The 57,671-nt window shown below is 66.6% G+C and carries 49 protein-coding genes and 2 pseudogenes (1 of these 51 cut by a window edge); 31 read left to right on the top strand and 20 right to left on the bottom strand.

The window, feature by feature from the left end; translation table 11 throughout:
- A protein-coding gene (locus NE236_RS26435) for a S8 family serine peptidase (protein WP_252844842.1) crosses the window boundary here: on the top strand, positions 1–781 show its 3' portion. 206 nt of this gene lie to the left of the window's left edge; the window shows 781 of its 987 coding nt (coding positions 207–987); its start codon lies off the left edge, out of view; it ends in the stop codon at positions 779–781.
- A 1,136-nt stretch (positions 782–1,917) separates the two neighbouring features.
- Here NE236_RS26435 and NE236_RS26440 read toward each other — a convergent pair.
- The gene (locus NE236_RS26440; protein WP_252844843.1) at positions 1,918–3,147 is read right to left on the bottom strand and encodes an acyl-CoA dehydrogenase family protein; all 1,230 of its coding nucleotides are present in this window, start codon (positions 3,145–3,147) and stop codon (positions 1,918–1,920) included.
- A gap of 252 nt (positions 3,148–3,399) precedes the next feature.
- Between NE236_RS26440 and NE236_RS26445 the strand changes: the two genes are divergently transcribed.
- A complete protein-coding gene (locus tag NE236_RS26445; RefSeq protein ID WP_252844844.1) occupies positions 3,400–4,686 on the top strand; it encodes an MCE family protein in 1,287 nt (428 codons plus the stop codon).
- A 127-nt stretch (positions 4,687–4,813) separates the two neighbouring features.
- On the opposite strand, the gene NE236_RS26450 is transcribed toward NE236_RS26445, so the two are convergent.
- Positions 4,814–5,779, bottom strand: coding sequence for a glucosyl-3-phosphoglycerate synthase (locus tag NE236_RS26450; RefSeq protein WP_252844845.1), 966 nt, complete (start codon positions 5,777–5,779; stop codon positions 4,814–4,816).
- Positions 5,780–5,885: 106 nt separating this feature from the next.
- Positions 5,886–7,322 (bottom strand): helix-turn-helix transcriptional regulator, encoded by a 1,437-nt coding sequence (locus NE236_RS26455; RefSeq protein WP_252844846.1) that lies wholly within the window; start codon positions 7,320–7,322, stop codon positions 5,886–5,888.
- A gap of 151 nt (positions 7,323–7,473) precedes the next feature.
- Between NE236_RS26455 and aceA the strand changes: the two genes are divergently transcribed.
- Together aceA and NE236_RS26465 are read left to right on the top strand one after the other, a co-directional pair.
- Positions 7,474–8,769, top strand: coding sequence for an isocitrate lyase (gene aceA / locus NE236_RS26460; RefSeq protein WP_252844847.1), 1,296 nt, complete (start codon positions 7,474–7,476; stop codon positions 8,767–8,769).
- A 156-nt stretch (positions 8,770–8,925) separates the two neighbouring features.
- Positions 8,926–9,135: a hypothetical protein gene (locus NE236_RS26465; RefSeq protein WP_252844848.1), complete on the top strand. Its 210-nt coding sequence runs from the start codon at positions 8,926–8,928 to the stop codon at positions 9,133–9,135.
- Between the two features lie 97 nt (positions 9,136–9,232).
- Here the strand turns inward: NE236_RS26465 and NE236_RS26470 are convergent, their stop codons facing one another.
- The gene (locus NE236_RS26470; protein ID WP_252844849.1) at positions 9,233–9,373 is read right to left on the bottom strand and encodes a hypothetical protein; all 141 of its coding nucleotides are present in this window, start codon (positions 9,371–9,373) and stop codon (positions 9,233–9,235) included.
- Between the two features lie 19 nt (positions 9,374–9,392).
- Between NE236_RS26470 and NE236_RS26475 the strand changes: the two genes are divergently transcribed.
- Positions 9,393–9,968: an MATE family efflux transporter gene (locus NE236_RS26475; RefSeq protein ID WP_252844850.1), complete on the top strand. Its 576-nt coding sequence runs from the start codon at positions 9,393–9,395 to the stop codon at positions 9,966–9,968.
- A gap of 320 nt (positions 9,969–10,288) precedes the next feature.
- Here NE236_RS26475 and NE236_RS26480 read toward each other — a convergent pair.
- The 3 genes and pseudogenes from NE236_RS26480 to NE236_RS26490 form a co-directional block, all read right to left on the bottom strand.
- Positions 10,289–10,414 (bottom strand): annotated as a pseudogene (locus tag NE236_RS26480) (IS701 family transposase); the annotation flags it as partial.
- 76 nt (positions 10,415–10,490) lie between these two features.
- Positions 10,491–12,710, bottom strand: coding sequence for a hypothetical protein (locus tag NE236_RS26485; protein ID WP_252844851.1), 2,220 nt, complete (start codon positions 12,708–12,710; stop codon positions 10,491–10,493).
- Between the two features lie 373 nt (positions 12,711–13,083).
- Positions 13,084–14,670 (bottom strand): hypothetical protein, encoded by a 1,587-nt coding sequence (locus NE236_RS26490; protein WP_252844852.1) that lies wholly within the window; start codon positions 14,668–14,670, stop codon positions 13,084–13,086.
- 104 nt (positions 14,671–14,774) lie between these two features.
- Here NE236_RS26490 and NE236_RS26495 point away from each other — a divergent pair, with 104 nt between their 5' ends.
- A complete protein-coding gene (locus NE236_RS26495) occupies positions 14,775–14,945 on the top strand; it encodes a hypothetical protein (RefSeq protein ID WP_252844853.1) in 171 nt (56 codons plus the stop codon).
- Positions 14,946–15,671: 726 nt separating this feature from the next.
- Here NE236_RS26495 and NE236_RS45235 read toward each other — a convergent pair.
- The gene (locus tag NE236_RS45235) at positions 15,672–16,025 is read right to left on the bottom strand and encodes an IS66 family transposase (protein WP_372494442.1); all 354 of its coding nucleotides are present in this window, start codon (positions 16,023–16,025) and stop codon (positions 15,672–15,674) included.
- Here NE236_RS45235 and NE236_RS26500 point away from each other — a divergent pair.
- The 7 genes and pseudogenes from NE236_RS26500 to NE236_RS26530 all read left to right on the top strand — a co-directional run.
- Positions 15,949–16,305, top strand: a pseudogene (locus tag NE236_RS26500) (isocitrate lyase); the annotation flags it as partial. The gene NE236_RS45235 and the pseudogene NE236_RS26500 sit on opposite strands and share 77 nt — an antisense overlap.
- 180 nt (positions 16,306–16,485) lie before the next feature.
- Positions 16,486–17,931, top strand: a complete 1,446-nt coding sequence (locus tag NE236_RS26505; RefSeq protein ID WP_252844854.1) for a M1 family metallopeptidase — start codon at positions 16,486–16,488, stop codon at positions 17,929–17,931.
- A gap of 253 nt (positions 17,932–18,184) precedes the next feature.
- Positions 18,185–18,613: an alpha/beta hydrolase gene (locus tag NE236_RS26510; protein WP_252844855.1), complete on the top strand. Its 429-nt coding sequence runs from the start codon at positions 18,185–18,187 to the stop codon at positions 18,611–18,613.
- A complete protein-coding gene (locus NE236_RS26515; protein WP_252844900.1) occupies positions 18,591–19,133 on the top strand; it encodes an alpha/beta hydrolase in 543 nt (180 codons plus the stop codon). Before NE236_RS26510 ends, NE236_RS26515 begins: the two co-directional genes overlap by 23 nt.
- 188 nt (positions 19,134–19,321) lie before the next feature.
- Positions 19,322–19,708: a hypothetical protein gene (locus tag NE236_RS26520; RefSeq protein ID WP_252844856.1), complete on the top strand. Its 387-nt coding sequence runs from the start codon at positions 19,322–19,324 to the stop codon at positions 19,706–19,708.
- A gap of 283 nt (positions 19,709–19,991) precedes the next feature.
- Complete coding sequence (locus NE236_RS26525) at positions 19,992–20,876, top strand: hypothetical protein (protein ID WP_252844857.1); 885 nt, start codon at positions 19,992–19,994, stop codon at positions 20,874–20,876.
- A gap of 167 nt (positions 20,877–21,043) precedes the next feature.
- A complete protein-coding gene (locus NE236_RS26530) occupies positions 21,044–22,057 on the top strand; it encodes an NAD-dependent epimerase/dehydratase family protein (protein ID WP_252844858.1) in 1,014 nt (337 codons plus the stop codon).
- A gap of 41 nt (positions 22,058–22,098) precedes the next feature.
- Here NE236_RS26530 and NE236_RS26535 read toward each other — a convergent pair whose 3' ends face one another.
- Together NE236_RS26535 and asnB are read right to left on the bottom strand one after the other, a co-directional pair.
- The gene (locus NE236_RS26535) at positions 22,099–23,322 is read right to left on the bottom strand and encodes a lipopolysaccharide biosynthesis protein (RefSeq protein ID WP_252844859.1); all 1,224 of its coding nucleotides are present in this window, start codon (positions 23,320–23,322) and stop codon (positions 22,099–22,101) included.
- A 109-nt stretch (positions 23,323–23,431) separates the two neighbouring features.
- Positions 23,432–25,339, bottom strand: a complete 1,908-nt coding sequence (asnB, locus tag NE236_RS26540; RefSeq protein ID WP_289850918.1) for an asparagine synthase (glutamine-hydrolyzing) — start codon at positions 25,337–25,339, stop codon at positions 23,432–23,434.
- A gap of 570 nt (positions 25,340–25,909) precedes the next feature.
- Between asnB and NE236_RS26545 the strand changes: the two genes are divergently transcribed.
- From NE236_RS26545 to NE236_RS26575, 7 genes are all read left to right on the top strand, one after another.
- Positions 25,910–26,647 (top strand): sugar transferase, encoded by a 738-nt coding sequence (locus tag NE236_RS26545; RefSeq protein WP_252844860.1) that lies wholly within the window; start codon positions 25,910–25,912, stop codon positions 26,645–26,647.
- Positions 26,628–27,740 (top strand): glycosyltransferase family 4 protein, encoded by a 1,113-nt coding sequence (locus tag NE236_RS26550; RefSeq protein ID WP_252844861.1) that lies wholly within the window; start codon positions 26,628–26,630, stop codon positions 27,738–27,740. The genes NE236_RS26545 and NE236_RS26550 overlap by 20 nt, the downstream gene beginning before the upstream one ends.
- Positions 27,737–28,867: a glycosyltransferase family 4 protein gene (locus NE236_RS26555; RefSeq protein ID WP_252844862.1), complete on the top strand. Its 1,131-nt coding sequence runs from the start codon at positions 27,737–27,739 to the stop codon at positions 28,865–28,867. The genes NE236_RS26550 and NE236_RS26555 overlap by 4 nt, the downstream gene beginning before the upstream one ends.
- Positions 28,868–28,945: 78 nt before the next feature.
- A complete protein-coding gene (locus tag NE236_RS26560; protein WP_252844863.1) occupies positions 28,946–30,391 on the top strand; it encodes a tyrosine-protein kinase domain-containing protein in 1,446 nt (481 codons plus the stop codon).
- Between the two features lie 111 nt (positions 30,392–30,502).
- Positions 30,503–31,906, top strand: coding sequence for an O-antigen polymerase (locus tag NE236_RS26565; RefSeq protein WP_252844864.1), 1,404 nt, complete (start codon positions 30,503–30,505; stop codon positions 31,904–31,906).
- 2 nt (positions 31,907–31,908) lie between these two features.
- Entirely contained in the window at positions 31,909–33,294 is a 1,386-nt protein-coding gene (locus tag NE236_RS26570; protein ID WP_252844865.1) for an MATE family efflux transporter, read from the top strand.
- 13 nt (positions 33,295–33,307) lie between these two features.
- A complete protein-coding gene (locus NE236_RS26575) occupies positions 33,308–34,141 on the top strand; it encodes an FkbM family methyltransferase (RefSeq protein ID WP_252844866.1) in 834 nt (277 codons plus the stop codon).
- A gap of 25 nt (positions 34,142–34,166) precedes the next feature.
- On the opposite strand, the gene NE236_RS26580 is transcribed toward NE236_RS26575, so the two are convergent.
- Positions 34,167–36,455, bottom strand: a complete 2,289-nt coding sequence (locus NE236_RS26580) for a hypothetical protein (RefSeq protein ID WP_252844867.1) — start codon at positions 36,453–36,455, stop codon at positions 34,167–34,169.
- A gap of 286 nt (positions 36,456–36,741) precedes the next feature.
- On the opposite strand from NE236_RS26580, the gene NE236_RS26585 reads away from it, so the two are divergent.
- Positions 36,742–37,638, top strand: a complete 897-nt coding sequence (locus NE236_RS26585; RefSeq protein WP_252844868.1) for a glycosyltransferase family 2 protein — start codon at positions 36,742–36,744, stop codon at positions 37,636–37,638.
- Positions 37,639–37,647: 9 nt separating this feature from the next.
- Here NE236_RS26585 and NE236_RS26590 read toward each other — a convergent pair whose 3' ends face one another.
- From NE236_RS26590 to NE236_RS26605, 4 genes are read right to left on the bottom strand one after another with little or no spacing between them, the layout of a single operon-like run.
- The gene (locus tag NE236_RS26590; RefSeq protein ID WP_252844869.1) at positions 37,648–38,571 is read right to left on the bottom strand and encodes a sulfotransferase; all 924 of its coding nucleotides are present in this window, start codon (positions 38,569–38,571) and stop codon (positions 37,648–37,650) included.
- 38 nt (positions 38,572–38,609) lie between these two features.
- A complete protein-coding gene (gene rfbB / locus NE236_RS26595; protein ID WP_252844870.1) occupies positions 38,610–39,599 on the bottom strand; it encodes a dTDP-glucose 4,6-dehydratase in 990 nt (329 codons plus the stop codon).
- Positions 39,596–40,705 carry a glucose-1-phosphate thymidylyltransferase gene (locus NE236_RS26600; RefSeq protein ID WP_308209159.1) on the bottom strand — a complete coding sequence of 370 codons (1,110 nt, stop codon included), beginning with the start codon at positions 40,703–40,705 and terminating at the stop codon, positions 39,596–39,598. Before NE236_RS26600 ends, rfbB begins: the two co-directional genes overlap by 4 nt.
- Positions 40,706–40,715: 10 nt before the next feature.
- The gene (locus NE236_RS26605) at positions 40,716–41,186 is read right to left on the bottom strand and encodes a GtrA family protein (protein ID WP_252844872.1); all 471 of its coding nucleotides are present in this window, start codon (positions 41,184–41,186) and stop codon (positions 40,716–40,718) included.
- A gap of 198 nt (positions 41,187–41,384) precedes the next feature.
- Here NE236_RS26605 and NE236_RS26610 point away from each other — a divergent pair, with 198 nt between their 5' ends.
- Positions 41,385–42,353 (top strand): glycosyltransferase family 2 protein, encoded by a 969-nt coding sequence (locus tag NE236_RS26610; protein WP_252844873.1) that lies wholly within the window; start codon positions 41,385–41,387, stop codon positions 42,351–42,353.
- Here the strand turns inward: NE236_RS26610 and rffA are convergent.
- Entirely contained in the window at positions 42,347–43,486 is a 1,140-nt protein-coding gene (rffA, locus tag NE236_RS26615) for a dTDP-4-amino-4,6-dideoxygalactose transaminase (protein WP_252844874.1), read from the bottom strand. The genes NE236_RS26610 and rffA overlap by 7 nt on opposite strands.
- 5 nt (positions 43,487–43,491) lie before the next feature.
- A complete protein-coding gene (locus NE236_RS26620; RefSeq protein WP_252844875.1) occupies positions 43,492–44,310 on the bottom strand; it encodes an N-acetyltransferase in 819 nt (272 codons plus the stop codon).
- Positions 44,311–44,577: 267 nt separating this feature from the next.
- On the opposite strand from NE236_RS26620, the gene NE236_RS26625 reads away from it, so the two are divergent.
- Positions 44,578–45,765, top strand: a complete 1,188-nt coding sequence (locus NE236_RS26625) for a glycosyltransferase (protein ID WP_252844876.1) — start codon at positions 44,578–44,580, stop codon at positions 45,763–45,765.
- On the opposite strand, the gene NE236_RS26630 is transcribed toward NE236_RS26625, so the two are convergent.
- Together NE236_RS26630 and NE236_RS26635 are read right to left on the bottom strand one after the other, a co-directional pair.
- The gene (locus tag NE236_RS26630; protein WP_252844877.1) at positions 45,726–46,589 is read right to left on the bottom strand and encodes a class I SAM-dependent methyltransferase; all 864 of its coding nucleotides are present in this window, start codon (positions 46,587–46,589) and stop codon (positions 45,726–45,728) included. The two genes, NE236_RS26625 and NE236_RS26630, sit on opposite strands and share 40 nt — an antisense overlap.
- On the bottom strand, positions 46,582–47,829 hold the full coding sequence (locus NE236_RS26635; RefSeq protein ID WP_252844878.1) for an O-antigen ligase family protein: 1,248 nt from the start codon (positions 47,827–47,829) through the stop codon (positions 46,582–46,584). Before NE236_RS26635 ends, NE236_RS26630 begins: the two co-directional genes overlap by 8 nt.
- A gap of 255 nt (positions 47,830–48,084) precedes the next feature.
- Between NE236_RS26635 and NE236_RS26640 the strand changes: the two genes are divergently transcribed.
- The 5 genes from NE236_RS26640 (at position 48,085) to NE236_RS26660 (ending at position 53,002) form a co-directional block, all read left to right on the top strand.
- Positions 48,085–49,056 (top strand): LCP family protein, encoded by a 972-nt coding sequence (locus tag NE236_RS26640; protein ID WP_252844879.1) that lies wholly within the window; start codon positions 48,085–48,087, stop codon positions 49,054–49,056.
- A gap of 119 nt (positions 49,057–49,175) precedes the next feature.
- Positions 49,176–50,177 (top strand): endonuclease/exonuclease/phosphatase family protein, encoded by a 1,002-nt coding sequence (locus tag NE236_RS26645; RefSeq protein WP_252844880.1) that lies wholly within the window; start codon positions 49,176–49,178, stop codon positions 50,175–50,177.
- Between the two features lie 16 nt (positions 50,178–50,193).
- Positions 50,194–50,778 carry an arsenate reductase/protein-tyrosine-phosphatase family protein gene (locus NE236_RS26650; RefSeq protein WP_252844881.1) on the top strand — a complete coding sequence of 195 codons (585 nt, stop codon included), beginning with the start codon at positions 50,194–50,196 and terminating at the stop codon, positions 50,776–50,778.
- Positions 50,779–50,867: 89 nt separating this feature from the next.
- Complete coding sequence (locus tag NE236_RS26655; protein WP_252844882.1) at positions 50,868–52,049, top strand: glycosyltransferase; 1,182 nt, start codon at positions 50,868–50,870, stop codon at positions 52,047–52,049.
- Positions 52,046–53,002: an NAD-dependent epimerase/dehydratase family protein gene (locus NE236_RS26660; protein ID WP_252844883.1), complete on the top strand. Its 957-nt coding sequence runs from the start codon at positions 52,046–52,048 to the stop codon at positions 53,000–53,002. Before NE236_RS26655 ends, NE236_RS26660 begins: the two co-directional genes overlap by 4 nt.
- A 91-nt stretch (positions 53,003–53,093) precedes the next feature.
- On the opposite strand, the gene NE236_RS26665 is transcribed toward NE236_RS26660, so the two are convergent.
- The gene (locus NE236_RS26665; RefSeq protein ID WP_252844884.1) at positions 53,094–54,062 is read right to left on the bottom strand and encodes a ribonuclease Z; all 969 of its coding nucleotides are present in this window, start codon (positions 54,060–54,062) and stop codon (positions 53,094–53,096) included.
- A 162-nt stretch (positions 54,063–54,224) separates the two neighbouring features.
- Here NE236_RS26665 and NE236_RS26670 point away from each other — a divergent pair, with 162 nt between their 5' ends.
- The 3 genes from NE236_RS26670 (at position 54,225) to NE236_RS26680 (ending at position 57,568) form a co-directional block, all read left to right on the top strand.
- Complete coding sequence (locus NE236_RS26670; protein ID WP_252844885.1) at positions 54,225–55,511, top strand: nucleotide sugar dehydrogenase; 1,287 nt, start codon at positions 54,225–54,227, stop codon at positions 55,509–55,511.
- 554 nt (positions 55,512–56,065) lie between these two features.
- On the top strand, positions 56,066–57,031 hold the full coding sequence (locus NE236_RS26675) for a glycosyltransferase family 2 protein (RefSeq protein WP_252844886.1): 966 nt from the start codon (positions 56,066–56,068) through the stop codon (positions 57,029–57,031).
- Between the two features lie 177 nt (positions 57,032–57,208).
- Complete coding sequence (locus NE236_RS26680; RefSeq protein WP_252844887.1) at positions 57,209–57,568, top strand: DegT/DnrJ/EryC1/StrS family aminotransferase; 360 nt, start codon at positions 57,209–57,211, stop codon at positions 57,566–57,568.
- The last annotated feature ends 103 nt before the right edge of the window (positions 57,569–57,671 follow it).

Consider the following 57,671-nt stretch of genomic DNA (forward strand, 5'->3'; position numbering starts at 1 on the left):
CGACGTGCACACCCGCACCCCCTGGTGGCTACCCCCCGCACTCGCCGACCCCAAGATGGTCGAACACGGCACCTACACCGCCAGCGTGCTGTTCGGCCAGCCCGACAGCCCCCTGCCCGGCCTGGCCCCCCACTGCCGGGGCCTCTTCCTGGCCGCCCCCGGCGACGAGGACACCCCGCCCGACCCGCTGAACGCGGCCCGGGCCATCGACGAACTCCTGGACGCCGGAGCCGACATCATCCAATTCATCCCCGCCTACCACACCGCCTCCCGCGACGCCGACGACCTGTTCAAACGCGCCGTCGCGCGCGCCATTGCAGCGGGTGTGCTCATCACCGCCCCCGCCGGCAACGACTACGGCCGCTGCGGCATCGCCCCCGCCATCCTGCCCGGCGTCCTCGCCGTCGGCGCACGCCGCCTCAACGGCGAGATGTACAAGTTCAGCAACTGGGGAATCCCGTACCACGGACACGGCATCGTCGCCCCCGGCGGAGACGTCCTGGGCGCTCTGCCCGGCGGCGGCGTCAAAGCCCAAAAAGGCACCTGCGTCGCCGTCTCCCTCGTCACCGGCGCCGCCGCCCTCCTCCTCAGCCTGCAACGCCACACCGGACACCCCGCCAATCCCACGGCCGTACGCGATGCACTCCTGCGCACCGCCCGCCCCTGCACCCCCGGCCAATCCCACGGCCAACCCGAACGCTGCCTGAACGGCACCCTCGACCTCCCAGCCGCCACCCACCTCATCCTGTCCACCCGGAAAACCCGCTCTGACCAGGCGTAATCGGCTGGCCGGACGGATCGAAGTACCGGGCGGTCTGGGTGGATGGGTCCGGGTCCGTAAACTCCCAGCCCCACCGACCACTCCGCAGCAAGACCGCGCAGGTCAACACCCCGACCCTATTTTCGTGCGGCACAAGGAACACCCGGGCCCGTGGAACCCCGCCCACGCAGCGCGACAGCTGGGCACCACCCCTGACCACGACCTGAAAACAACAAGCCGACCGGGTCGCTACGCGACCCAACCGGCCTCACGAAAGATCGAGGCTAGAGGCTTTCCAGCCCCCAAAGGTTGGACATCGCCATCAGAAACCAAATCCGCAGACAGCCGCACACTCAGCCAGGCCCGCCTCACATCGACGTTAACCGCCGACGGCGGCACCACGCAGCACACCGCTTAGGCACTTCATAGGCACGCGATCGGCACCCTATGCCGATCGCATTGCCCACGTCCTCTCGCCGCCGAGCCTCGGCGCTCATCTGAGAACTGCCGGCTCCCCCGACCATCGACTAGCCCAGGCATGACCTGACAGTGCTCCCGGAATGCTCCCCATCCGTGCTCCCGTGCTCCCTCCAGGAGCGGGGAGCATCGGGAGCACGCATGGTCGCTGAACTTTCCTGAACCGACGTCAAGGAGTGTCATTGATACCCGCTGACCTGCCGTTTCTCGAAAAGCCGCAGGTCAACTATTGATCGGGACGACATTGACACGGTAGAGGTCACCGACACCGGCGGCCCGCCCGAAAGCCCCCAAACCATGCAGGTCAGCGACCCCTACCCCAGGCGGACAGTCCCCCGGCAGTCATTTCACCGCTCGTGACGCCCCTGCAGCAGCCGACCGCTACCCGTCCGTGAGTTGTGGTCAGCATCCGCGGGTTGTGGTCAGCAAGCGGTTGCCATCCCTTCGCCTGAACCTGGCGCGCACGACCACCCGCTGAAGCCCGGACGGCGAGCCACTCCGGACGTCCTGTGCCCCATCCCGCCACGACATGCCTAGCGGTTAGGGGTCAGCACGAAGTCAGCACCGCGTTGGGAACCGACGGGAAACGATGGGGTCTGACAAGCAATCGCTGATCGACGTGCAGCGTGATCAAACCCAGCACAGACGACCACGCGCAATACATCTGACCTGCGAAGACGCTAGCGGACCGGCAATCCTGTGATCGTGCGGCCGATGACGAGGCGCTGGATCTCCGACGTGCCCTCGAAGATGGTGAAGATCTTGCTGTCGCGGTGCCAGCGTTCGACCGGGTACTCGCGGGTGTAGCCGTTGCCGCCGAGGATCTGGATGGCGTCCTCGGTGACGCGTACGGCGGTCTCGCCGGCGTGCAGCTTGGCCATCGAGCCCTCGGCGCTGGAGAACTCCTTGCCGTTGCGCCCCATCCACGCGGCGCGCCAGACGAGGAGGCGGGAGGCGTCGATCTGGGTCTTCATGTCGGCCAGCTTGAAGGCGATGGCCTGGAAGTCACCGATCTTCTTGCCGAACTGCTCGCGCTCGCGGGCGTAGTCGCGCGCGTACTCGTACGCGGCGCGTGCGATGCCGACCGCCATGGCGCCGACCGTCGGGCGGGACGCCTCGAAGGTGCGCAGGGCGGCCTGGCCGGCGGCGCGCTTGCCCTCGCGGACGCGGGCGAGCCGCTCGTCGAGCTTCTCCTTGCCCCCGACGAGGCAGGAGCCCGGGACGCGGACGTTGTCGAGGATCACCTCGGCGGTGTGGGAGGCCCGGATGCCGTGCTTCTTGAACTTCTGTCCCTGGGACAGGCCGGGCGTGCCGGGCGGCACGATGAAGTTGGCCTGACCGCGGGTGCCGAGTTCGGGGTCGACGGAGGCGACGATGACGTGGACGTTGGCGATGCCGCCGTTGGTGGCCCAGGTCTTGGTGCCGTTGATGACCCACTCGTCCTTGGCCTCGTCGTACGCCGCGCGGGTGCGGATCGAGCCGACGTCGGAGCCGGCGTCGGGCTCGGAGGCGCAGAACGCGCCGAGCTTGATGTCGTCTTCGGTGCCGAACATCTGCGGGATCCACTCGCCGATCTGCTCGGGCAGCCCGGTGGCGGCGACGGACACGGCCGCCAGTCCCGAGCCGACGAGTGACAGGCCGATGCCGCCGTCGCCCCAGAACAGCTCCTCGAACGCGACCGGGATGCCGAGCCCGGACGGCTCCATCCACTGCCCGGCGAAGAAGTCGAGGGAGTACAGCCCGATCTTGGCCGCCTCCTGCAGGATCGGCCAGGGGGTCTCCTCCCGCTCGTCCCATTCCTGGCCGGCGGGCCGGATGACGTCTCTGGCGAACTCGTGCACCCACTCCTGCACCGCCTGAACGTCCTCGTTCAGCCCGAGCGAGAAGGGCGAGGGGCCGTCGTCCGACATGGTTCCTCCGTTCACGGCCGGCCAGGGCGGCGGGCAGCGCTATTGGACCGACTGTCCCGCTCACCCTAGCGGCCGGGGTGCTACCGTCGGTAACAGGGTGGCGAGTGTCACAATAAGGCCTGAAGAGATTTGACTCGGTGCGGCGAGAGTCACGAGGCTGTAACAAGCGGTACCCCCCGCACGAGGTAAGAGATAACTTATTGCCGAATCCGCCCCTCGTGGCCCTGGCCGCCCCGAAGAACGGGAGTCTGAGTGGGTCTGCCCGGTTCCCCCCGCCGTCGGGATTCCCGCCCCACCCGCGTGCTGGTGTTCGGCGCGGCCGTCCTGGCCGTCGTGCTGGTCGCCGCCCTCGCCGCCGTCTTCTGGCCCGACGGCGAGCAGACACGTGTCACCGCCTACTTCGAGCGCGCCACGGGCGTCTACCGCGGCACCGAGGTCCGCGTGCTCGGTGTGAAGGTCGGCAAGGTCACGCGCGTCACTCCCAAGGGCAACATGGTCGAGGTCGCGATGGCGTTCGACGCCAAGCGCAAGATCCCCGCGAACGCCCAGGCGGTGATCATCGTCCCGTCCCTGGTGGCCGACCGCTACATCCAGTTCACGCCGGTGTACCGGGGCGGCGTGGCGCTCCGGAACGGCGCCACCCTGCCGCTGTCCAGCACGGCCGTCCCGGTGGAGCTGGACGACGCCAACGCCTCGGTCAACGAGCTGGCCAAGGCCCTCGGCCCGCAGGGCGCCAACGCCAAGGGCGCGCTGTCGCGGCTGCTGAAGTCCAGCGCGCAGACCCTCGACGGGCAGGGCGAGAACTTCAAGCAGACCCTCCAGGACCTGTCAGAGGTCAGCCGGATTCTCGCCGACAACCGTGGCGACGCCAGCCAGACCGTGCGCAACCTGGCGAAGATCACTCAGGCGATGGCGGCGAGCGACCGGCAGATCCGGACGTTCTCGGAGAACCTCGCCGCCGTCTCCGGCACGCTCAACGCGGAGCGGACCGAGCTGCGGGCGGCACTGAAGAGCCTGACGGTCGCGCTGCAGGAGGTCTCGGCATTCGTCAAGGAGAACAAGACGCAGATCGCCGCGAACGTCCAGGGGCTCGCCCAGGTGACCGGCATCCTCGTCAAGGAGAAGCAGGCGCTGCAGCAGTTCCTGGACAAGGCCCCCGTCGCGGCCACCAACGCCATGCAGGTCTACGACTACCAGGACGGCACGCTGCACTCCCGGCTCAACCTGATGCAGTCGCAGAACATCGCCATGTGGCTGTGCTCGCTGGCGTACTCCCTCGGCGCTCCGCCCAAGCAGTGCGAGACGCTGCTCAAGCCGCTCAACGCCCTGGGCACGCCGCTCAGCAAGATCGGCCTGGACCTGTCGGGACTGACCGCGGCCACGACGCACTACGACGTGCAGCCACCACCGCCGGACGCCTACGGCAGCGGCTCCGCCCCCGCGTCGACGAAGGGCAAGACGACCAAGAAGACGACGCAGCCGGGGGCCAACCCCGACCCGACCTTCGGCGGGATCCTGGCACCTCCGTCGACCGGCTGAGCCCTCCGCGACTCGCGCGACCCTCGCGACCGCGCAACCCTCGCGACCGGCCGAGCCTCTCTCAAGCTCCGGCGACCGGTCGGACGCGCCCCCGCCCGGCGACCCCGAGTGAGCCGTAGGGCGCGGCTCAGGCGGCCGAGTCGCTGTAGGCGTGGACCTCCACCATCGGCGGGCGTTCCCCGACCGAGACGTCGCGGACCCGTGCCTGGTGGCCGTCGCCGTCCCGGCGGAACTGCGTCAGCATGGTCGACGGCGGCTCAAGCGGGACGATCCTGCCCTGCCGGTCGAGCCGGGACCACGCGGTCTGCATGATCTGACCGGCCATGCCGCCGAGGGCCTCGGACGACTGGTGGCTGTGCTCGCGGGTGCCGAGGTCGACCTGGACCATCGCGTCCAGGCCCGCGACCTCGAGCACGTCGATGAGGAGGCCGAGCTCGACGCCGTACCCGGTGACGAACGGGACGCGTTCGAGGAGGGCGCGCCGGCCGGCGTACTCACCGCCCAGCGGCTGGACGAACCCGGCGAGGAGCGGCCAGTGCATGTTGATCAGCGGGCGGGCGACCAGCTCGGTCACCCGGCCGCCGCCGCTCGGGACGGAGACGCCGCCGGTGTTCAGCGGGCGGTCGTAGCAGGCCTTGACGTACTCGACGGACGGGTCGGTGAGCAGCGGGCCGAGCAGCCCGGTGACGAACGACGACGAGAAGTTGCGGAGGTCCGCGTCGACGAACACCACGACGTCGCCGCGGGCGACGTGCAGCGACTTCCACAGCGCCTCGCCCTTGCCGGTCAGCGGCGGCAGGTCGGGCAGCACCGCGTCCTGGGCGACGACGCGCGCGCCGGCGGCGGCGGCGACCTCGGCCGTGTCATCGACGGAACGGGAGTCGATGACGAGGATCTCGTCGACGAGCGGGGCGCGCTCGACGAGGTCTCGCCGTATCGTCGCGACGATCTCACCGACCGTCTCGCGTTCGTTCCGGGCAGGCAGCACGACGCTCACCGTCGTCTCGCCCTTGGCGGCCAAGAGCCGGTCCACCGGCCAGTCCGCCGCGGAGCTCATGCGGTTGCGCAGCCACGCCTGTACCTGGGGCAGCACCTGATCGTCCCCTCTCCTGCGTCAGCACTCCGGCCTATTGACACCCGTCCGGGTTTCACCATCGTTTCGGCGGCATCACAGCCAGGGGAAACATGGTGCCACCGGGTCACGCGTCGGCGTGCTGCTCCAGAAACGCGTACACGTCGGACTCGTCCACTCCGGGGAACGCGCCCGGCGGCAGGACCGCCAGGACGTGCGAGTGGGCGCGCGCCGACGGCCAGGCGTGGCCCTCCCACCGGCGGGCCAGCTCGGCCGGGGGCCGCTGGCAGCAGTCGCCGTCCGGGCACGCCGACCTGACCCGGCGGTTCGTCTCCCGGCCGCGGAACCACCGGGAGTGCTCGAAGGGCACGCCGAGCGTGATGGCGAAGTCCCGGTCGTGGCTGGGGTCGATGTGCGACAGGCACCAGTACGTTCCGGTGGGGGTGTCGGTGTACTGGTAGTAGACCGAGAACCGGTCGGCGGCGGCGAAGACCCGTCGCCCGGCCCACTGGCGGCACATCCGCTGTCCCTCGATCGCGCCGTGCTCGTCGGCGGGGAAGATCAGGCCGTCATTGGCGTACGCCTTGTAGATGGTGCCGCTCTCGTCGTTCTTGGTGAAGTGCACCGGCAGGTCGAGATGGTGGGTCACGAGGTTGGTGAACCGGTGCGCGGCCATCTCGTACGAGACGGAGAACACGTCGCACAGGTCCTCGATGGACAGCTCCCGATCCGCCTTGGCCTCCTGGAGGTACGGCACGACCGTCCGCTCGGGCAGGAGGCTCGCGGCGGCGTAGTAGTTCGCCTCCACCCGCTGCCGGAGGAAGTCGGCGAAGTCCTTGGGCACCGCGTGCTCGAGGGCGATGTGGCCGAGCGTCTGCAGCAGGATCGTACGCGGCGTGTGCATGCCGAGCTGCTCGCGCTCCAGGTAGATCCGGCGGTTGCGCAGGTCGGTGACCGAACGCACCGAGCGCGGCAGGTCCTGGACGTACCGCAGGGTGAAGCCGAAGTGGGTGACGAGCGACAGCAGCATGCCCTGCGACAACGCGCCGCCGCGGTAGCCGGCCGCCTCCAGGGACTTGGCGGCGACCTGCTCGATCTCGCCGAAGTAGTTGCCGCGCTCGTGCATCTGGCGGCGCAGTTCGGCGTTGGCCTTGCGGGCGTCCTCCGGGCTGGCGGTCGGCTTCGTCCGGCCCCGCTTGACCTCTTCGTACATGGCGAGGAGGTGCTCGAGGACGTCATTGGGCACCCGCTTGCCGACCTTGAGGTGGGGCAGGCCGAGCGCACGGTAGACGGGGTCGCGCTGGGCCTCCTCCAGGGCGATCTCCAGCTGGGCGCGCCGATTCGGCGGCTGCTTGCGGAGAAGCTCCTCGACGGGAACCTCGAGCGCCGAGGCGAGCGCCTGGAGCAGGGACAGCTTCGGTTCGCGCCGCCCGTTCTCCAGCAGGGAGAGCTGGGATGGTGCCCGCCCGACGCGTTCTCCCAGCTCAGAGAGGGTGTAGCCACGTGCACGCCGGAGGTGCCGAAGCCGTTGGCCGAACGTCACGAGGTCTAGACCATTCGTCAAGTTCAGCGCTTCTTCTTTTTGAAAGCCCGTCACGGCTTCATAATAGCGAAACTTATGCACTTCTTCTTGTTACTGGCTAGTTCACTTATCGGGTCTACGGCCAGAGAGTAGGACACAAGCACCCAGGGGACGACAGAGGAGGGCAGTATCCATGAGCAACCGTCGCCTCAAGGGAGCAGCCGAAGAGCTGCAACGTCAGTGGAAGACCGACCCTCGGTGGGCCGGCATCGAGCGGACCTACACCGCCGACGAGGTCATCCGCCTGCGCGGCTCGGTTCAGGAGGAGCACACGCTCGCCCGCCTCGGCGCTGAGCGCCTCTGGAAGCTGCTCCACGAAGGGGAGTACATCAACGCGCTCGGCGCGCTGACCGGGAACCAGGCCGTCCAGCAGGTGCGGGCGGGCCTCAAGGCGATCTACCTGTCCGGCTGGCAGGTGGCGGCCGACGCGAACCTCGGCGGGCACACGTACCCCGACCAGAGCCTCTACCCGGCCAACTCGGTCCCCGCCGTCGTGCGCCGCATCAACAACGCGCTGCTGCGCGCCGACCAGATCACCTGGGCGGAGGGTGACGAGTCCGCCCCGCACTGGCTGGCGCCGATCGTCGCCGACGCCGAGGCGGGCTTCGGCGGAGTGCTGAACGCGTACGAGCTGATGAAGGGCATGATCGCCGCCGGTGCGGCGGGTGTGCACTGGGAGGACCAGCTCGCGTCGGAGAAGAAGTGCGGTCACCTCGGCGGGAAGGTTCTCATCCCGACCGGCCAGCACATCAAGACGCTGAACGCCGCCCGCCTGGCCGCCGATGTCGCGGGCGTCCCGTCACTGATCATCGCGCGGACCGACGCCCAGGCCGCGACGCTGCTGACGAGCGACGTCGACGAGCGCGACCGGCGCTTCGTGACCGGCGACCGCACCGCCGAGGGCTTCTACCGTGTGCGCAACGGCCTCGAGGCGTGCATCGCCCGCGGCCTGGCGTACGCGCCGCACTCCGACCTGCTGTGGATGGAGACCGGCACGCCGGACCTGGAGGTGGCACGGCGCTTCGCCGAGGCGATCAAGGCGGAGTACCCGGACCAGATGCTGGCCTACAACTGCTCGCCGTCGTTCAACTGGAAGCAGCACCTGGACGACTCCACGATCGCTAAGTTCCAGCGTGAGCTCGGCCACATGGGCTACACGTTCCAGTTCATCACCCTGGCCGGCTTCCACTCGCTGAACTACTCGATGTTCCACCTCGCCAAGGGCTACGCCCAGGACGGCATGACGTCCTACGTCGAGCTGCAGGAGGCGGAGTTCGCCTCCGAGAGGGACGGCTACACCGCCACCAAGCACCAGCGCGAGGTCGGCACCGGTTACTTCGACCTGGTCAGCACGGCGATCGCGCCCGACTCCTCGACGGTGGCACTGAAGGGCTCCACCGAAGAGGAGCAGTTCGTCCCGGCCGACTGAGAACTACTGACTCCAGGTCGACGCGGCGGCCCCCGGATGATTCCGGGGGCCGCCGCGTGCGTTTATTCCGGCCCAATTCGGCCAATCCCGCAGCAGGCCGCCTCTGGCCGTGACTGGTCAGCTGCTTTAGAACGCTACCGGCGGCTGATCAAACGCATGCCCAAAGGCAAGGCCTTGGTCGCACTCGCCCGCTCCATCCTGACCATCATCTGGCACCTACTGTCCGACCCTGCCGCCCGCTACACCGACCTCGGCACCGATTTCTATGCCAGTCGCGTCGATACCAGCCGCAAGACCCGCAGCCTCATCCATCAACTCGACGCCCTCGGCCACAAGGTCACCCTCACCCCCGCCGAGACCGCCTGACCCAAACCACTCCCTGCCAGATCCCCGCACCGAGCTCACCGGTCGGGGCCCGCTGCCGCGCGCGTAGCCGAGGTCATGGTTATCCGATCAGCCTGAGTCAGCTGGTGATCTCGTAGCCGGCGCAGTCTCCGGCCACGTACCGCAATCGGGCGAGTCGCCGCAGATCCGGAGCGGGCCGGTCCTGGTCGCGGTCGACGAACAGCCAGCGGACGCCGTACGTGACGCGTAGGCGTCGCACCGTTTCGGACGATGGATGGTTGAAGGCCGCCTCGTTGTCGGCAAGTCGCCGTCGATCCCAGAAGGGTACTGAATCGTCGGGTATTCCCCGTTTCGCCGCCTTCGTTGCCGCCGGGCAACCTGGTAAAGCCATTGTGAGCGATGCCGCCTGGGGACTGGGCCAGTGCGTCGCGACGCTCGGCGTGCTGTCGGTCACCGCAAAACTCACTTGGGTGTTTCTGGCCTGGGGCATCGGTGGACTCATCGCCACCGGTATCGCGATCGGCCAGGTCGGCGTACTGCCGCGCATCCTGTCCGCGGCCGACTGGCTTCGGGAGTATGGTGACCTGTCCCGTCCGTACCTGGTCGAGGGCGTGGTGCTCACCGTCTGCGGGTACACAAAGAACGACCTTGCGGAAAGAGTATCCGTCGAGACGATGGCGGTCGGCGAGGCGAACGGATCGGTGACGATGTACCTGGCGAAGGGCATCGGGCACCATTCCACCGACACTGCTCATCGAATACAGCCCGGCCGGGTTGTTGAACTGCAGTTTCTCACCAGACGAGTTTCTCGATCTCATCTTTGGCAACTACCGCCATGTGTTCCTTATCAATAAGCTGACATTCCGTGCCTGCCGAAAGCAAGAGATCCTGCGCCTCGGCATCAGAGAAGGCCTCGGCGCAAACCTTCTGGCGCTCAACAACGACGACCACCTGGCGATCGCCGACGTTGCATCCCACCAGAAGGCACATCGCGCTTAGTACTGCAACGGCACTCAAGTGGGTGGGTATCCGCGTCGTTTGTAGTGGCTGAGGCGGGCCTGGTGCTGGCGTCTGCGGCGCCAGATGGACCAGGACCATACGTGTTCGGCGGTATGGGTGGATCGCAGAGCCAAGTTGATCAACAGGCGGCGGATTTCCGGTAGCGTGAAGTTGATCACGCCTGTCTCAGCGGTGCCAGCGCCCCTTTTGTGGCCAGGGATCGGGCCACCGCCAGCCAGGCGTGGGCGAGCATCGACAAGGTGATGTGGGCCCGCCAGGCCCGCCAAGTACGGACCTGATATGTGGCGGGTGGCCAGTACGTGTGCCGCGTCGTGGGTTTCCAGTTGACCTGGCCGTAGGCCTCGTCGGCGGTGGCGTCAGTTCGGGATCTCATAGACGGCGCAGGCGCCGGCCTCGTGCCGCAACCAGGCGAATCTACCCAGGCCCGGAGCGGGCCGGTCATAGCTCCTGTCGACGAAGAGCCAGCGGACACCGTACGCGTCGCGTAGCCGCCGCACCGTCTCGGACGAGGGACGGTGGAATGCCGCATCGTTGTCCGCCAGCCGCCGTCGATCCCAGAACGGGACCGTCTCGTCGGGAACGTTCCGCTTCATCGCTTCCGCGTGCGTTTTCAGCTCAAATCCCCAATCTTCGACCAGAATACGTCGCTCCGTATACGCCGATACGGCAAAGAAGTTTCGATTGTGGCACTCATTTGTGCAGACCGAGTTGGTGGCTACCAGATCGTCAGGGCGTGAGTGGTCCCGCAGCCACCGCCCTGCCTCGAGGATTCCGGAGCTGATCGTCGTCCTCGGAAGAGGCGGGGAAGCCGGCCCCTGCCACATCTGGCGGACGTGGAACAGACTCGCAGGAAGGGCCATCCCGGTAAAGAAGGCGACAACGAACGCCGGCGACAGCGGCCGCAGGACACGGTGCCGGCGTCCGAGCATGGCCAGGACCACCACGAACACTCCAGTGATCGCCACGAGCGCGACGAACGGACCGAGGATCCGCAGCACCGCCACATCCGCCGTGGGCCTGGTGCTTCCATCCAGCTCGCGGACTGCCAGAAATGTGACGACTCCACCCCCTGCCGCGCTGAGAAGCGCGACTCGAAAACCCGGGGTGATCCGCTCGCGGAATACGGTGGCCAGCCCGCAGGCGGCCGCCAGGGAAATGTACGGAATCACACCGTTGTAGAAGAACAGCTGAGAACTGCCGGGGAAACGCAGAATCATGCCGGCGGCGACTCCGGCCACACTCATCCCGAGGATTAGGAGAATCGGTGGGTCGCAGAAGGTCTTCCGCCGGACGGCAAGACCGAATACGCCGGCCCAGATGCAGACCCTGCCGAAGGCGCTGAGCAACGCCACAAGGGCCTCCAACGCCACGGGGGGATCGGGAGTAGATGCGGTTTCCGCGGCCACCGTCGCGAAGGCCGACCCGGGGTGCACGATCATGCCGTCAGATTGGCCGCCGAACAGCACGAACTGCGCGATCAGCACGGATGGCATCGCGGCCAGAATCGCCACGACGGCAGGCCGGTGAAGCCGCCGCTGCGCCACCATCGTCGCGATCACCACGGCGGAGAGCCCGGCTAGGAGAATGGGAAGAAAGACGGCCTTCCCCCCCATCACCGCCATGAGCAAGGTGACGAACAGCGTCCAGGGGCCGGCACCCGATCTCGGCTGGCGGAGAATGTCCACGAGCAGCAGGACGACAGGGGCGAACAACATCACACCGAACCCGTGCGTGGGGCTGTACCACGCGACTTCGTCGGGCGACAGGAGGTGGGCCCCGAGAGACGGTGCCCACACGTAGGGAGTCGGCGCCCATGCGAGAAAGGCGATCCCGAGGGCCGCCAGTCCCGGCCACCACCGGCCGGTCAACCGCCGCCCGATGGCGAAGAACAGAACAAGCGACGCCGCCAGGATCGGCAGCATGAACAGTCGATACACCAGAGTCTGCGGCTCGATCCCGGTCACCCAGCTGGTGGCCGCCATGTCGGCGTAGGCGAACCAGTGGTAATAGAGCGGCTCGCCGGCAACGGACGGATAGGCTGGGGGCATGTGGTACTTCAGCTCGCCGACGAGGCCGAGGTGGAAAGGCAGGTCGACGTAGGGCCTCGCATATCCCGGCCAGGCCAGCCCGTGATGGCGGAAGAACGCGGATCCACTCGAGAGTACGGTGAACGCGATCAGAACCGCGGTACCCCAGGCGTACGGCGCCGGGACTCGAACGGTGTTCCCCGCTCCTCGCCAGAACCGCCGTAGTGCCGGTACGACCAGGAACGCGGCGACGGTGACGCCCGGCCACACGAGCACCAACAACGGATACCCGGCCCACCGTGCCGGCACGTAGCCGAGCACAATGATCGCGTGACCGAGCACCGTGCCGGCCGCCACCTCCTCGGCGAAAAACCGCGATCCGCCGCGGCAAGCACGCCAGAGCAGCACTCCCGGTACCGTTTTTCCCAGAATCACGGAGGCGCCGAACACCGCCGTATCTCGGAAAGAGACATCGTAATAACGAAGAACCGCAACAGTCACCGCAAGGACAAGCGCCGTAGGGACCCAGCCCGATCGCAGCAGATTCATCGGCCGTCGCCTCGGACGATCCGACCGCGCTGGTACCACTTTTTGACGAACCGCCTGCGCCTCTGTCATTATCGCTCCTTCAACGTTTGCCGCAAAAGAAAAAACACGGCGCACACCAACGCAGCAACAAGCTTTTGAATAGATCTCCAGGTCCGCACGTTTCGGTTCAATCTTTTCGGGCTTCGTGGTCCCTTCGCCAAGGTGAACGGCAAATGGATGACGGTGCTCCGCACGAGTATCGAACCAGCGGAAGGTCAGCGGGTGGAGTGTGCTGACGGACCGATCTGGATCACTGAAGCGACATCGGCGATGCCCCCTGATCGCTAGTGCACTGAGTCGTTAATTCGGCCGCTCTTCTGAGTGAATAAGGGGATCAGTCTTTGCGGATGTATAGGTTGCCCTGGTCGGTTGTGGTGAGCAACCGGAGTCGGTCCGGCCTGAGCTTCAGCGCGGTTGCCTCTGTCACGAGTAGATAGCGTGACCGGACCGTTTGATCGTTCTCTCGCAAGTGCAGCGTCAGGCCGAGGCCGGCGGGTACGTTCACAAGTCCGGGTCCGAAATTGGCGCGGTCGACCAGAATCGTGTTCTCCCATGCCGACGCGCCCGGCTTGTAAGCGAGATAGCGGCTAAGTGCGGTGGTCTTCGTATCCACAGGCACGAAGTGCCGATAGTGGATTTCGGAGAAAATGGGTCCGACCGCGCCGACGACGGCCACGTTGGTGGCCACTGCGCTGATCACGACGGTCCGCTCGGAGCGAGCCAGCGCAACCAGCGCCGAGAGCAGCACATGTGGGGCGAGAACCCGGTAGTCACGCCAGTCGAAGATGTCGTACACCCCCATCAACAGGATCAGCAGCGGCACGAGGTTGAGGAGATGGAACGTGCGGGCGGCCAAGCCTTCGCGGTGATCGGCGTCGCTACCGCGAAGGTGACGGACAACGCCGGTGATGGCCGCCACGACGATCAGCAACAGCGCTGCCCGCAGCCCCAGTTCGAGCCAGTTGCCCTCGGCGAGCTTCTTGGTGCTGCTGCAGAAGTGCCAGAGGAACAGCTTTACCGCGGCCAGTGGAGAGCGGGTGGCCAACTCCGTGAGTTGTGCGACGAAGCCTGGATAGGGCGTTGACACGGCACTCGAGACCCAGAAGGCTGCAACGATGATCGGACTCGCCTTGACGGCCGCCCATCTGAGCCGCCGGCCAGAGAGCTCCGCGCCGCGCAGGAAGAACAGCGGTACGAACAGCAGCGCCCATGTCGGCCGCAGCAGGGAGGCCAACGCGAGCAGGGCGACCGCGGCGGTATAGAACGTGCGGCTCGTGTCCGGGCCGCGGCGCAACAGCAGGAAGAACAGCCCGGCCAGAGCGGCGGCGAACGCCTGGTGAAAGGTCTCCTGCATGGTGGTCGTCAGATACAGCATCAGCGGCCAGAACGTGAGCACAAGCACTCCGGTCAGCACGGCTCTCATCCTGCCTGCCCTGGTCAGCGCGAGGTAGCTGAAGATCGCCACCGCTATGACGGCCATATTGATCACCGGGCCCGAGAACGGGCGCCATCCGGCGATCGATCCGATGCCCGCCAGAAGCATCGGGTATGCAGGCCCATGTGAGCCGAAGTGGAGAAAGGGAAATTCAGCATGCGTCTCGTCGACACCGTAAACGCCACCTGCGAAGCCGACCGTCCGGAATGTCGCAGCCTGATGCCAGTAGTCGATCTCGTCCGACATTACGGGGGTAAAATCGAGCAGGCTCGCGTTGAAGTAGTGTCGCACGAGAAATGTTACGACGAGCGCAGGAGAAATGGCAATAACCACCCATAGTGCCGTATTTATCCATCGGCTTTCCAGAAGCCGGCGTTGGCCGTGATCTGTCAGCGGATCCTGGGTGTCACCCCGCTGCTCCACATTCGAAGATGTAATTCCGGAAGCAAGATGAGTCGACTCCTCCGCCGCTGCTTGGTCGCTCATGACATGAACGATAGCCAGCCGGCCAAGAGACAACCCGGAGCTCCGGTTTTGAGCAGTGTCATGTTTTTGTATCGTCGCCGTGAACCACCGTCGATTATCCGGGGTTGTGGCCGGTGGTGGGCGCGAGCGCACGCCGAGCCGAACAGACCCGCGAACGCGCCGTCGCCGCGTTGCGCCGGATGGACGCCACCGGCCGGCGGTTCACCTTCGACGCCGTCGCCCGCGATGCCCTGTTGACTGAACAAGATCGGGAATTTCGGCAGTTCAACGGGTAGGTGGCTGTTTCTGGCGGTACGTTCTCGGCCCATGATCGGATATGGTGTTCCGAAGCGGGATCTGGCGGGGCTGGTTGTGCCTCAGTCGGGTCGGCCGGTGGCCACGGGTAACCGGTACGAGCCCTTTCATCTGCTTGGCCCCGATGGGACGGTGGTGGAGGCTGTCACCGAGTACTTCCGGGATCTGCTGGCACCCACGCCATCCCAAGATCGCCGATGCGGATCACCGCACCTTAGCGATCAATGCCTCAAGTAGGTGAGACAAATCAGCGAATGCCTCGTGATCAACGAGACCGCCTCAGGTTCGATGGGACAGGACAGTTGGCCGTTAACGAAGAGTCTCGACCGTCGTTAACGTAACAACAACAGAGTGATGATCTTGCAAAAACAAGACAGTATGGCTAATCTCCAAGGTAAATATTGCCATCGCTCGCAGAATACGAGCAACATCGTGCGAATCGGCAGCAGTCGGCGCGACACTCCCAGACCACGGCGGATCTCCATACTCCAGAAACCGTCTCAGGCGACAAAGGGTGGAGTGACTGGTCAGCTGCTTTAGGTTGTGTGAGCTGTATTTCAGGCGGCGGAGGGCAGCCAGGGGTGCCGGGTAGTGAGCCGGGTGAGGGCGTCGAACAGGCCAAGGCCGTGTTTGGCGGTGGTGGCCAGGTAGGAGCGGATGGCGCAGAACTGCTCGGCTCCGGTGAACGCGCGCAGGCAGCCTGAGACCTACTGCCGGATCTTGATCATCCGAATCTCGCGTTCGGCTGCGCTGTTATCGAACGGCACCCGCGCGTCAATGGTGAACCGCAGGTGGTCGTCGTGCTTGTCGAGCAGTCGGCGTGCCAGCGCGTTATGGTCTTTTTCCCGGTTGGAAGCGCGTGCCGCAGTGGCCCGGACTCCCCGTCGGGCGCAGACGCACTTGCCGGCCGAGGCCGAGTGCCATCGCAGCCGGGACGCGAATGACGATCGCAGCGATGTCCGGACCGTACTGCACCGGCGCATCTGCTCGCCGTCGTTCAACTGGAAGCAGCACCTGGACGACTCCACGATCGCTAAGTTCCAGCGTGAGCTCGGCCACATGGGCTACACGTTCCAGTTCATCACCCTGGCCGGCTTCCACTCGCTGAACTACTCGATGTTCCACCTCGCCAAGGGCTACGCCCAGGACGGCATGACGTCCTACGTGGAGCTGCAGGAGGCGGAGTTCGCCTCCGAGAGGGACGGCTACACCGCCACCAAGCACCAGCGCGAGGTCGGCACCGGTTACTTCGACCGGGTCAGCACGGCGATCGCGCCCGACTCCTCGACGGTGGCACTGAAGGGCTCCACCGAAGAGGAGCAGTTCGTCAGCGCCCACTGAGAACCGTCCCAGGTCGGCGCGGTGGCCCCCGGCGATGCCGGGGGCCATCGCATGTTCTATTCCGGTCTTGTCGGCAAATAGGGGTACAGGCCACCTCTGGCCATAACGTCTGGACAATCCCCCGCACGTACGCCAGAGTCGCTGGGTCCAGTTGATCTTCTGCACAAGGAAACCCCCCACATGCGCAGAACATCCCGTTTGGTGGCCGTCGGTGCGGCTCTCGCCTCCGTGGCGGCCCTCGTTCCGTCCGCGTCCGCCGCGGTGCGGCCTCACTTCTCCCCCGGTGCCCCGGGCATCGGCGACCCGTACTTCCCGCTGGAGGGCAACGGCGGATACGACGCCCTGCACTATGGGCTCAACCTCCAGTACAACCCCTCGACCAAGCGCCTCGACGGCGTCGTCACGCTGACCGCGCGTGCCACGCAGAACCTGTCGCGCTTCGACCTGGACCTGCAGCAGCTGACGGTCACGAAGGTCGCCGTCAACGGACACAAGGCCAAGTTCACCCGCAAGGGCCAGGAACTGGTCATCACGCCGAAGAGCGGCATCAGGAAGAGCAAGCGCTTCACCGCCACGGTGACGTACGGCGGCGTGCCGCAGACTATCGTCGGCTCCCCCGTCGTGTTCGGCTCCCCGTACGGCTTCGTCCACACCGACGACGGGGCGTTCATGGGCGACGAGCCCAACGCCGCGTCGACGTGGTTCCCGAGCAACGACCACCCGGCCGACAAGGCCGCCTTCACCTTCAAGATGACGGTGCCCAAGGGGCTCAGCGTGGTCGCGAACGGGCGGCTGGTCTCGAAGCACACGAAGGGCGCCAAGAGCACTTTCGTCTGGGACGAGAAGGCCCCGATGGCGACCTACCTCGCCACCGCCGACGTCGGCAAGTGGGACTTCAAGAGCGGCAAGACGCCCGGCGGCATCCCGGAGACCATCGCGGTCGACCCGAAGCTCAAGAACCGGGACCCGAACCACCCGGACCCGACCAAGTTCTTCTGGGACACCACGGCCGAGGCGACCGACCTGTGGGTCAAGCAGTACGGGAGGTTCCCCTTCGACTCGACCGGCGCGATCGCCGACCTCGCGACGTACAACGGGAAGACGATCGGCTTCTCCCTGGAGACGCAGACCCGGCCGCTGTACTCCGACGTGCGCAACACGACCTCCATCGCGCACGAGCTCGCGCACCAGTGGTTCGGCGACAGCGTCTCGGTCAAGACCTGGCAGAACATCTGGCTGAACGAGAGCTTCGCGACCTTCTCGCACTTCTACTGGAACGAGAAGCACGGCGGCGCGACCCTGCACGACCAGGCCCGGGCCGTCTACAACAGCCACGCGGCGACCGACAGCTGGTGGAACGTCGTGATCGCCGATCCGAAGCGCGACACCATGTTCCACGACCGCGTCTACAGCGGCGGCGCCATGGTGCTGCAGTTCCTCCGGGAGAAGATCGGTGATGAGGCCTTCTTCAAGACGCTGCGCACCTGGGCGACCCAGCACCGGTACAGCAACGCCACCACCGAGCAGTTCACCGCGCGCGCGCAGAAGATCTCCGGGCAGGACCTGAGCGGGTTCTTCAAGACCTGGCTCTGGTCCCCCGGCAGGCCGGCCCTGCCGCAGGGCTGACCCGCCCCGGCCGGGAACCGTCCCCGGCCGCCGGCCCGTGCACCGCCCCCCGACGCGTGACGTCGGGGGGCGGTCGCTCGTTCCGGGCCCTCCCCGGCCGGGCGGACCGGACGGCATGGAACGGGACTCGGCGGGCGGACGCGCGGGCCCGTTGACGACGTACGCGTCGGCCTGGCGCGGTTCGAGGACCGGCTCCACGTGGGTAGCTCCCAGAAATGAACGAGTTACTCACCGTGAAACAAGGAGCAGTGCCATGAGCGAGCACGTGCTGGAGCCTGCCGCACAGGAGATCGCGGACGCCACGTCCAAGCCGCCGTTCCTGTACGAGCGGGGCGTGGAGGGAGCCCGTAAGGTCCTCGACGACATCCAGGCCGCACCGATCGACAAGCCCGACGTCGACGAAAAATGGATCACCGTTCCGGCGGAGGTCGGCGACGTGCGGGTCCGGATCGTCAAGCCGCCCGGGGCGGCCGGTCCGCTGCCAGCCGTCCTGTACGTCCACGGCGGCGGGTGGATCCTCGGCAACGCCGGCACCCATGACCGCCTGGTCCGTGAACTCGCCGTCGGCGCCGACGCCGCCATCGTCTTCGTCGAGTACGACCGCTCGCCGGAGGCGAAGTACCCGGTGGCGCGAGCAGGCCTACGCCACCGCGCAGTGGATCACCCGGAACGGCGCCGATGAGGGTCTCGACGCCTCTCGCCTCGCCGTCGCCGGCGACTCGGTCGGCGGCAACATGGCCACCGTGCTGACCATCCTCGCCAAGCGGCGTGGTGACGTGACGTTCGTGCACCAGTCGCTGTACTACCCGGTGACCGACGCCGCGCAGGACACCGGCAGCTACCGGGAGTTCGCGGGCGGCCCCTACCTGACCGCGGGCGCCATGGCCTGGTTCTGGAACGCCTACACCACCGATCCCGCTCAGCGCGCGGAGATCACCGCTTCACCGCTCCGCGCCGAACCGCAGGATCTCGCCGGCCTGCCGCCCGCCCTGGTGATCGTCGACGAGAGCGACGTGCTGCGCGACGAGGGCGAGGCCTACGCGCGCCGGCTCACCCAGGCGGGGGTCCCGACCACGAGCGTGCGCTACAACGGCATCATCCACGACTTCATGATGCTCAACCCGGTCCGTACGACCAACGCGGCGACCGCCGCCATCGAGCAGGCCATCCGCACCTTCCGCAACGTCCTGGGAACCGGCTGAGGCCGGTCCGCTCCCGATCGGCCCGCGGAGGGCTCGCGCGCGGCCATGGCGCGGGCGCCGGATCGGCCGTAATCCACCGGCCGATCGGCCGCCCGCGCCGTACGGTGTGAGACCGGCTGCGGGAGGCTGCCGACCGCCTGCGCCCGGCGCCCGGGGCCGTTCGCGCGCATCCACGGCGGTCACGGTCGGTGAGGAAGAGGTCGCCTTGTGGGAGTCCCGGCGCGAGGGTCGGCGCACGGGCGACCCCCTCCCTTCACGCTCCGCTCCGGTACGCCTGGGTCGCGGCGTACGCGTTCCGGCGCTACAGCACCTACCGGATGGCGGCCTTGTCCGCGACGTTCACCAACGGGTTCTCCCTGCCCGAGGTCATGTTCCTGTACGGAACGGCGGGAGTGCCCTTCACGATCGCCGACCTGACCTTCGGCACCGCCGAACGCCTCGGCGAGCTCCGCCCGGCACAGGCGGCTCTAGTTGTGATTTACCGCCTTTCGCGCCGCCAACTCCAGCACTATGGACGCACTGGAAATATGCCTTCTTGTGGCCACGGCCGGTTCGGATGGCCGCCCAGAACGTGATGACGCCGGACACGGCGCATATCCACGAGCCACCCACCTATGCCACTTCAGTCCGAACGGGCACGGATAAAATATCAGTCAACGACAGTCAAGGATCAGAAATTGCCGACCCCTCGAAGCGGCGTGATAGCCTGCGCGATGTTTCTCTATCCGATGTCGGCGGTGCCGTGAGGACAATTCATCACCGACAAGAGAAATGTCCATTCTGCTCGGGGGGAGCCTCATGGGTTCATTCGCTAGAACAGCTGGCGGCATAGCGGCTGCCACGCTGATGGGGGCAGCCGTGGCGACGGCATCGCCGCCCTCGGCCGATGCACAGCAGGTCGTCACGGTGCCGTGCATCGGACCTTCAGGCGGGGCGGCCGGTCTGGTCACGGCGATTCAGAACGCCAACACGGCCGGCCACGGCACGATCAATCTGGCCGCTAACTGCAATTATGACTTCACCGCCCCAACGGACACAACGGGGACACGCGGCGGGGACGCGCTGCCGATCATCAGGGGGGACATCACCATCCTCGGAGGGCCATCCACGCACATTCGGCGCACCGGGGGTCCGGCGTTCCGCCTGTTCGAGGTGGCCGCCGGCGCCCGACTCCTAATCCGCGGAATCTTCATCGAGGGTGGTGACTCCGGGACCAATACCGGGGGTGCCATCCTCAGCGCGCGCGGCACCGTCGTCCTGAAATTCGTCACCGTCAGATACAACACGGCGGACAACGGCGCTGGTCTCAGCAACGACAGCGGCACGATGGTGCTTTATTACACCGTGGTCACCAGCAATACGACCAGGCATCTCAGCGGTGCCGGCGGCGGCGGCGCCGGTATCTACAGCGACGGACGGCTCGACGTGAAGTTCAGCGTGGTCAGCCTCAACACCGCCAACACCAGCGGTGGCGGCGTCTACGCCGAGCAGGGCGGAACCGCCACCTTCTACCGGACGACTCTCAGCGGAAACGTCGCCAGGTTCAACGGGGGCGGGCTGCTGGACGGCCCGGGTGGGCGAGCCACGCTGGTGCTCACGCTCGTCGAGCACAACAGCGCCGGCAATGGTGGCGGAATCTTCCGCACCCCCGCCTCCGGCCCGGTGATCCTGTTCAACAGTGTGGTGGCCGCCAACAACCCCAACAACTGCAGGCCCGTCGGCAGCATTGCGGGCTGCTCCTGACACGAGCGCTCGACCGTCTTCCGCAGCGGTGACAGCACACGGCAATCGGACGGCATGGGGTGGCGGGAACGGACTTCCCGCCACCCCATGCCGTCCGCGGGAGGGCAACACAGTCCGCAGCGACGATCACGGAGCCCGGGAGGCACGGCATGCCGGAAGGCGGCAGGATGACATACCTGGTGACGGGCGGGGCCGGGTTCATCGGATCTCACCTCATCGATGCGCTGCTGGCCCGCGGCGACTCGGTCATCGTCCTCGACAACCTGGCGACGGGGGATCCCGCCAATCTGGACGAGGCCGGCAAACACCCGGGCTTCCGTTTCGTCCACGGCTCGGTACTCGACGACCTGATGGTCGACGAACTCACGCACCAGTGCGATGCCGTGATCCACCTGGCGGCGGCCGTCGGCGTCCGGTTGGTGGTCGAGCAACCCTTGAGGTCGTTGATCACCAATATCCGCGGTTCGCAGATCGTGATCGAGGCGGCGCATCGGTACCGCCGCAAGGTATTGGTGGCCAGCACCTCGGATGTTTACGGAAAGAATTCTCTGGGGCCGCTGCGGGAGACCGCGGACCGGATCCTCGGTCCTCCATCGATCGTGCGCTGGGCGTACAGCACGGCCAAGGCCGTGGACGAGATCCTCGCCAATTGCTATCACCGAGAGCGTGACCTGGCGACGATCATCGTCCGGCTGTTCAACACGGTCGGCCCCCGGCAGAGCCCGGCGTACGGCATGGTCGTTCCGCGGTTGGTCCGTCAGGCGATCCGCGACGAGCCACTGACCGTCTTCGGAGACGGTCGCCAGACACGCTGCTTCACGCACGTCACCGATATCGTGGACGCACTGCTCCGGCTCCTGGACGAACCCGCTGCGATCGGCCAGACCTTCAACGTCGGCTCGTCTCACGAGATCAGTATCCGGGAGCTCGCCGAAAAGATCATCGCACGCGCCGGAAGCGGGTCGCGGATCCAACTGATCCCGTACGACCAGGCGTACGAGTCGGGGTTCGAGGACATGCAGCGGAAGGTCCCCGACACGACCAAGCTGCGGCTCCTGACCGGTTGGATGCCACGGCGCCCGCTCGATGACGTCCTCTCCGACGCCATCGAGCACGCGAAACGCGATCTGGCGGCATGCCGCCGCCTGGCACCGCCACGCGCGACCGCGATCCGGTCCTGATCGCGGCGGACGCACCTTCACGTCAGCGGTCTGCCACCGCCTCAGCCGACCTTTGAGGGCTCGGAGTGGCATGCCGTCCCCCACAGGTAGCGAATGTCGGAATGTCGTGGAATCAGGTGACGCAGCGGAATTCGCGTGACGCGCAGAAACCAGAGGATCTGCAGGACCGCGAGCACGCCGTAACCGGTGCTGGAGGCGAGCGCGGAGCCGACGGTGCCGCACGATGGGATCAGGGCGAGGTTCAGACCGAGGTTGATGGTGAGGGCCACGACCGCCGTCGCGGAATTCAGGAGCGGGCGGTCCAGCCGAAGCAGAAAGGCACCGACCGGTCTGCTGGCCCCGATCAGCCACAGGCCCGGTGCCAGACCGAAAAGCGGGCCGACGCTCCCCGTGAACGCCGGCCCGTAGACCGCTGGAACGACGAACGGCGCGGTGACGCACAGGAGCGCGACAGAGCCGGTTGCGGCGAGCGCGGCGATCCTCGTGGCCTCGGCCGTGAACCCGGCGGCGGCCCTCTCGTCGTACTCCAGTTGCCGGGGCATGGCGAGGTTCGCGACGATGTCAGGAGGGACCCGGCCCAGCTCCATCAGCGTTACCGCCGCCGCGTAGAGCCCCACCTCGGCAGTCGTCGTCATCGCGCCCAGGATCAGGATGTCGGCGCGCAGCAGCAGGAACATCGAGACGAGACCGGTGTGATAGCGCAACCCCAGACGGAGCGCCCGGCGCGCCACACCGACATCGCAGTGCCGCAGCCTCGGGCGAGCGGCGGGCAGGAGAACCGCCAGCGGCAACGCGGCGGACATGGTCCACAGCGCGACGACGCACCAGAGGGACAGCCTTCCCATGGTGGCGAGGCCGACCAGCAACGGGCAGTGCACGCCCACGCTGAGCAGTCCACTCCAGTTGTTGACGTCGATGCGCGCCTTCAGGACCATCAGGCGAGCGAGCAGCTTCTCGGTCATGGCGAAGGGAATCCAGGCCAGCGCCAGGGCCAGCAAGCCGTGATCCGTCACCGGTACGACACCGGGCCCCAGATTCACGACCACGATGCCGGCGGCGACCGCACAGGCACATCCGAGTGCCATGCCGAACAGCAGGCAGTTGGCGGTGATGACAGCGCTGTCGCCAACTCGCGACCACAGCGCGACGTGCGACTCCTCGACCGACAGATGACCAAGGTGCAACGCGACCGTCGCGACGGTTATCAGCACCGCATAGGTACCACGCCCCTCGGGCCCCAGCGACCGATTCACGACCACGCTCATGAGTGCGCCGAGAAGGAATCTGGCGGCATAGATGCCGAGGGTTCGGGCGGCCTGCCGAGCCTCTCGGTTCACCGCGCCGGCCCAGGGACCGTGAAGGCAGCCGATCGATTCACTGCCGGCATCCCGAAGCCGGGGTCGTCCCGGGCGGCGGTGGATCGAGGAAGACACGGCACCACAGTTCGAACTGGATGAGCGCCCAGATCCGGTTGGCGTGGTCTTGTCCGTTCTCGTGACGTCGCAGCAACTCCCTCACCGCCTCGGGCCGGAACAGCCCTCGCGATCTCGCCGTGTCGTCCGTCAACACGTCCCACGAGAGTCCCGACAGTTCGGTGCGGAGCCACCGCGCGAGTGGCACGCCGAACCCCATCTTCGGCCGGGTCACGAGCGCGGGTGGCAGCCATTCCGCGACCGCCTTCTTCAACAGGTATTTCGTCGTGCCCGAACGGACCTTCAGCCGGGCCGGCAGCCCGGCGGCCCACTCCATCAGGTCCTGGTCGAGGAACGGGGAACGCGCCTCCAGGGAGTTGGCCATCGTGGCGATGTCCACCTTTACCAGGAGATCGCCGGGAAGATACGTGTTGACGTCGACGTCCATGACACGGCAGACGTCGGAGTCGGCACGGGAGGCGGCGAACGCGTCGTCGAACAGATCGTAGCTGTCCACCTCCGCCAGCTGCGTACGCAGCGCGTCAGAATACAGAGCCGCCTTCTGCTCGGGAGTGAAGTAGGACATCAGCCGTGCATAGCGCCGCGGCGTCGGGTGACCCAGCAGTTCCACCACCCGGCCCGCCCTTTGAAGCGCCGAGTGCGGGGCACAACGGGCCGAGAGTGAAGAGCCGACCCGGTCGAGCCGACCTCTCAGGAACGAGAACGCGGGAATCCGGCCGGCGTGCGACATGAGCAGATAGCGCCGGTAACCGCCGAACAGCTCATCGCCGCCGTCTCCGTTGAGGATCACCGTCACCTGCTCGCTGCTCATCTGGGCGACATAGAAGGTGGGTATCGCCGAAGAGTCCGCGAACGGCTCGTCATAGTGCCAGGACAGCGTCGGCAGCACGTCGAGCGCCGATGGAGTGACGACCATCTCGTGGTGGTCGGTGGCGTAACGCCGGGCCAGCATGCGCGCGTAATGGCGTTCGTCGAAGTCGTCCTCGTCGAAACCGATGCTGAATGTCTTGATGCGCTCCCCGGTCTGCCGGGCCATCGCGGCGACGACCGCCGACGAGTCGAGCCCACCGGACAGGAAGGCCCCCAGCGGCCGCTCACTCACCATACGGACGCGCGTCGCCTCGAGCAGATGATCGCGCAGCTGTTCGGCGGCCTGCTCTTCGGACGTGATCTCGCGCGGCGTGCAGTCGAGGCGCCAGTAACGACTCGTCACGGCGACGCCGTCCTGCCAGGAGAGCAGGTGGCCCGGCGGCAGTTTGTGAATCCCGCGGAGAATGGACCAAGGGGCGGGTACGTACTGATAAGTAAGATAATGGTGCAGCGCCACCAGGTCGACCTCATGGCGCACCCCAGCATCCTGCATGAGCGCCTTGAGTTCCGAGCCGAACCACAGTGTCTCACCGTCGGAACGCCAGAAAAGCGGCTTCTTGCCCACCCGGTCGCGGGCAAGGAGAAGCCGCTGCCTGGTCTGGTCCCAGATGGCGAACGCGAACATTCCACGAAGCCGGTGGACCAGCTCATCACCGTATTCCTCATACAAGTGCACAAGACACTCGCTATCGCCGTTCGTGGCGAAGCGGTGACCACGGCCATGCAATTCACTACGCAATGCGGTAAAATTGTAGATTTCGCCGTTGAAGACCGCGACCACGGTACGGTCCTCGTTGTAAACCGGCTGGTCACCACCGGCCACGTCGATGATAGCGAGCCGCCGCATGCCGAGCGTGGCGCGCTCGGAATCATGGAAGCCCATGCCATCCGGCCCCCGGTGAGCGAGCACATTGCACATACGGCGGAGAAGGCCGGAATCCGGATGGCCCATCGACACGATTCCCACTATCCCGCACATCGGTGTTTTCAACCCCCACAACTCTGACTTCGCAGCCGCCGCGCCTGACACACAGGCTATTGGCCACGCTGGTCGTCATCAATTCACACACCGAGATTCGTTCGATTTCAATCTTCTGCGCAATCATCCATCCCGCGACCATGTGAAGCTCATGGCATGCCACTCCCCGGGAAACGACTCTCAGCTCGACCAGGGCACGAGAGACCGAGCAGATGGCGTTTCGCCGGAAACACGGAGCGTGGCCCTCTATCGCGCCAATGAGGCCATACCACGCGTCAATGCTCCACAACCTCGCGACCGCGCCACTTAGGACGATTTGATGCGACGCGCACTCTAGTCGGCCTTCCGGACCAACGGCCACCATGCAGCAAGGTTGCACGATTTGTAACGGTCGATTCCTATATTTACCGACCAGATCCCGAACGCCTACAGCCCCCGAAAGAACCGCAAGGGATAATTTCCGGTCAACTGACCAAGTGTTGATCTTGGACATGGAGTGGGCATTCACAAGAAGGCGATATACCTGGGGCCAGGGAGCGGAGATTATTCAACACATGCCGGGGGACGACAGTGTCCATTTCCACACCGAGCGCGCAGTCAGGTCAGACCGCGCCAGCAGACGAGAGCATCGACCTCGTCGGGGATGTCGAGACACATCTACGTTTGGCGAAAGAACAGCCCGAGAAACGCCCCCTGAGTGGGCCGGTAGCACTCCGGCTGAAACATGCCGTCGATCGGGTGATCGCTCTTACCGCGCTGCTCGTCCTCGCTCCTGTGCTGGTGGCCATCGCTGTCGCGGTGCGATTGAGCGGCCCGGGACCGCTGCTCTTCGTCCACGAGCGCATCGGGATCAATGGCAAGCCGTTCCGGATGTGGAAGTTCCGCTCGATGAGGGTCGGCGCTGATGATCAGCTTGCGGACCTGTTGCGCACACATGGACGGAACAACGAACCGTTCTTCAAGGTACCCGACGACCCCCGCGTGACCCGGCTCGGCCATTGGCTGCGCCGATGGTCCCTCGACGAACTCCCTCAGCTATGGAACGTGGCACTCGGCCAGATGTCCCTGGTCGGACCGCGCCCTCAGGTCCACGCCGAGGTGGCGCTGTACACCAGCCGAGAGCACGGACGCCTCGCCGTGCGACCGGGTCTCACCGGACTGTGGCAGATCAGCGGCCGCTCGGCCTTGCCGTGGCAGCACGCGATTGAGCTGGATCTCCGATACGTAAAGGAATGGTCGCTGAGGCTGGATCTGTGGATCCTCTTCAAGACGCTCGGTGCGGTGGTCAATGGTCACGGCGCGTTGTGAGCCGGAAGGCGCAAATGCCGCCGAACTCACGCGCCGGTTCACAGTGATCCATGTCGTCGAATGCTGGGGCGGCGGCGTGAGCAGTGCCGTGGCCGGCTATATCCGTGCGACACCCATGTTCGAACACTGGCTACTCAGCGCACCGCGTCATGGAGAAGACACCGGCATGGCGGTCGCCGGACAGGTTCAAGGCTGGCTGCGGCTGCCCGATAGTCACCCGGCACGCATTCGCGCGGTCCATCATGCCTATAACGCGATCCGGCCCGATATCGTACACGCCCATTCCTCATACGCCGGAATCTACGTGCGCGGCTGCCTGTCGATCCCAGCGGATCGTATCGTCTATTCGCCGCACTGCTATGCGTTCGAACGTGTCGATGTGGTTCTGCCGGTACGGGGAATGTTCCGTATCGCGGAGTCCATCTTGGCGCGGCGAACGGGCGTGGTGGCAGCGGCGAGTCCACGGGAAGCCGCGCTCGCGCGGATGCTGCACGGACGGCAGCAGGTGGTGTGCGTACCACACGCCGTCCGGGTCCAGCCTGTGATCCCGGCTGCGCGACCATTCGAAAACGAGGTGGTCGCCATTGCCGTAGGGCGGATCTGCCGGCAAAAAGACCCGGATTTCCTCGCCGAGGCGAGCAGGGAGGCGCGCAGGCACGGCTGGCCGATCCGCTGGGAGTGGATCGGCGACGGCGATCCCGCACGCCGCGAGCGGCTCGAGTCGGCCGGCGTGCATGTCGCGGGATGGCTGCCACGGGACGAGGTGTTGCGCAGGCTCGGCCGGGCGCACGTCTACGTGCACACGGCGCTCTGGGAGGTCGCGCCGACCATGGCGATGCTGGAGGCGGTCGCTACCGGACTACCCATGATCATGCGGTCACTACCGGATCTGGCCGTGCTCGGGCTTCCCGGACTCGTCCCCACCCCAAAGGCGCTCGCCTCGGCTGTCCGTCGCATGGCCGATCCCGCGCACCGGGCAGCGCATGCGGACCGGTGCCGCATGGCGTTTCACGAGCACACGCCGGAGGCCCAGGCGAAGCGACTGGCCGCGGCCTATCGAGCTCCGGCCCTACCAGTAAAGGAGAGAGTGTGACCGACCGGATTCGGGTCGCGGTGACGGGAAAGGTGCTGCGCCGCAACGTCGGCGGCAACACGACCTACACAGGAAGTCTCTACCGATGGCTGGGGCGGCTCGGTGTCGCGCACACGCTCCTCGTGCCACCCGGGGATACGCTCCGCGGACCGGCGCGGCAGCTCTGCTACGCGGCAGCCGAGGGATTGGTCTGGCCGCATACGGTGGATCATCGGCATGCCGATCTGCTGCATTTCCCCGCGGATACCGGAGCGCTGACCGCAGGCCGGTTGCCGATCGTGGCGACGGTCCACGGGGTCCCCCAACATATTCCGGGCATCCGGCGCACGCTCTGGGAACGCACCTGGCGGGCACGCGTAGCCCGCCTGGTCCGTGCCGCTGATGCCGTGGTCACCGTCTCGGCCAACTCGGCGGGCGAGATCGAGCGCGCATTCGGAGTCCCCGAACATCGCCTGCACGTCATCCCGCACGGTGTCGACACCGATCGTTTCCATTCCGACGGCTCGGCGGACGCCCGGCTCCTCGCGCAGCTGCGCCTACCGGAGCGGTTCGTTCTCTACCTCGGCAACCTCGACCCCCGCAAGAACATCCCAGCCCTCGTCGACGCGGTCGTCCGGCCGGAGGTCGCCAGGCTCGGGGTCCAGCTGGTCGTCGCCGGCGGTCCCTTTCTCGGGTCGGAGCCGGTCGAGCGGCTGCTGGCGACCGCGCCGCACGTGCGATACCTGGGTCAGGTCCCACCGGAACTGGTCGCACCTCTGTTCCGCGCCGCTGCCGTCTTCGTACTCCCGTCGAGTCACGAGGGGTTCGGGCTGCCCGTCATCGAGGCGATGGCGTGCGGGACACCCGTGATCTGCTCCGACCGTGGCGCCCTGCCGGAAGTCTCCGGTCAGGCGGCCATTCTGCTGCGCGACCTCGATTCCGGGTCGATCGCCGCAGCGCTACGAGACGTCCTCACCGATGACGCCCTCGCCACAGAGTTGCGCACTCACGGCCTGGCCAACGCACAGCGGTTCACCTGGGCCGAATCGGCCCGGCGTCATTTGGAGGTCTTCACGCGCCTGCTGTCGGGAACGGGCCGCCCGAGTCACTCGAACGGCGAGGGCCCGGCAGCGCTATCGCGTTCGTGAGGACGCGGCCCACGAGAACACCGACAACTAGAACGCCGAGAACTTCGCATTTCACGAAGGTCCGACACGGGGGACTGCATGAGCGTAAGGGAACTGATCACCGCGATCCAGCGGCACCTGGCGCTGCTGGTGAGCGTCATGCTGCTGGTGATCGGCGTCGCGCAGCTGATCACGATGCTCCAACCGACCATGTACGAGTCGAAGGCATCGGTCTTCGTCTCGGTGTCGCAGCAGGCACAGAGGCTGGATCAGGTGTATCAAGGGACGCTCTTCAGCCAGCAGCAGGTCCGGTCGTACGCCGGCCTCGTGACGACGCCGAAGGTCACGATTCCCGTGATCCGTGAGCTGGGGCTGCGCATGCGGCCGGACATGCTCGCGAAACGGCTCAAGGTCGACGTACCGGCCGACACCGTGCTGATGAACATCGCCGTACGCGATTCCGATCCAGTGATGGCGGCGCGAATTGTGAACAGCGTCACCCACCACCTCATCGCCGCGGTAGCGGAAGTGGAGGCACCGCTGCCGGGGCGTGCACCGACCGTACGGATCCAGGTGGTCAGGCCGGGTTCGCAGCCGAGCGCGCCGAGTAGCCCGAAGCCGGTGTTGAACACCCTCGTCGGCATCGTGCTCGGTGCCCTCGCCGGCGTGCTGGCGGGGATGCTCAAAGAGGCCCTGGACACCCGGATCGACGCCACGTCCGACGCGGGCCTGGCGAGTGGTCTGCCCGTACTCGGCGAAATCGTCTACGACCGCGCCGCGCGGAAACGAACCCTCGTCCACGACACCGACCCGCTCGGTCTCCGGGCCGAGGGATTCCGCAAGCTCCGAACGAACCTGCGCTTCACCAATGTCGACCGGCCCCCACGGACGATCGTCGTGTCCAGTCCGCTCGAAGGCGACGGAAAGTCCAGCGTCGCCCTGAACCTTGCGTTCTCGCTCGCCGAGGACGGTGCCCGCGTCGTCATCGTCGATGCCGACCTGCGACGCCCGACCATCGCGAGCTCGCTCGGTCTCGTCGAGGAGATCGGGCTCACGAGCGTGTTGTCCGGTCAGGCCAGCATGGCCGACGTCATGCAGCGCGCCGAGAGAAGCTGTGCGATCGACGTGCTGGCCAGCGGTCCGGTACCGCCGAACCCGAGCGAGCTGCTGGGAACCCAGAAGATGCAGTTCCTCCTCGAGGAACTCCAGGCCGACGCGGACTACGTGATCATCGATTCGCCCCCGCTGCTCCCGGTCACGGATGCGGCGGTGATCGCCCCCGGCAGCGACGGCGTCCTTCTCGTCGTGCGTGCGGGACGGACCAAACGCGATGAGCTGCGCGAGGCCGTCGAGAGCGTGGACGCGGTCAGCGGAGTCACACTGGGAGTGATCGTCAACATGGCCACGAAGGGGAAGCGCGACCGTTACCGCTACTACGGCGGCACCGTCGGCTATCGCCGGGACGAGAAAAAGCCGCGCCTCGAGGACGTGGACCCGATTTCGCCGGCGAACGGTACGGCACCGACCAGGACCCCTGTCGGATGACTTCGGCCGGCAGACGCGACTTCAGAGTCGGCCGGTATCCGGAGTCTGCCGATGGAGAAGCGGGGATGTGCGGCCTCAGCCGAATGACGAGGCCGAGGCGGCATCCCGTTCTTGAACGACCCGATGAAACCGCAGTCGCCGATAAGGCTGGAGACGTCCGTGCCAGAACGTGTTCATGCCGCGCTCCACGATCGCCCGACCGGGGCGGGGCGCCGTTCGTCCACGCCGAGTCCGCTCCAGCTGCGCCAAGGTGCCTGGTGGTTGCATCCAGGCTGGACCGGCATCCTGAGCGTCCTACCCTGTTTGGCCATCGCGGGCCTCATCCCGGCGGACGACTTCCGTCTCTGGTGGCGCACGCCGAAGTACTTCGGCACGGCCGAGGCACTTCTCACCGCGCTGCTTCTCTGCGCTTTCATCGCCGGCACGCTGGTACCGAACCTCATCAAACGCCGTCGACATGATTCCCGAAAGCCGCACGTAATCGTCACGGTCGGTCAACAGAAAGTCCTGCTGTGGGCCGGACGCGTGTTCCTGATACTTTCCTTGATCGGGTACGTGACGTGGACCGTGGCCGCCGTATCACGTGGCTACGGAGGACAACAGCTGTACGACGCGCTCGCCCTGCAGCGGGGCGTACTGCTCTCCGCCAGAGGTGAATACCTCACCACCCTTCCGGGAATCACGACACTCACCCAAGTCGGCCCGCTCGCTCTTATCTGCTTGCTGCTGGATCGCCGGATCAGCGGCCGACGGCACACGCTCGGACTGGTCGCACTCGCGAGTTTCGGCCTGGCCCGAGGCTTCTTCAATGCCGAGCGTATCGCCCTCATGGAACTGGCCGTCCCCGTAATCGTGCTCGCCGCGACAGCATTGCCCAAAAGCCGACGGCGGCAGCATTCAATTCTATGGGCGATGCTTCCGCTCCTTGGCCCACTGGTCTTGGCGACCGTCTTCGGTGCCCTTGAGTACACCCGCAGCTGGAACGATTTCTACGCACGCCATAGCGACACCGGTTTCATCGGGTTCGTGCTACGGCGACTTGGCGGATATTACGCTACCTCCAGCAACAATTCAGCCATAATCCTAGCCCATGATTCAACGAATTCGCCGATGCCTCGCTACACCGGGCAGTTCCTATGGAACTTCCCAATCGTGCGATCATTCGTTCACATCGACAACAGTGCCACCAACGGAACCGACTACACATCATATCTGTATGTGAGATACGGAAACTTGGAATTCAATACTCCCGGGGGACTCCTTCCGGGCATCATCGACTATGGCCTTTTCGGCGCAGTCGCCTGGTGGGGCGCCGTAGGGCTGCTCATCGGAATCTGCTACCACAGCATGCGTTCCGGAGAACTGCGTGGACTCGTCCTCTACGCTGTCATCTATGTCGGCATCCTCGAAATGGGAATGCTCTTCTATTGGGGACTTGGCCGCGCCTTTCCTATGATCGTCGGTGGGCTGATTACTTGGATGCTGCTACATCGCGCACGCGCCAGGGAGGACTGATCATGCTCACTCATGCCACCCGCCGCGGCGGATGGATCCTCGCCGATCAGATCATATCGAGTGCGACGAATTTTATGTTGATCATCCTGTCGGCACGGCGTATGTCGGCCGCAGCATTCGGCGAATTCGCCCTGCTATATGGCTATTACGTAGTCTTTCATCAGCTAACCCAGACAACGTTCGCCGAGCCACTAATGGTGCGTTTCCCCCGGGACCCCGACTCCGCGCGCCGGGCACTGCGCGACAGCTCGGGAGCCGCGGCGGTGTTCGGGCTGATCGGTGCCGTCGCGCTGCTCCCATTGTCCGGCCCGATCCTGGGCGGCATCACCGCCCCGGTCCTGATCTTGGCGGCTTTGCTCCCGGTGCTCCTCATTCAGAGCACCCTGCGAATGGGCTTCATCGCCGCCGGCCAGCCCCGCAAGGCCATCGTGAGCGATGCCGCCTGGGGGCTGAGCCAGTGCGTCGCCATGTTCGTCGTGCTGTCGGTGACGACGAAGATGACCTGGGTGTTCCTGGTCTGGGGACTCAGTGGACTGATCGCCACCGTGATCGCGATCACCCAGGCCCGGGTGCTGCCGCGCGTCGCTTCCGCGTCCGGCTGGCTCCGCGAGTACGGCGATCTCGCACGTCCGTACCTGGTCGAAGGCGTGGTGCTGACGGTCTGCTCCTACGGGACGCTGATCGTGGTCGGGAGGATCGCGGGGCTGGCAGCCGTCGGCTCACTACGGGCCGCGGATACGGTCTTCGGCCCGGCCGCCGTGATGATCAACGCCGGCCGAGTGATCGCCATCACCGAACTGTCCCGGCTGCTCGCCGCCCGGCCGGACCGAATCGGCCAGGGAACCCTCGTGGTCACGGTGGGACTCGGAACCGTCGGCGCCGCGTCGGGAGTGCTGGCGATGGTGTTGCCGGCGAGCGTCGGCGCGTTGTTGTTCGGCAGATCATGGCAGCTCATGGCTCCTCTGCTGCCGGCGCAGACGGTCTTTCGCATCGCGCAGGGCGCGGTGCTGGGGCCGGCGGGGGCCCTACGCGCCCTGCAGGCGATACGCGCGCTCTTCATATTCAGGCTGGCCACGGCGGTCGCCCTGGTCGCCGCGGCCGCCATCGGCGCCGCTTTCGCCGGGGCTCAGGGCGCCGCGACGGGTCTCGCCGCGACCATGACACTGTCCTGCCTGTACGGGGCCGTGCTGTACGCAAGCCATCGCCCCCGGGCGACCGCCCGACCACTCGGTCGGCGACAACGGCCGGCAGTGCCCGCCGAGCAGCTCGACACAATCGACGATCAGGGAGTTGACCAGCATCGTGCGCAGGCAAATCGCTCGCCAGACTCTCAAGTTTTCCCGGAAACTGTTCAGGCGAACGCGCGTTCAGGATCTCACGATCACTAAACGCATCCAGAGGATGGTGTACAAATTTGGCTGTTCCGCGAATGGTGATGACGTCGCGACGGTATACTGCGGGCTGAGTCTGACCGGCCCGGCACGCGACTTCTCGATCATTCACCAGCTGTTCGCCGGTTATTACGAAGAGGTCGAGGTCGCCCTTTTCGAGCGTCTGGCGACTCACAGCAATATGATCATCGACATCGGCGCCAACATCGGCCTCTACTCCTGTGTCGGCGCAGCAAATCTTCCAGAGGGCGGCCATCTGGTCGCGTTCGAACCCGTACCGGAGAACGTCGCCTACCTGCGGGGGAACATCACCCGAAACGGCCTCCTGGAGAAGGTCACCGTCGAGGCGGCGGCGGTCGGCGACAAGATCGGTTCCGTGACGATCTACCTGGCGAGGGGAATCGGTCATCATTCCATCGGCGCCGATAACGCGCTGGGATGGTCCAGTTCGACGTCTGTCCCCGTGGTCTCACTCGATTCGTATCTGGCGGACCATGAAATCGGTCCGCCAGACCTCATCAAGATCGATGCGGAAGGATACGACGGGTTCGTCCTTCGCGGCGCCCATAAGACACTGAGCCTCTCCCCTACACTACTTATCGAATACAGCCCGCACGGGCTGGCGAATTGCGGCTTTTCGCCGCACGAACTCCTCGACGTCATCTTCGCCAATTATCGCCACGTGTTCCTCGTCCATGAGATCAAGATGCGGGCCTGCACGAAGCAGGATGTCCTTCGTCTCGGCACGAAAGACGGCCTCGGGGCGAATCTTCTGGCGACCAACAACGATGACCATCTGGCGATCGCGAATATGATGCTCGACGCGCACGCGAGTCACGCTTAGGGCGGCTCGGACTTCAGCGCCCGTCTCACCGCGTGATCTCGTAGACCCTGCACTGACCCGCCGCATAGCGCAGGCGCGCGAATCGGTCGAGGTCGGGAGCGGGTCGATCAAAACCCCTGTCGACGAAGAGCCAGCGCACACCGTACGTGTGGCGTAGTCGCCGAACCGCCTCGGGTGAGGGCCGGTGGAAGACGGCTTCGTTGTCCATCAGCCGCCGAAGGTCCCAGAAGGGCACTGACTCGTCGGCAATGTGCCGTCTCACCCCCTCCATATGCGCTCTCGCGGTGTAGCGCCAACTCTCCACCAGGACGCGTCGCTCCGAATACGCCGATACGGCGAAGCGCCGATCGTCGCAGCCCATGCCGGAGAGGCAGACGGCGTTGGTCGCGACCAGGTCATCGGGACGCGAGTGTTCCCGCAGCCAACGCCCCGCCTCGAGAGTCCCCGCGCCGATCACGGCTGCCAAAGGGTCTCGGGGAATGCCATGCCAGAGTTGCCGGACGTGGAGCAGACTCCCGGGCAGGATGAGCCCGCCGACGAAGGCGAGCGCCACCACCGGCGATAGGGACCGCACGGATGGACGCCGGCGTCCGGCCAGCACCAGAAGCACCATGCACCCGATGCTGATCACTATGAGCGCGAAGAACGGGCCGAGCATTCGCGGCAGTGCGTCACCCACGGTCGGCCTGGTGTTCCCCCCCAGTCCGCGGACCGCCAAGACCGCAGCGACCCCACCGGCCGAGGCGCCGAGAAGCATGATTCCCGAGCGTCGGCCGAGCCGCCCCGGAAGCACAGCCATCAGCCCATAGACGGACACGAGAGACATACATGGCATCACGCCGCAGAGGAAGTACGACTGGGAGTTACCGGCAAAACGCAGAATGCACGCGACCGCGATCCCCGTCACGCTGATTCCAAGGAGCAGGAGGATCGCCGGGTCACACAATGTCCTTCGCCGGAGGGCCAGGCACAATGCGCCTCCCCAGACAAAGACCCGACCGACAATGCTCACCAGCGCCGCGACCGCCCGCAACGCCTGCGGAGGATCGGACGTCGAGGCGGCCACATCAGCCACAGCACCGAACATCGACCCGGGGTGAAAAATCACGCCGTCAGAGTTCCCGCCGAACAGCACCACTTTCGCGATCAGCACGGAGGGGGCCGCGGCCAGGAGCGCGACGAGTGCCGGTCGGTGCAGACGCCGGCTCGCGATGATCGTCCCGATCAGCACGATGAGAAGGCCCGCGATGAGCATCGGGAGATAGGTGGCCTTCGCCCCCATCACCCCCATGAGCAAGGTGACGAACAGGATCCACGGCCCCGCTCCCGACCTCGGCCGACGAAGAAGGTCGATGAGCAGCAGAATGACAGGCGCGAACATCATCGCCCCGAGCCCTTGCGTCGGGCTTCGCCACGGCACGTCAGCGCGTATCAGGAAGTCGACACCCAAGGAGGGGTACCAGGAGTACACGCTCGGCGCCCATACCAGACAGTTGATCGCCAGCGCGACCATCCCGGGCCACCACCGATCGGTCAAGCGCCGTGCGGCCGCGAAGAGCAGTACGAGCGACGTCGCCAGGGTCGGTAGCATGAACAGCCGGTACAGCAGCGTCTGCGGCTCGATGCCGGTGACCCAACTGGTGGCCGCCATGTCCGCGTAGACGAACCAGTGATAGTAGAGCGGCTCACCGGCCACGGACGGCCATTGTGGTGGCATATGGTGCTTGAGTTCACCGATGAGGCCCAGGTGGTACGGCATGTCGATATAGGGCGCGGCATATCCCGGCCACGCCAGCCCGTGCTGACGGTAGAACGCCGACCCGGTCGACAGTACGACGAACCCGACTAGAGCCGCGAGAGCCCAGGAATAGGCGGCCGGGACGTGCCTGACGGGATCCGTTCTTCGCCAGTGCCGCCGCAATGCCGGTACGGCGAGAAAAGCGGTGACCGTGGCGACCGGCCACGCGAGCACGAACAAAGGATGCCCGGCCCACCGCGCGCCCACATAAATGAGTACGGTGATCGCCTGTCCGAGGACCGTCCCGGCCGCCACCTCTTCGGCGACGAACTGCGATCCCCCTCGAAAAGCGCGCCACAGCAGCACCCCCGGCACCGTGGAACCCAGAGTGATGAAGGTGCCGAAGAACGCCGTTTCGCGTAGGGGCACGCCATAATATCGCAAAAGCGCGACAGCCACCGCGATCACGAGCGCCGTGGGAACCCAGCCCGATCGTAGCGCTTTCGCCGACCATCGTATCGGGCGCTCAGTCCCGATCGGCATTGTCATCTGATCTGCCGGCGGCGCCTGCGCCATGACCCTCTCCTCGCTGGTTCACCGTAAAAGAAGAAGCGTAGCGACCAGCAACGTAACAAGATCCGAACGATAGTCACGCAAAGAATGAGGCAATGAGAAGATCATTCTCGGTAATATTTGGACGCCGCCGCCACCGCGACAATCCGGAGCGATCGCCACAGCCGACGCGACACCCCTATATCGATGGATCGTCATGCTGCAACCGCTACCTCAGAGCAGGTCCATATAATGGGTCCACAGGAAGAGTGAAGGCGTCTCTCCAGGAATTACCATTGACCCGGATGAATTGAACAACGGTGACATGAACTCGAAAACGAAATTCGCTGTCGTCGTGACCACGATCGGGCGGCCCGAGCTGCTGGACCACCTGCTGGCATCCATCCACGCGCAGACGCTCAGGCCCAGCGAGGTGGTCGTCGTCGACCAGAGCAGCGATGACGGCACACGCACCGTGGTCGCCTCATGGGCAGATCGGCTCCCGGTGCGTCGTCTGACCTCGGCACGAGGCGCATCGGTCGGACGCAACGTAGGTGTCGCGGCCCTGGGAGACTGCGATTTCGTCGCGTTTCCGGACGACGACACCAGCTATCTACCCGACACGCTCGCACAAGCCGCGGCGGTCCTCACGCGTGCTCCATCGGCCGGCGGGGTTTCCGGTCGCTCGGTGGGCACCCCGGGTCGACCGGCCCAGCTCACCTCGTTCGGCGACCGGCAGATGCCGCTGAACCATCGGACAGTGTGGACGAGCGCCATCGAGCACACCGTCTTTCTAAGGCGCGACTTCATCCGCGCCGTGGGCGGTTTCGACGAAGATCTCGGGGTCGGTGCCGCGTCACCCTGGCAGTCGGGAGAGGGGACGGACCTGCTTCTTCGTGGCCTGAAGGCCGGCTGGACGATTCTGTTCGACCCCCAGATCATCATCGTCGAGTACAACCCCGACGCTCCGTCACCGGGTGAACGCGCATACCACATCAAGGCCAGGCGCTATGCGCGTGGCACCGGGCGCGTGTACCGGGCCCACCACGGCCTCGGCCTCCGGGTCAGGGTGGTCTTCCGCCCTCTCGCGGCAGCGGCGCTGAGCATCGCCGGCGGACGCTGGGCCCTGACCATTTGGTATCTCCAGCGGGCCATCGGCCGCATCGAAGGATTGACGGGGCTCGTCCTGCCCGGGCCGAGAGATTAGGACTCTTTCTCAGCTGCGGGAGTAGCGGCGGAGCAATGGGTACGTGAGCGCGGACACCAGCAGACGGTCGGTACGGGGAAGGTGAGTGCGCCAGGCATCGTCGAGGCGAAGGGAGACGCTACCGGTCTGCGCACGCATCGGATTCCCTCCGATACTGTGCCCGGCGTCCAGCACAGCATGATCATCGGAGAGGAATCTCATCGCCGACTCATCGACCGACAGGCCCGCAAAAGATATGACTTCACGGAGGACGCCGACAGGATCTTCGATGAGGCGTTCATAGGTGAGCATGCGGGTCGACACTCCCTTTCTGCTCAGAATCTCCAAAGCAAGGTTCTGAACGATCCAATTGAGTGACGTATCCGCCGGCGATGCCGTTCCAAGGGTTGCGCCACGGACGGAATCCACCCGCAATACATTTTTTGTACAAGAATACGCAACGCCACGGCTGTCGCGAACTATGTGAACCAGTTTCAGGTCGACGTCGGCATACATGCCAAGGCAGCAGGCCAACGGCGCCCGCTTGCTCGAATCAACGACGACCTGCGCCCCACTGACTTCGAGCGCGGCCGTGTAGATCTTGGTGTAGTAAGAGGCGTAGGCGGCGGCCGTCGTCTGGATCGCGCCGGAGCGCTTGCCTTGGAGCAACGCCGGAAGAAAGCGAATCCGGTCGATCGATCCACGGAGTCGCCGCATTTCCTGCAGATCAACGGCGTCCCAGCCACCAAACGCCCGGTCGCCTATCTCCTTCCAGAAAACACAGGAAGCGATCAGGTCCCCGCAGGTACATAGATCTCCATTTCTGAGTCCTGTCCCCCAGAGGTTGCAGACCTCACCCAGCGAGACGACATCGGGCAACTGACCGAGGAGGCGATGCAGGAGCGTGGTTCCACTTCGAGAGACGCCGCCCACGAAGATGACACGGGGATGCATACCGATCCTTTCGCCAAGTTCGCTCTCACGAATATGGGTTAACGGACCGTCGGGCGTGCCGCCTCAATGAGCGGCCGCCAGAAGTCCTCATTGTCCGCATACCAGCGCGCGACGGCCGCGAGCCCCTCGTCGAAATCGACCTCGGGTCGATAACCGAGGCCTCGGATCTTCGTCGTGTCGATCGAGTATCGGCGATCGTGCCCCGGACGATCTGTGACGTACTCGACCATGTCCCAGCCCTCCCCCACTGCCTCGAGCAATCTGCCGACAAGTTCGAGGTTGGTGAGCTCGGTACCACCGCCGATGTTGTACGTCTCGCCCGCCGATCCCTTCTCCAGTACCAGCTGGATGCCACGGCAGTGATCATCGACGTGTAGCCACTCACGGACATTTCGACCGTCGCCGTACAATCGGATCTTGCGTCCATCGAGCAGGTTCGCGATGGACAGCGGAATGATCTTTTCAGGATACTGCCACGGCCCATAGTTATTCGAGCAGCGAGTAACTCGGACATCCAGCCCATAGGTGCGATAAAAGGCACGGCAGAGCAGATCGGCGCCCGCTTTGGAAGCGGAGTAGGGCGAGTTGGGCAACAACGGCTCGGTCTCCCGCCAGGCTCCATCATCGATCGATCCGTACACTTCGTCGGTGGAGACCTGCACGAACGTTCGGACCCCATATTCGAGTGCCGCCTGAAGCAGCCGCTGTGTGCCCAGAACGTTCGTCACCACGAAATCGCCGGCGTCGTCGATCGACCGGTCGACGTGCGACTCCGCGGCGAAGTTGACAATCACATCATGGCCGGGAACGACTTCCTTGAGAAGCGAGCCGTCGCCGATGTCACCTCGGATGAAGGTGAACTGCGGATGGCCTGCCACGGATGCGAGGTTGGCGAGGTTACCGGCGTAGGTGAGCTTGTCCAGCACCGTGACATCCGCATCCTCCCATCCCGGGTAGCCGCGACGGAGCAATGCGCGAACATAGTGCGATCCGATGAATCCAGCACCACCGGTGACGAAGAACCTCATATGCGCAGTTGGACCTTACTGTGATCACCGACCATCAGGCGGTGGGCATTAGGTGCGTGAACGGCACGCGTCACCTCGACGCCCCTGCCGATCAGGGAGTACTCGATCCGCGGCACGCCCTGGATCGTCGAGCCACCGAGGACGATGGAGTACTCGATCTCGGCCTCTTCGATGACGCAGTCATCCCCGATGGACGTGAACGGACCGACGTAGGAGCGGAGCACCTTGCTTCCGGCCCCGATGACGATCGGTCCGCGGAGTACCGAATCCTCGACCACCGCGTCCGGGTGGACCACGACTCGGCCGTCGATCTCCGATCGGCCCGCTACCACGCCGGCCAGGTCCGGCTCGACCGTCTCGAGCAGAATTCGGTTGCATTCCAGGATGTCCTGGAGACGACCGGTGTCCTTCCAGTAACCGGTGACGATGTGCGAGTGGACACGATGTCCCTGGTCGATCAGCCACTGGACCGCGTCCGTGATCTCAAGTTCACCGCGCGCCGAGGGCTTGATCGCGCGTACCGCCTCGTGTATCGCCGCTGTGAACGCGTACACGCCGACGATCGCCAGATCGCTTCTCGGCAGTTCGGGCTTCTCCTGCAGGCTGACGATGCGACCGTCCCGGTCGAGTTCGGCGACGCCGTAGAATTGCGGCTCGGCGACCTTGCTCAGCAACAGTTGCGCCGTGTAACCACCGGCCCGGAACTCCTGAAGGAGGTTCGAGATGCCGCCGACGAGGAAGTTGTCGCCGAGGTACACGATGAAGTCGTCGTCGCCCAGGAAGTCCTTCGCGATGAGCACACAGTGCGCGAGCCCAAGCGGTTCCTTCTGCGGGATATAAGTGACGTCCAGCCCAAAACGCGACCCATCACCGACCGCCGCGCGCACCTCGTTCCCGGTATCACCGATGACGATCCCGACGTCGGTGATACCTACCTCACAGATCGCGTCCAGGCCGTAAAACAGCACTGGCCGGTTGGCAACCGGGACAAGTTGCTTCGCCGACGTATGAGTGAGGGGACGCAGGCGAGTACCGCGTCCCCCGGCGAGCACCAGTGCCTTCATCGTTCTGCTGCTTCCATGAGCCCCTCCGAGTCCGCGTGTCATGCAAATGATCTCATGGGCGTGCACGCGACCCTGCGTACACGGCTTCTTTTTGTGAACGTTTACCGGCGGGATATGAGGTTGATACTCGCGACGACGCCCGGAATTTCCAGAAACGCTGCATCGGATAAGCCACGACCGGGCTCCAGAGTGCGGTGACGATCTGCGCTACCGGCACCGGAAGCCTCGCAACCTCGACAAGTGACACGAGAGAGACGACCGATAGGAGCAGGACCGCCGCACACGCGATGTAAAACCGGATCAACCCAGCTATCCACGGCCCGGTCGCGTGAAACACCACGACGCGGTACGCCGGGTATACGGCGAGCACCGTCAGGGCCTGCGCGCCGATCGCCACCAGTGGATATGGCGCGACATGCCGGAGCATCAGCCACCCACCGGAAAATAGTACAAAGTGCAACACCGCAGTGATCGCTCCGGCGATAAGATACTTCACCTGTTGACGGCGGACAATCTTGAACATTGACACCATGCGCTCTATCCACCCCCGAAGACACACGCCATACAGCTTTTCGCCGGCCGTGCGGAGCAGGAAAATAGGGAGGTCTATTAACGACATCGATTCGGTCAATTTCTCTACTGCCTGCAGTAGATACGAGCCGAAGCTGGAAATTCTGCACTCAGATTTGTAAGCCGGCTGTGACCAGTCCGTGAGGTGCCCATGTTCGTGTCCGTCGTAGTCCCGTGTTACCGGTCGGCAGAGACGCTGCCGGAGCTGGTCGCCCGGCTCGCCGCCGTCCTTCCCGGCGCAGCCATCGAGCATGAGATCGTGCTGGTCGTCGACGGCAGTCCGGACGACACGTGGGACGTCGCCGCCGCTCTGGCCCGCCGTCACCGGGAAGTGCGGGCCATCCAGCTGGCACGCAACTACGGCCAGCACAACGCTCTGACCGCCGGCATACGCGCCGCCCGCCACGACGTCATCGTGACGATGGACGACGAGCTGCAGCACCCGCCCGAGGAGGTACCTCGGCTACTCACCGCGCTCACCGACGAGGTCGATCTGGTTTACGCGCGCCCACGAGAGGAGGAACACGGGCTGGCGCGCAGCCTCGCGTCGCAGCTGGTGAAGGTCTCCCTCGCCGGCCCATTCGGCATCCACGGTGCCCAGCACATCAGTGCCTTCCGGGCGTTCCGCACGTTCCTTCGCAACGGTTGCGACGGCCTCACCGGCCTGCACGTCTCGATCGACGTGGCGCTCTCTTGGGCGACCACCCGGATCGCGTGCGTCGACGTGCGGATGGAGCAGCGCAGGTCCGGCCGCTCCGGCTACACCCTGCGCGCGCTGCTGCGCCATGCCGTCAACTTGCTCGTCGGGTACAGCACGACACCACTGCGGTTCGTCACCTACCTCGGCGTAGGAGTCGGCGCGTTCGGGCTGCTCCTCTGCGGCCTGGTGTTGTGCTGCTACTTCACCGGGGAGACCACCGTCGCGGGTTTCACCAGCCTCGCCTCCATGATCGCACTGTTCTCGAGCGCGCAGTTGCTCGGCATCGGAGTGGTGGGTGAGTATCTCGGCCGGGTACACGCCGGCGGCATGGGCCGCCCCACGTACGTCATCCGCACCGAGGTCGGCCCGGCGGCGCCCGACGAGGGCGCCGACCTCCGATCCGACGTCCTCTCTCAGTAGGAGATGACGGCTTTGATGATGCGTTGCAGTTCGTCATCGCTCATCGCAGCGAACAGTGGAAGCCGCACGAGCCGGTCGGCGACGTCCTCGGTGACCGGACATCCGCCCGGCACCACGCGTCCGTACCGCAGTCCCCCGGGCGTGGTATGCAACGGCTGATAGTGGAATGCCGCCCGCACCCCCTGCTCGCCGAGATGGCGCAGGAACGCCTGGCGGTGGGCCAGATCGGGCAGCAGTAGGTAATACAGGTGAGCCGGATGATCTCGGTCGGCGGGAACGGTCGGCCGCCGCACCCCGCGCTCCCCGGCCCAGTCGGCCACTTCCTCGTCATAGGCCGCCCAGACGCGGTGCCGCCGGGCCTGGATGTCGTCGATCGCTTCGAGCTGTGCGACGAGGAAGGCGGCCAGCAGGTCGGAGGGCAGGTAGCTCGAACCGATGTCGATCCACCGGTATTTGTCCACCATTCCGCGGAAGAACTGGGCGCGGTTGGTGCCCTTCTCCCGGATGATCTCAGCGCGTTCGACGAGTCCCGGGTCGTTCAGGACGAGCGCACCGCCCTCCCCGCACTGCACGTTCTTCGTGGCGTGGAAGCTCTGGGTGGCCATCGCACCGAACGACCCCAGCGCTCGGCCGCGGTAACGGGCACAGAGCCCGTGTGCGTTGTCCTCCACCACGGCCAGGCCGTACCGCTCGGCGATCGCCATGATGGCGTCCATCTCACAGGCCACGCCGGCGTAGTGCATGACCACGATCGCGCGCGTCCGTTCCGTGATCGCCGCCTCGACCCGCCGCTCGTCCAGGTTGAGCGTCTCCGGACGGCAGTCGGCGAAGACCGGGACCGCGCCGCGCAGCGCGAAGGCGGTGGCGGTCGAGGTGAAGGTGAACGACGGCATGATGACCTCGTCACCGGGGGCGATGCCGAGGAGCAGGGCACTCATCTCCAACGCGTGCGTGCACGAGGTCGTCAGCAGGGCTGAGGAGGCCCCGATGAGCTCGGCGATCAGCGCGTTCGCTCGTCTCGTGAAAGGCCCGTCCCCCTCCAGAGCACCACCGGCCATGGCCCGCCCCAGATATTCCTGCTCCGCTCCGGCGACATAGGGGCGGTTGAACGGAATCACGGTAGTGTCCGGCAAAGTCGTCATCCTTGTCTTGACCGATTCTCGGCGGGCTCTGCCGGATTTCTCAGCAGGCCCCGCCGAATAAGGTGGACTGTGAAAATGCTGAGCACAGGCTTGAAGCCATAGTCAGCCCAGCGACGCTGCACTCGGACGTTCCGGCTCTGGGTTGAGATGACCACGCTTTCGATTCCACGCGACGCCGCTCGGTCCTCCATTCCGGCGAGCAGGTGAAGGTAGAGCCCGGCGTTCTGGGCCCCCGAGACCACACCGCCGAGCGCGATCTCGGCGACACCGCTCGCAGCGCCGTAAGTGACGAATCCGAGCATCCCGGATTCGCGATCGCGGCTCTCGCTGTTTCGGATGGCGACGACGCCGCTCGTGATCTCCCGACGGGCCCATTCCTGGTAGCCCGCGAGCACCAGCGCCGGATCGAGCAGTGGATTGGCGAGGTAGTGGTTGTCGTAATCACGGAAGGCACCGACTATCATGGCGTCCATCTCCGCCGCGCTCACGGAGTCGACGATCTCGAGACCGCGCGGCAGCGGAGGGGGACGTCGCCCCTGGCCCGTGGCCAGTTTCCAGCCGACGAGGTTGTCACCGACGATGGCGGTCCGGTCGAGTTCCGTCAGGACCGCGAACCAGCTCATGCGATCGGCCGGATAACGCAGGACCACGACATCCGCCGTGGAGGCATTGATCGCGTCGAGTACGTCCTCGAGCGTCGCCGCCGACGCCGCGGATACGGAGATCCGATCGACGGCGATACCGAATCGGGCCGAGTCGTACGGAGACGGCCCGGCGACCACGCCCGGCGCCAAGGCGACATCGTGCCAACTCATGGGATGCCTCCGCCATATCACCGTCATGAATTCCATCGGTCGGCCTTCGGCTTACAACGGTATCCAGACCGGATGCGCGGCATTCAAGTCGACGTCGACCATCAGCATCGGCTTTCCTAAAATATTCTTTGGAAATTGGACCACCATCGTCCCTGCCTAGCGAAATATCACCCCGAGCGGGCGACACGGACAATGAGTGAGAAGCGGACGGCGACCGTCGGCGGGAAATCGTCGTCTTACCATCACGACCATGACAGGGCGGGGACTTTGAGACAGGCCCCAGGCGGTGAGGTCGCGGTCTCGGCGCGGGCCGATGCCGGCGGAACGTCGGCCCCGCTCGAGCGCGTGTGCCTGCTGATCGGCCAACTCGGCCTCGGCGGTACCGAGAAGCAGGTCGCCCTGCTCGCCGAGGGCCTGCGCGCACGGGGCGTCGACACGAGCGTGCTGGTGATGTTCGAGGGAGGTCCACACGAAGACACCCTCCGCACCGCCGGTGTCCCCGTAATACACCTCGGGTTCCAGCGCCGCTCCGCGGGTTGGCGGATGCCGTCGGACAACGCGGCGGCGTTCCTCCGGTTGGTCGGGCGCCTGCGCCGGACGCGGCCGGACGTGCTGCACGCGTTCCTCTTCCACAGCCACGTGACGGCCGCCGCGGCCGCACGGCCGGCGGGCGTCCCGGTGCTCGTGGCGGGCCGCCGAAGCCTCGGGGATTTCAAGCGGGGCCGCCCGCTGGTGTCGGCCTTGGACACTGCGGCGACGCGCGTGACCGACCATCTCATAGCGAACGCGCGGGCCGTCTCCGACGACGCGTTGCGCGACAGAGGCGTCACGGCGGAGAAGCTCACGATCGTGCGCAACGGTCTTCCCGGTGCCGCCTTCGAGCCGATGCCTCCCGCTCCCCTCGCCACCCGGCTTCCGGTCGTACTGTGCGTGGCCAACTTCATCTCGTACAAGGGCCACCGGTACCTTCTCGAGGCCATGGCACGACTGCGGACGCGTGGGGTCCCCTGCACACTCGCGCTGGCCGGCGACGGGCCCGAGCGGGCGGTGCTGCAGCGTCAGGCGACGCGGCTCGGCATCGACGTCCGCTTCCTCGGTACGCGAACCGACATCGGACGGTTGCTGGCCCGGTGCGACGTCGTGGCTCTCGCCTCACTTCAGGAAGGCATGAGCAACGCCGTCATGGAGGCCATGGCGGCGGGACGCCCGGTCGTCGCGACGGAGGTCGGAGGCACCGGCGAGTTGCTCCGCGGCCGCGGCCTACTTGTTCCATCGGCCGATCCCCAGGCGCTGGCGGACGGGATCGCACAGGTGATCGGGAATCCGGCGTTCGCCGCCGACCTCGGTCTGAGAGCACGCGCGTGGAGCGAGGCGCACCTGAGCAACGACGTCATGGTCGACGAGCACGTGCGCATCTACCGCGAACTGCTCGGCATAGTCCGGCAACCGTCGTGAGGACGTTCGAAGACGTACTCGTTGCACCCGAGGCCGCCTCCGCAGGTCGTCATGTGGCGCAGTTCGAAGCCCCGGGAGCGCAGGAACCGAAACACCTGCTCGGGCGTGGCCACTTCGAAGGGAAACCCACCGACCCAATCGACGAGGTCGTGCCACGCGGACATGCCCCGTGGCCGTACCCGCCGGCCCGGCACGCCGGCGCCGATGGAGGCCGCGCGCATGAGCCGGCGCAGCGGCGCGTTCCGGACGAGGTAGGCGGCACTCGCCGCGAGGAGAAGCCGCCGTACCAGCGAACCGGACCGGTTGTAGCGCCGTTTCACCCGCCACCACATCCGGCTCCGTGGCCCTTGGTCGTTGTACACCGAGATGTAGATGAGGCCGCCCGGAACGACCAGGCGGGACGTGGCGTCGATCGCAGCCCACAGATCGCCTGTATGGTGCAGCACGCCCCAGGCGTAGACGACGTCGAAGGCGCCCAGCCGCTCGACGAACCGCTCGTCGAGGATGGACCCCTGCTCGATGTCCCAGTCGCTGCCCGGCGCGAACCGCCTGCGCAGTTCGGCGGCGGCCGCCACCGACTCGGGATCGAAGTCGAAAGCGCGGACCCGTGCCCCGAGCCGCTGGGCGGCCAGCGAGAACAGCCCGCTGCCGCACCCCACGTCGAGAAAGGTGCGGTCCGTCAGGTCGGCGACCCCCAGAGGATCGCGGACGGCGTGAACGGCGGCGGCGATCCTCATGTCATCGACGAGTTCGATGAAGGAACGCCAATTCTCGCCGAATCGGAACCGGTCATCCCGCCGGGCATCGGCTCGGACGTCAGGCACGTGGCTCCGCCCCTTCTCGTGATGGTCCGATGATCGAGGTCGTTTCCCGTTTCCGCCGGAGCGCCCGAACCGCGCGGACCGCCAGCGCCCTCGTGGTGAGCCCCCGGCTTGGCCGGGAGGCCAGGAGGCACCCCGTCGAGACCCAGAAGGGCGCGCTGACGACCAGATTCGCCAACGGATTGGATAGAAGGAGAATCACCCCGTACGTGAGCACGACGGCCCGCAGCAGCGCCAGGTCGCCGACCTGCCGCCGCCCCAGGGCGAGCCAGAGCAGGACGACGAACACGATCAACGTGATGACGCCCGCCTCGGCGGCCAGCCGCAGATATTCGTCATGGGTGGCGAGGTAGACGCCGACGTCCGGAGAGCGTTGGGCATAGCCGGGGAACGTCGAAAGGCCGATCCCCCGCAGCGGATGCTCGGTGATCACGCGTACGGCGAACTCCGCCACTCTCTTTCGCAGACCGTTGCTGAGGCTCAGATCAGTGATCGTCCGGCCACCCGCACCCAGGTTCTCGATATGCCGTCCCATCGGCCGGAGCATCCCGCCGGCCGCCGCCGCGGTCGTGGCCATGGCGACGCCGGATATCAGAATGATCTGGAATAGCCGGGAGCAGCCCTGGAGAAGGACGATGCCGACGCCGACGGCGGCCGCCAGGGACGCGCTCCGCGAGTGCGTCGCGGAGAGCGCGATGCCGCAGACGGCCGCGGGCACGAGCCATCGCGGATTACGGGCGTACCGCACCAGCCCCACGGCCGTGACGAGCGGGATGGCGAGGAGAAAGCCGAGGTAGTTCGGGTTGCAGCCGAGCCCTTCGAGACGCACGTTGTCGAAGCCGCCGCGGACGAGGACGTACGCCGCGGCGGCCGCACCGGACAGCGTGATCACGCGCGCGACCTGCCGGGGGTGTGGCGAGGTGACGACGCTGACGCCCAGCAGCGCCAGGCCCGCCAGGATTCCCACGAGGTCGAAGAGCCGAGCGAGCTGCGCGTGAGGCATCGCGCTCAACGACCGCAGGAGATCGACGGCCCGATACCGCTGTCCTGGCGGCGCCGGCACCGCCGCCACGGGAAAGGCGAAGCTCACGACCAGCAGGCCTGCGAAGAGCACCATCCACAGGTAGGTGTGCCGCACCGGCACGACGCCGAGAAGGACCGATGCGGCGGCGATCGCCGCCGACGCGGCGATCGCGCTGACGACGGCGAGCCGCCCGTCGGTGGACGTGCCCGCCCAGAGCATGCTCAGGGGAACCAGAAGAAGGACCAGCGTCGCCGGTCGGCAAAGGTCCCGGAGGCCCGCGGCCGAAGCGTGGCCCGTCCGCCCGTGCACCCTCGTCCCCCCGACCTTCCTGAAGATCATGTTTCACTGGACTACCCTGCACACTTCGCACAGGTATAACTACGGACAGTAGCAGCACCTGGTCTACCGGGCGCTGCACGAAACCGTGTTGCGACCGGGCCAGTACGAGATGACGAGCGGAAGGAACCCCGCACCATGAACCCTGACGCACCGCCATGGGGGCCGAGGGCATGGCTACCCAGGTACGGCGGGCGGCGCTGGCCGTTCGCCGTGCTCGACGTCCTCCTGGTGGGCCTGCTGGCGTCATGTCTGTTCATCGAAGCGGACCTCGGCCGGATCGACGCGACCGCGCCCTATCCCCTCAAACCCACGTGGGGACTCGGCGAGGATTGGCTCCTGGTCACCCACGACGACTCACCCCAGCCGCCGGGAGAACGGCCGATGACCGGCACCGGCCAGCGCCGCATCGACACGGCGATGGAGCTTCACCTCCGCCATGACGGCGGCAGACCGCTGCTCGTCAGCCTGCCGTTGCGCACTACCGCCACGATCGCCGGTTACGGCACCGCCTCTCTCGGCACGGCATACGACCGAGGCGGGCCACAACTGTTGATCCGCGAGGTCGAGAGCATCGTCCACGCCAGCATCGACCACTACGTCGAGATCGGTCTCGGCGGTCTGGTCTCACTGGCCGACGCGGTCGGCGGAGTGCGAATCTGCGCGGACGAGCCGACCCGGGTCGCCGCGCCGAGGGCATCCGCGGACTGCTCCACCATCTCCGGCAACCGGGCGCTGGACTATCTGCGCGGCGGCGCCCTCCCCCATGCCCGCCCGGGTCCCGCCGAACGCCGGCGGAGGCTCATCGCCGCAGTGATCGAGAAGGCGACGAGTCCGGATGCGGCCCTCGAACCGGCCCGGGTCATCGCGTTCGTCAGGACGGCCCTCGCCGTCGTCACGGTCGACAAGGGCAACCACCTGTACGACCTGGTCCGCCTCGCGCTGGCACTGTGCGATGGTGCCGTCACCGCGAAGACGATCCCGACCGTGAACGGCGGCTGGCTGCCCGGTATCGGCCGGATCGTCGGGTGGGACCCCAAGACGATGGCGGAACTCGTCCGCTCGTTCGTCGTCGACCGCCCAGAGCCCAAAGGCCTGATCCCCGGCTAGTTTCACACCGCTCCGGCTGCGCGGCACGGCGACCCGCGACTGTTACTCTGAGCGACGGCTGGTTGCGCAGCGTCAGATCTCGACAGTTCGATCGCCCAGAGGAGAGACGGGGGTCTCCCATGAACACGACCGCGGTGGGCTCGTCCGAAACAGCGGCACGCTCACGCACGCGTGACCTTCTCCATCGGCCGCTGACCTGGTTGATCGTCATCTGTGCGGGCTGGGCGGCCGCCCGTCTCGTCGGCGTCGACAGGGTGCCGCTTCTGGCCGGGCTGCTCGTCCCGATCCTGACCTTCACGCCGTATGCCGCCGTCCTCTCGGTCGTCCTCGTCATCCTCACTCTGGCGTTCCGTCGTTGGAAGGCCTTCGGTGTCGCCCTGGCGGTGTCAGCGGCGTTCGCCGCCGCTGTGCTTCCCCGCGCCGTCGGCAGTGCCACGCCCGTGGCCGGAGGCCCGGTGCTGCGGATTCTCACCGCCAATCTCCGTCTCGGGCAGGCGAACCCCCACGCCCTCGTCGGTCTCGTGCGCCGCACACACGCAGACCTACTGAGCATGCAGGAATTCACGCCCCAGGCCGGCGCCGCCTTCGACCGGGCGGGGCTGGGACACCTTCTGCCCTACAAGATCACCACACCGCTCGGGAGCGCGCTGGGATCGGCCCTGTACGCACGTTGGCCGCTCCACCCGCGCCCGATGTTCCAGGTGCACCTCGTCGGCCTCGCGATACCCCATGCGGAGATGGACGTCCCCGGAGGACATCGTGTGGAGGTGATGGCCGTGCACCTCGCACACCCGACGAATCCGACCGGACTCGGGCAGTGGAATCGCGCCTTCGTCATCCTGCCCACGGGACAGCGTCAGGGCCCCGTACGGATCCTGGCCGGTGATTTCAATGCCACGCTCGACCACACGTCCCTGCGGCGGCTGATCGGCGAGGGGTACGTCGACGCCGCGAACGAGACCGGCAACGGGTTGATCCCGACCTTCCGGCAGTGGTCGGTGCCGCCGATCACCCTCGATCACGTACTCGCCGACGCGCGATGCGGGGTGCGGCGGGTGAAGGTGTACGGCCTGCCCGGCAGCGACCACCGCGCCGTGTTCGCGGAACTCCGGCTGCCGTGATCGACGAGGACGCCACATGAGGCCCCAGCGATTTCACCTGCTGTTCGTCTGCACGGCCAACATCTGCCGGTCTCCCATGGCCGCAGAGCTCGCTCGGCTCAGGCTCGGGACCGCGGCGCGATCCGGTGACGTCCTCGTGAACAGCGCCGGGACCCATGGGCACGACGGAGCCGACATGGATCCGGACGCCGCCGCCGTACTCCGCTCCCTGGGCGGCGAGACGGCCGGCTTCGCCGCGCGAACCGTCACCGTACCGCTGCTGTCCACGGCCGATCTCGTCCTCACCGCGGAGCGCCGGCACCGCGCGGCCGTAGCGGCCCTCCACCCCTCGGCGCACGCCACGATGTTCACGATCCTGGAGTTCGCCCGGCTCGTCCGCCGGATCAGCCCGGATCGGCTCGCCGGCGAGGACATCGCGGCCCGCGCGCAGTCGCTCGTCCGGGAGGCGGCTCGCATGCGTGGCATGTCTCCGCCCGGTCCGCCGGACGAGGACATCGCCGATCCGTATCAGGGCCCGGCCGAGGATTACCGTGCCTGCGCGACGGTGATCCAAGGGGCACTCGACCTGCCACTACGGCGCATCCTGTCCGGACCGCCGTGACCGTGGCGGAATCTTTAGCAACGCCAGATTGTGCGCACGGTGAGTTGCGGCTATGTACTCTCCGTGATCGATTCGGCGCCGGAGGGCACATGGTGACTGACAATCGGATCAGAGTGATGCGGGTCATCACCCGGATGAACGTCGGTGGTCCGGCGCTTCAGGCGGTGGAGCTCATGCGGGGTCTCGACACCGGGCTCTTCGATCAGCGTCTCTACACGGGGGCGGTCGAACCGGGCGAGGCCGATTACCTGGACCTTCGCGCCCCCGACGTCACTCCGTGCCGGAATCCCGCACTCGGGCGTTCGATCCGGCCGGGAGACGACGCCCGCGCCATCGCGGCGCTCGTCACCGAGATGCGCCGGTTCCGGCCGCACATCGTCCACACCCATACCGCGAAGGCCGGTCTGCTGGGCCGGGCCGCCGCCGTGCTGACGCGCGTGCCCGCGCGCGTGCACACGCACCACGGGCATCTGCTGCACGGCTACTTCTCCCCCGCCAAGACACGGCTGGTGGTGACCGCCGAGCGGGCCTCCGCCGCGATGACGGACCGGCTCGTCGCCGTCGGCGCCCGGGTCCGCGACGAGCTGATCGCCGCCGGGGTCGGCCGCCCGGAGCAGTATGTCGTGGTGCCACCGGGCGCCGCGCTCGGCCCGCTTCCCGGCCGCGCCGCGGCCCGCATGGCGCTGGGGATCCCCGGCGACGGCCCGGTCGTCGCGTACGTGGGCCGGCTGACGCGGGTCAAGCGGCCGGACCGGCTGGTGGGCGTGGCCCGCCAGGTGCGCCGCCTACAGCCCGAGGCCCGGTTCATCGTCTGCGGGGGCGGTGACGCCATGCCGGAGGTCGAGGCCGCCGCCAAGACCTCCCAGGGCAAGTTCACGCTGCTGGGCTGGCGAGCCGATGTCGAGACGGTCTACGCGGCCGCCGACCTGGTGATCCTCACGTCCGACAACGAGGGCATGCCGGTGTCGCTCATCGAGGCCGGGCTGGCCGGGCTGCCCTGCGTCGCGACCCACGTCGGAAGTGTCGCCGAAGTGGTACGGCACGAGGAGACCGGGCTGCTCACACGCTGCGACACGCACGAGCTCACCTGTCACATCGTGCGGCTGCTCCGGGACGAACCGCTGCGCCGCAAGATGGGAGACGAGGCGCGCGCGTGGACGACGCGACGGTTCGGCCCGCAACGGCTGGTGACCGACATCGGGGAGATCTACGCGTCGATCGCCGAGGCGCGGGGCTGGTGGCCCGCCCGCGCGAAAGAGGTGGTCCGGTGAGGATCGTGGTCACCGGCGGCGCCGGCTTCATCGGCGGCAATCTGTGCCGGGAACTCACTGCGCGGCCGGGCGTCGACAAGGTCATCGCCCTCGACGATCTCAGCACCGGCCGTATCGATAACCTCGAGGGCTCCGGCGCGGAGCTCATCAAGGGCAGCGTCCTAGACCAAGGACTCCTGGCCGAGGTCGTGGCCGACGCGGACGCGGTCGTGCATCTCGCCGCCCGCCCGTCGATCCCGCGTTCGCTGGCGGCGCCGGTGGCGAGCCACCACGCCAACGCCACCGGCACGCTCCTCCTCCTGGAGGCCTGCCGCCGGAACTCGGTGCACGTGGTCGCCGCTTCCTCGTCGTCGGTCTACGGGGCGACCCCGGACCTGCCGAAGCACGAGGATCTGCCCACGCGTCCACTCAACCCCTACGGCGCGAGCAAGCTCGCCGCCGAGGCATACGTCCTGGCGTACGGCGCCAGCTTCGGGCTGCCCGTCCTGCCGCTGCGTTTCTTCAACGTCTACGGCCCTCTGCAGTCGGCCGGGCATGCCTACTCGGCCGTGATACCGAGGTTCATCGACGCCGCATTCCACGGCGAACCGCTGGTCGTCCACGGGGACGGTCTGCAGACGCGCGACTTCACGTTCGTCGGCACGGTCGTGGCGCTGCTCGCCGACGCGGTACTTCACCGGGTGACCAGCGCACGGCCGGTGAACCTCGCGTTCGGTACCCGGGTGTCGATCCTCGAACTCACGGAGCGACTGTCCGCCCTGCTGGGACGGCCGGTGGAACTCGTGCACGTCCCGCCACGTCCCGGAGACGTACGCGACTCACAGGCCGCCGACGCGCGGCTGCGCCGTCTCTTTCCCGGCGTCGAAGCGGTCCCGCTGGATACCGGGCTCGAGCGGACGATCGCGTGGTTCCGCGACCGGACGGCCTCCCCACGGGACCCGGCGATTCCCTGACTGCCGGCGTCGTACGCGCGCAGCGCGGTGGCCGGGCGCTGCGCCTCCCGTGGCGTCACGGCGGCCCCGTGGCGCGGAGAGCGTTCGGCGGTCAGACCGAGGTGGTCTCAGGGCCGGATGTCGGCTCGAGGCGGCGGCGTGGCGGCACGGGCACCCGGTCGAGGTCGCGCGCGAGCACGATGTCGCCGCCGAACGCGGCCGCCGCCTCGTCGGCGAACCGCGGCTGATCCTCGGCGGGGTACCGCTCGGAGAAGTGAGTGAGGACCAGGCGCCGCACCCCGCACTCGGCGGCGATCTCGCCTGCCTGCACGGCGGTGAGATGCCCATAATCTGCCGCCAGCCGGGCATCCGCCCCCAGAAAGGTGGATTCGATGACCAGGAGGTCGACGCCGTCGGCGAGCCGCGTGATCGCGTCGCAGAGCCGAGTGTCCATGATGAAGGCGGCCTTCTGCCCTGGGCGGGGCACGCTGCACTCGTCCCGCGTGACCGTACGGCCGTCCGGAGCGGTCACCCGTCCAACGCGTTGCAGTTCCCCGACCAGTGGGCCGCCGAGCCCGTACTCGGTGAGCTTCTCGGGCAGCATGGTGAAGCCGTCCGGCTCCACGAGGCGGTAGCCGTAGGACTCGACAGGGTGCGAGAGCCGGCGCGCGGTCAGGGCGAACGGCGCGTCCGCGGTCTCGATCCACGCCTCGTCACCGGCGATCGGCTGTTCGGCGACGACGTCCGTGTCGGCGAAGACCGCCGCGTGCCGAAGCCGCCGCCAATAGACGTCGCCGCTCGCTGGGAACACCGCGCGTACGGGATGTTCGACCCCGTCGCGGGCGATCCGCTGGATCACCCCGGGCACGCCGAGACAGTGGTCGCCGTGGAAGTGCGTCAGGCAGATCCACCGGATGTCGTGCGCGCTCACGCCCGCGTTCAGCATCTGCCGCTGCGTGCCCTCGCCGGGATCGAACATGATGCCGTGACCGTCCCAGCGCAGCAGGTAGCCGTTGTGGTTCCGGGCCCGGGTGGGCACGGCGCTGGCGGTGCCGAGAATGACGAGATCGCGCGTTGACATGGTCCCATCATGCTCCCGGCCGAGATCGCCGCGGCCCGGATGACGGCCGGAGCGGCCACCCGGATCCGCTGGTCGGGTGGGAGGCGTGTCGATCACCGACCCCACAGACCATCACGCTTAGCATGCAAACGCTGACCATAGGTAATGCTCCAGTGAGGCGCGATGAACCAGCCACGGGACGATCGAGCGGCCGAATGGGACCTCGCCGTGATCGGGCTCGGCTACGTCGGGATGCCGATCGTCCGGGAGGTGTCGCGGAGCGGGATGCGCGTCGTCGGGGTCGACGTCGACGAGCGCCTCGTCGAGCGCCTGGACTCAGGTGTCTCCCATGTCGACGACATCTCCGATGAGGAGGTCGCGGGGCTGGTCGCCCAGGGGTTCCGCGCGACGGCCGATCACGAGGTGCTGGCCGGGGCCGGCACCGTGCTCATCTGCGTTCCCACGCCCCTCGACCGCGACCGGCGTCCCGATCTGAGCGCCGTGGCCGGAGCCGCGGAGATGATCGCCGGACGACTGTCGCCTGGCACTCTCGTCGTCCTGGAATCGACGACCTGGCCGGGCACGACGGAGGAGGTCGTCCAGCCACTGCTGGAGAAGAGCGGGCTCACCGCGGGCACCGACTTCCACCTGGCCTACTCGCCGGAGCGCATCGACCCGGGCAATCCCGTCTTCGATCTGCGCAACACACCGAAGATCGTCGGCGGGCTCACGCCCGCCTGCCTCGACCGGGCGGTGTCCTTCTACGGCAAGTTCGTGGAGCAGATCGTGCCGGTCCGCGGCACCCGCGAGGCCGAGATGGCCAAGCTGCTGGAGAACACCTATCGCCAGGTCAACATCGGCCTGGTCAACGAGATCGCGATGTTCTGCGACGAGCTCGGGATCGACGTCTGGGAGACCATCGCGGCGGCGGCCACCAAGCCGTTCGGCTACGAGGCGTTCCGGCCCGGTCCCGGTGTCGGGGGGCACTGCATCCCGATCGACCCGAGCTACCTGTCGCATCGCGTGCGGCGGCTCGGCTACCAGTTCCAGTTCGCCGATCTCGCCCAGCAGATCAACGACCGGATGCCCGGTTACGTCGCCGAGCGCGCCGCGCGGCTGCTGCACCGGCATGGGCGCTGTGTCAGCGAAGCGGGCATCGCGCTGCTCGGCGTGACCTACAAGCCGGACATCGCCGACGACCGCGAGTCGCCGGCCCGCCCGCTGGCCCGCCGGCTGCACGCCTCCGGAGCGAGGATCCGTTACGTCGACCCGCTCGTGGACGAGTGGTCGGTCGACGGGGTGGAGGTGACGCGCTGCGCGGACCTGGACACCGCGCTGGAGGGCACCGACCTCGCCATCCTCCTGCAGCCGCACCGGGCCTTCGACCTGGACCTGATCACGGCCAAGGCCCGCCTGCTGTTGGACACCCGCGGTGTGCTGCCGATCTCGGACAACGTCGAACGCCTCTGACCACCGCGTGGCCCTAGTTGTGCCGCGTCCAAGATCGTTGTTCGTGTAATTGATCTTTAGCCGGGTGCGGGCCAGGCTGCTTTCGAGTGCGATCTCGAAGGCGGTTGATGGGACGTCCCCCGGAAGTCCCGGCCTGGGCAGAGGCGAGCGGCAGTGGCCGGCCGGTGAGACAGTCAGCGGCCACGGTCGCGGCCAGGCGGTCGCAGCGCGCGGCGAAGTCAGCCGTGCTCCGGGGCGTCACCGGCGACCGAAATAAGGAGAGCAGCCACGCAGGCGACACAAAACCGGATCAATCCCGCCAGCCACGATCCGGTCGCCTGGAAGACGACCGTGCGGTAGACGGGATATTCAAACCCGGCTTTCGAACAAACCGGTCACCTTACCTCATCGTGTCGCCAGTGCCAGATATCCTCCATTTAAGCTTTGGAAGTAAAGGAAGAGGTCAGCGCGCGGCATTAATTGATCAATTCCCATCCGGCGACAGTAGATCCCGGCCAGAACCGGAAATGCTGCACTGAGATCGAGCCGGCTCTAACCAGCTCCGTGAGGTGCTCATGTTCGTTTCCGTCGTCGTCCCGTGCTACCGGTCGGCACAGACGCTGCCAGAGCTCGTCGCCCGGCTCGCCGCCGTCCTTCCAGGCGCGGCCATCGAACACGAAATCGTTCTGGTCGTCGACGGCAGCCCAGACGACACATGGGACGTCGCCGCCGATCTGGCGCGCAGCCACCGGGAGGTTCGAGCGATTCAGCTGGCACGCAACTACGGCCAGCACAACGCCCTGATCGCCGGCGTGCGCGCCGCCCGTCACGACATCATCGTGACGATGGACGACGATCTTCAGCACCTGCCGGAGGAAGTACCGCGACTGCTCGCCGCGCTCACGGATGACATCGATCTCGTCTACGCACGCCCACGAGAGGAGGAACACGGACTGGCCCGCAGTCTCGCGTCCCAGCTGGTGAAAATGACGCTGTCCGGCCCGCTCGGGGTCCCGGACGCCAGGTCCATCAGCGCCTTCCGGGCGTTCCGCATGTTCCTTCGCGACGGCTTCGACGGCCTCACCGGCCCGCATGCGTCGATCGATGTGGCCCTGTCCTGGGGCACCACCCGTATCGGATGCGTCGACGTGCGCATGGAGCACCGCATGTCCGGACGGTCCGGCTACACCCTGTCAAGCCTGCTGCGTCATGCGGTCAACCTGCTCGTCGGTTACAGTACGGCACCACTGCGATTCGTCAGCTGCCTCGGCCTGGTAGTCGGGGCGTTCGGGCTGCTCCTGTCCGGCATCGTGTTGTGGAGCTACCTCACCGGCGCGATCACTGTCGCGGGATTCACCAGCGTGGCCTCGATGATCGCACTCTTCTCGAGCGCCCAGATACTCGGAATCGGGGTGCTCGGCGAGTATCTGGGCCGTGTACACGCGTGTGGCATGGGCCGCCCCACATACGTCATCCGCAGCGAGATCGACCGGGCGGCCGCTGAGGAGACGGTAGATCTGCGATCCGACGTCCTCTCCTAGCTAGCGCCCGCCATCGCGTCATCACGGCCCGTAGTACGAGACGCGCTCTCCACGACGCGGTCCAGCTCGCGACAACAGATCGGAGGGCACATGCACGAGGCAAGGCCTGGGCGATTTGCGGCCAAGGAGCGAGAGCGTGGCGGGGGCCGGCCGGCGACCGCGTTGTTCACTGCGATCATGACTGCAACCGACCAGACGGCGATTCCGTTCAATCGGCCCTACGTCTCCCGTGACGAGCTCGGCTACCCGGACGACTGCCAGCACCCGGCGCACCTTTACCACCTGTTCCTTCCCGACCTGGAGAACCGGCAGTCCTTCATCGCCCACCTCGCGGAGCGGGGCGTGTGCGCGGCGTTCCACTACCAACCCCTGCACGCCGCACCCGCGGGCGTCCTGCACGGCCGGATCGCCCCCGGAGGATGTCCCCTGACCGAGCAGGTCGCCGACCGCCTGGTACGGCTGCCGCTCTTCGCCAACCTGGACGAGGGCGACGTGACCCGCGTGATCAAAGCCACGCGCGCCTACGAGGTGAGCTGATCACCACGAAAGCCCGAGGTTAGATCAATGGGCTATTCGGGGAATTCGCAAAAACCGGCATGGCAATTGATTAGCAGGCACTCTCGGACAATCACGCGAACTA

Source organism: Actinoallomurus purpureus (genome assembly GCF_024055795.1).
Classification (GTDB): Bacteria; Actinomycetota; Actinomycetes; order Streptosporangiales; family Streptosporangiaceae; genus Actinoallomurus; species Actinoallomurus purpureus.

What these genes read in the sequence shown, in the direction of transcription:
- NE236_RS45235 (WP_372494442.1), bottom strand. Translation starts at nt 16,025, where the DNA reads ATGTGGCCGAGCTCACGCTGGAACTTAGCGATCGTGGAGTCGTCCAGG.
- NE236_RS26680 (WP_252844887.1), top strand. Translation starts at nt 57,209, where the DNA reads ATGACTGCAACCGACCAGACGGCGATTCCGTTCAATCGGCCCTACGTC.
- NE236_RS26610 (WP_252844873.1), top strand. Translation starts at nt 41,385, where the DNA reads ATGTTCGTGTCCGTCGTAGTCCCGTGTTACCGGTCGGCAGAGACGCTG.
- NE236_RS26510 (WP_252844855.1), top strand. Translation starts at nt 18,185, where the DNA reads ATGAGCGAGCACGTGCTGGAGCCTGCCGCACAGGAGATCGCGGACGCC.
- rfbB (WP_252844870.1), bottom strand. Translation starts at nt 39,599, where the DNA reads ATGAGGTTCTTCGTCACCGGTGGTGCTGGATTCATCGGATCGCACTAT.
- NE236_RS26605 (WP_252844872.1), bottom strand. Translation starts at nt 41,186, where the DNA reads ATGTTCAAGATTGTCCGCCGTCAACAGGTGAAGTATCTTATCGCCGGA.
- NE236_RS26560 (WP_252844863.1), top strand. Translation starts at nt 28,946, where the DNA reads ATGAGCGTAAGGGAACTGATCACCGCGATCCAGCGGCACCTGGCGCTG.
- NE236_RS26590 (WP_252844869.1), bottom strand. Translation starts at nt 38,571, where the DNA reads ATGCATCCCCGTGTCATCTTCGTGGGCGGCGTCTCTCGAAGTGGAACC.
- NE236_RS26675 (WP_252844886.1), top strand. Translation starts at nt 56,066, where the DNA reads ATGTTCGTTTCCGTCGTCGTCCCGTGCTACCGGTCGGCACAGACGCTG.
- NE236_RS26440 (WP_252844843.1), bottom strand. Translation starts at nt 3,147, where the DNA reads ATGTCGGACGACGGCCCCTCGCCCTTCTCGCTCGGGCTGAACGAGGAC.
- NE236_RS26655 (WP_252844882.1), top strand. Translation starts at nt 50,868, where the DNA reads ATGGTGACTGACAATCGGATCAGAGTGATGCGGGTCATCACCCGGATG.
- NE236_RS26490 (WP_252844852.1), bottom strand. Translation starts at nt 14,670, where the DNA reads ATGAGCGACCAAGCAGCGGCGGAGGAGTCGACTCATCTTGCTTCCGGA.
- NE236_RS26640 (WP_252844879.1), top strand. Translation starts at nt 48,085, where the DNA reads ATGAACCCTGACGCACCGCCATGGGGGCCGAGGGCATGGCTACCCAGG.
- NE236_RS26550 (WP_252844861.1), top strand. Translation starts at nt 26,628, where the DNA reads ATGGTCACGGCGCGTTGTGAGCCGGAAGGCGCAAATGCCGCCGAACTC.
- asnB (WP_289850918.1), bottom strand. Translation starts at nt 25,339, where the DNA reads ATGTGCGGGATAGTGGGAATCGTGTCGATGGGCCATCCGGATTCCGGC.
- aceA (WP_252844847.1), top strand. Translation starts at nt 7,474, where the DNA reads ATGAGCAACCGTCGCCTCAAGGGAGCAGCCGAAGAGCTGCAACGTCAG.
- NE236_RS26620 (WP_252844875.1), bottom strand. Translation starts at nt 44,310, where the DNA reads ATGAGTTGGCACGATGTCGCCTTGGCGCCGGGCGTGGTCGCCGGGCCG.
- NE236_RS26575 (WP_252844866.1), top strand. Translation starts at nt 33,308, where the DNA reads ATGGTGTACAAATTTGGCTGTTCCGCGAATGGTGATGACGTCGCGACG.
- NE236_RS26670 (WP_252844885.1), top strand. Translation starts at nt 54,225, where the DNA reads ATGAACCAGCCACGGGACGATCGAGCGGCCGAATGGGACCTCGCCGTG.
- NE236_RS26665 (WP_252844884.1), bottom strand. Translation starts at nt 54,062, where the DNA reads ATGTCAACGCGCGATCTCGTCATTCTCGGCACCGCCAGCGCCGTGCCC.
- NE236_RS26530 (WP_252844858.1), top strand. Translation starts at nt 21,044, where the DNA reads ATGACATACCTGGTGACGGGCGGGGCCGGGTTCATCGGATCTCACCTC.
- NE236_RS26535 (WP_252844859.1), bottom strand. Translation starts at nt 23,322, where the DNA reads ATGAGCGTGGTCGTGAATCGGTCGCTGGGGCCCGAGGGGCGTGGTACC.
- NE236_RS26645 (WP_252844880.1), top strand. Translation starts at nt 49,176, where the DNA reads ATGAACACGACCGCGGTGGGCTCGTCCGAAACAGCGGCACGCTCACGC.
- NE236_RS26505 (WP_252844854.1), top strand. Translation starts at nt 16,486, where the DNA reads ATGCGCAGAACATCCCGTTTGGTGGCCGTCGGTGCGGCTCTCGCCTCC.
- NE236_RS26600 (WP_308209159.1), bottom strand. Translation starts at nt 40,705, where the DNA reads ATGACACGCGGACTCGGAGGGGCTCATGGAAGCAGCAGAACGATGAAG.
- NE236_RS26650 (WP_252844881.1), top strand. Translation starts at nt 50,194, where the DNA reads ATGAGGCCCCAGCGATTTCACCTGCTGTTCGTCTGCACGGCCAACATC.
- NE236_RS26580 (WP_252844867.1), bottom strand. Translation starts at nt 36,455, where the DNA reads ATGGCGCAGGCGCCGCCGGCAGATCAGATGACAATGCCGATCGGGACT.
- NE236_RS26485 (WP_252844851.1), bottom strand. Translation starts at nt 12,710, where the DNA reads ATGAATCTGCTGCGATCGGGCTGGGTCCCTACGGCGCTTGTCCTTGCG.
- NE236_RS26465 (WP_252844848.1), top strand. Translation starts at nt 8,926, where the DNA reads ATGCCCAAAGGCAAGGCCTTGGTCGCACTCGCCCGCTCCATCCTGACC.
- NE236_RS26570 (WP_252844865.1), top strand. Translation starts at nt 31,909, where the DNA reads ATGCTCACTCATGCCACCCGCCGCGGCGGATGGATCCTCGCCGATCAG.
- NE236_RS26635 (WP_252844878.1), bottom strand. Translation starts at nt 47,829, where the DNA reads ATGCTCTGGGCGGGCACGTCCACCGACGGGCGGCTCGCCGTCGTCAGC.